Source organism: Micromonospora maris AB-18-032 (genome assembly GCF_000204155.1).
GTDB classification, from domain to species: domain Bacteria; phylum Actinomycetota; class Actinomycetes; order Mycobacteriales; family Micromonosporaceae; genus Micromonospora; species Micromonospora gifhornensis.
The window spans coordinates 1603409-1660931 of the sequence record NC_015434.1 but is presented as its reverse complement, the minus strand read 5'-3'; the positions used below and the strand labels follow the sequence as shown (position 1 = coordinate 1660931).

50 protein-coding genes and 1 riboswitch (2 of these 51 cut by a window edge) are annotated in these 57523 nt (G+C 72.4%); of the genes, 12 read left to right on the top strand and 38 right to left on the bottom strand.

Translation table 11 applies throughout. The features are described 5' to 3' along the window. The 5 genes from VAB18032_RS07645 to VAB18032_RS07625 all read right to left on the bottom strand — a co-directional run. Positions 1 to 546: the 5' portion of a Na+/H+ antiporter subunit E gene (locus tag VAB18032_RS07645; RefSeq protein ID WP_013732220.1), read on the bottom strand. Its footprint begins 51 nt before the window's first position; only the first 546 of its 597 coding nucleotides appear in the window; the start codon lies at positions 544 to 546; its stop codon lies off the left edge, out of view. After that, on the bottom strand, positions 543 to 2045 hold the full coding sequence (locus VAB18032_RS07640) for a Na+/H+ antiporter subunit D (RefSeq protein WP_013732219.1): 1503 nt from the start codon (positions 2043 to 2045) through the stop codon (positions 543 to 545). Before VAB18032_RS07640 ends, VAB18032_RS07645 begins: the two co-directional genes overlap by 4 nt. Positions 2046 to 2079: 34 nt before the next feature. Then, the gene (locus VAB18032_RS07635; RefSeq protein WP_013732218.1) at positions 2080 to 2550 is read right to left on the bottom strand and encodes a Na(+)/H(+) antiporter subunit C; all 471 of its coding nucleotides are present in this window, start codon (positions 2548 to 2550) and stop codon (positions 2080 to 2082) included. Then, entirely contained in the window at positions 2547 to 5387 is a 2841-nt protein-coding gene (locus VAB18032_RS07630) for a Na+/H+ antiporter subunit A (RefSeq protein ID WP_013732217.1), read from the bottom strand. Before VAB18032_RS07630 ends, VAB18032_RS07635 begins: the two co-directional genes overlap by 4 nt. A 258-nt stretch (positions 5388 to 5645) precedes the next feature. After that, positions 5646 to 6005: a hypothetical protein gene (locus VAB18032_RS07625; RefSeq protein WP_013732216.1), complete on the bottom strand. Its 360-nt coding sequence runs from the start codon at positions 6003 to 6005 to the stop codon at positions 5646 to 5648. Positions 6006 to 6180: 175 nt separating this feature from the next. Here VAB18032_RS07625 and VAB18032_RS07620 point away from each other — a divergent pair, with 175 nt between their 5' ends. Further along, entirely contained in the window at positions 6181 to 10764 is a 4584-nt protein-coding gene (locus tag VAB18032_RS07620; protein ID WP_013732215.1) for an ATP-dependent helicase, read from the top strand. A 28-nt stretch (positions 10765 to 10792) separates the two neighbouring features. Here the strand turns inward: VAB18032_RS07620 and VAB18032_RS07615 are convergent, their stop codons facing one another. Beyond that, positions 10793 to 11371: a hypothetical protein gene (locus VAB18032_RS07615; RefSeq protein ID WP_013732214.1), complete on the bottom strand. Its 579-nt coding sequence runs from the start codon at positions 11369 to 11371 to the stop codon at positions 10793 to 10795. A 146-nt stretch (positions 11372 to 11517) separates the two neighbouring features. On the opposite strand from VAB18032_RS07615, the gene VAB18032_RS07610 reads away from it, so the two are divergent. Together VAB18032_RS07610 and VAB18032_RS07605 are read left to right on the top strand one after the other, a co-directional pair. Further along, positions 11518 to 12354: an SAM hydrolase/SAM-dependent halogenase family protein gene (locus VAB18032_RS07610; protein WP_013732213.1), complete on the top strand. Its 837-nt coding sequence runs from the start codon at positions 11518 to 11520 to the stop codon at positions 12352 to 12354. A 64-nt stretch (positions 12355 to 12418) separates the two neighbouring features. Continuing rightward, positions 12419 to 12646, top strand: a complete 228-nt coding sequence (locus VAB18032_RS07605; RefSeq protein ID WP_232510704.1) for a CPCC family cysteine-rich protein — start codon at positions 12419 to 12421, stop codon at positions 12644 to 12646. A gap of 82 nt (positions 12647 to 12728) precedes the next feature. Here the strand turns inward: VAB18032_RS07605 and VAB18032_RS32760 are convergent, their stop codons facing one another. Next, a complete protein-coding gene (locus VAB18032_RS32760) occupies positions 12729 to 13925 on the bottom strand; it encodes a hypothetical protein (RefSeq protein WP_013732211.1) in 1197 nt (398 codons plus the stop codon). A 111-nt stretch (positions 13926 to 14036) separates the two neighbouring features. On the opposite strand from VAB18032_RS32760, the gene VAB18032_RS07595 reads away from it, so the two are divergent. Both VAB18032_RS07595 and VAB18032_RS07590 read left to right on the top strand, forming a co-directional pair. Beyond that, a complete protein-coding gene (locus VAB18032_RS07595) occupies positions 14037 to 14831 on the top strand; it encodes a DNA-formamidopyrimidine glycosylase family protein (RefSeq protein WP_013732210.1) in 795 nt (264 codons plus the stop codon). 196 nt (positions 14832 to 15027) lie between these two features. Further along, positions 15028 to 18669 (top strand): hypothetical protein, encoded by a 3642-nt coding sequence (locus VAB18032_RS07590; protein ID WP_013732209.1) that lies wholly within the window; start codon positions 15028 to 15030, stop codon positions 18667 to 18669. Positions 18670 to 18733: 64 nt separating this feature from the next. Here the strand turns inward: VAB18032_RS07590 and pspM are convergent, their stop codons facing one another. The 7 genes from pspM to VAB18032_RS07555 form a co-directional block, all read right to left on the bottom strand. After that, entirely contained in the window at positions 18734 to 19516 is a 783-nt protein-coding gene (pspM, locus tag VAB18032_RS07585; protein WP_013732208.1) for a phage shock envelope stress response protein PspM, read from the bottom strand. Between the two features lie 22 nt (positions 19517 to 19538). Next, positions 19539 to 20402 (bottom strand): PspA/IM30 family protein, encoded by an 864-nt coding sequence (locus tag VAB18032_RS07580; RefSeq protein ID WP_013732207.1) that lies wholly within the window; start codon positions 20400 to 20402, stop codon positions 19539 to 19541. Positions 20403 to 20598: 196 nt separating this feature from the next. Beyond that, positions 20599 to 21051, bottom strand: coding sequence for a helix-turn-helix domain-containing protein (locus VAB18032_RS07575; RefSeq protein WP_013732206.1), 453 nt, complete (start codon positions 21049 to 21051; stop codon positions 20599 to 20601). Between the two features lie 125 nt (positions 21052 to 21176). Further along, complete coding sequence (locus VAB18032_RS07570) at positions 21177 to 21704, bottom strand: CinA family protein (RefSeq protein WP_013732205.1); 528 nt, start codon at positions 21702 to 21704, stop codon at positions 21177 to 21179. Between the two features lie 103 nt (positions 21705 to 21807). Beyond that, positions 21808 to 22401 (bottom strand): CDP-diacylglycerol--glycerol-3-phosphate 3-phosphatidyltransferase, encoded by a 594-nt coding sequence (gene pgsA, locus VAB18032_RS07565; protein ID WP_043720008.1) that lies wholly within the window; start codon positions 22399 to 22401, stop codon positions 21808 to 21810. A 53-nt stretch (positions 22402 to 22454) separates the two neighbouring features. Next, positions 22455 to 23933 (bottom strand): 30S ribosomal protein S12 methylthiotransferase RimO, encoded by a 1479-nt coding sequence (gene rimO, locus VAB18032_RS07560; protein ID WP_013732203.1) that lies wholly within the window; start codon positions 23931 to 23933, stop codon positions 22455 to 22457. A gap of 113 nt (positions 23934 to 24046) precedes the next feature. Beyond that, on the bottom strand, positions 24047 to 24976 hold the full coding sequence (locus VAB18032_RS07555; protein WP_013732202.1) for an ornithine cyclodeaminase family protein: 930 nt from the start codon (positions 24974 to 24976) through the stop codon (positions 24047 to 24049). 92 nt (positions 24977 to 25068) lie between these two features. Then, positions 25069 to 25134: riboswitch (guanidine-III (ykkC-III) riboswitch) on the top strand. A gap of 57 nt (positions 25135 to 25191) precedes the next feature. Here VAB18032_RS07555 and VAB18032_RS07550 point away from each other — a divergent pair. After that, the gene (locus tag VAB18032_RS07550; RefSeq protein WP_013732201.1) at positions 25192 to 25506 is read left to right on the top strand and encodes a DMT family transporter; all 315 of its coding nucleotides are present in this window, start codon (positions 25192 to 25194) and stop codon (positions 25504 to 25506) included. 82 nt (positions 25507 to 25588) lie between these two features. Beyond that, a complete protein-coding gene (locus VAB18032_RS07545; protein WP_013732200.1) occupies positions 25589 to 25816 on the top strand; it encodes a hypothetical protein in 228 nt (75 codons plus the stop codon). Positions 25817 to 25921: 105 nt separating this feature from the next. On the opposite strand, the gene VAB18032_RS07540 is transcribed toward VAB18032_RS07545, so the two are convergent. Beyond that, positions 25922 to 28366, bottom strand: coding sequence for a DNA translocase FtsK (locus tag VAB18032_RS07540; RefSeq protein WP_043720003.1), 2445 nt, complete (start codon positions 28364 to 28366; stop codon positions 25922 to 25924). A 113-nt stretch (positions 28367 to 28479) separates the two neighbouring features. Here VAB18032_RS07540 and VAB18032_RS07535 point away from each other — a divergent pair, with 113 nt between their 5' ends. Next, a complete protein-coding gene (locus VAB18032_RS07535; RefSeq protein WP_013732198.1) occupies positions 28480 to 28959 on the top strand; it encodes a type III secretion system chaperone family protein in 480 nt (159 codons plus the stop codon). Positions 28960 to 28994: 35 nt separating this feature from the next. Then, positions 28995 to 30671 carry a type III secretion system chaperone family protein gene (locus VAB18032_RS07530; protein ID WP_043723379.1) on the top strand — a complete coding sequence of 559 codons (1677 nt, stop codon included), beginning with the start codon at positions 28995 to 28997 and terminating at the stop codon, positions 30669 to 30671. Positions 30672 to 30750: 79 nt separating this feature from the next. Here VAB18032_RS07530 and VAB18032_RS07525 read toward each other — a convergent pair whose 3' ends face one another. The 6 genes from VAB18032_RS07525 to VAB18032_RS07500 form a co-directional block, all read right to left on the bottom strand. Next, positions 30751 to 31932 (bottom strand): S1 family peptidase, encoded by a 1182-nt coding sequence (locus tag VAB18032_RS07525; protein ID WP_013732196.1) that lies wholly within the window; start codon positions 31930 to 31932, stop codon positions 30751 to 30753. 70 nt (positions 31933 to 32002) lie between these two features. Then, positions 32003 to 33694: a ribonuclease J gene (locus tag VAB18032_RS07520; protein WP_013732195.1), complete on the bottom strand. Its 1692-nt coding sequence runs from the start codon at positions 33692 to 33694 to the stop codon at positions 32003 to 32005. A 52-nt stretch (positions 33695 to 33746) separates the two neighbouring features. Beyond that, entirely contained in the window at positions 33747 to 34673 is a 927-nt protein-coding gene (dapA, locus tag VAB18032_RS07515; RefSeq protein WP_013732194.1) for a 4-hydroxy-tetrahydrodipicolinate synthase, read from the bottom strand. Between the two features lie 82 nt (positions 34674 to 34755). Beyond that, positions 34756 to 35499 carry an FAD-dependent thymidylate synthase gene (gene thyX, locus VAB18032_RS07510; protein WP_043723373.1) on the bottom strand — a complete coding sequence of 248 codons (744 nt, stop codon included), beginning with the start codon at positions 35497 to 35499 and terminating at the stop codon, positions 34756 to 34758. 179 nt (positions 35500 to 35678) lie between these two features. Further along, positions 35679 to 36401 (bottom strand): DUF2752 domain-containing protein, encoded by a 723-nt coding sequence (locus VAB18032_RS07505; protein WP_081476049.1) that lies wholly within the window; start codon positions 36399 to 36401, stop codon positions 35679 to 35681. 5 nt (positions 36402 to 36406) lie between these two features. Further along, positions 36407 to 37636: a winged helix-turn-helix domain-containing protein gene (locus VAB18032_RS07500; protein ID WP_013732191.1), complete on the bottom strand. Its 1230-nt coding sequence runs from the start codon at positions 37634 to 37636 to the stop codon at positions 36407 to 36409. Between the two features lie 79 nt (positions 37637 to 37715). Here VAB18032_RS07500 and VAB18032_RS07495 point away from each other — a divergent pair, with 79 nt between their 5' ends. Further along, complete coding sequence (locus VAB18032_RS07495; protein WP_013732190.1) at positions 37716 to 38267, top strand: GNAT family N-acetyltransferase; 552 nt, start codon at positions 37716 to 37718, stop codon at positions 38265 to 38267. Here VAB18032_RS07495 and VAB18032_RS07490 read toward each other — a convergent pair. Continuing rightward, the gene (locus VAB18032_RS07490; RefSeq protein WP_013732189.1) at positions 38166 to 39452 is read right to left on the bottom strand and encodes a glycosyltransferase family 87 protein; all 1287 of its coding nucleotides are present in this window, start codon (positions 39450 to 39452) and stop codon (positions 38166 to 38168) included. The two genes, VAB18032_RS07495 and VAB18032_RS07490, sit on opposite strands and share 102 nt — an antisense overlap. A 35-nt stretch (positions 39453 to 39487) precedes the next feature. Here VAB18032_RS07490 and VAB18032_RS07485 point away from each other — a divergent pair, with 35 nt between their 5' ends. Further along, a complete protein-coding gene (locus tag VAB18032_RS07485; RefSeq protein ID WP_013732188.1) occupies positions 39488 to 40069 on the top strand; it encodes a GNAT family N-acetyltransferase in 582 nt (193 codons plus the stop codon). A gap of 126 nt (positions 40070 to 40195) precedes the next feature. Here VAB18032_RS07485 and dapB read toward each other — a convergent pair whose 3' ends face one another. The 6 genes from dapB to truB form a co-directional block, all read right to left on the bottom strand. Continuing rightward, positions 40196 to 40945: a 4-hydroxy-tetrahydrodipicolinate reductase gene (dapB, locus tag VAB18032_RS07480; protein WP_013732187.1), complete on the bottom strand. Its 750-nt coding sequence runs from the start codon at positions 40943 to 40945 to the stop codon at positions 40196 to 40198. A gap of 186 nt (positions 40946 to 41131) precedes the next feature. Then, positions 41132 to 42454, bottom strand: coding sequence for a M16 family metallopeptidase (locus VAB18032_RS07475; protein ID WP_086011318.1), 1323 nt, complete (start codon positions 42452 to 42454; stop codon positions 41132 to 41134). 183 nt (positions 42455 to 42637) lie between these two features. After that, entirely contained in the window at positions 42638 to 45007 is a 2370-nt protein-coding gene (locus VAB18032_RS07470) for a polyribonucleotide nucleotidyltransferase (RefSeq protein WP_013732185.1), read from the bottom strand. 223 nt (positions 45008 to 45230) lie between these two features. Further along, positions 45231 to 45500 carry a 30S ribosomal protein S15 gene (gene rpsO, locus VAB18032_RS07465; protein WP_013732184.1) on the bottom strand — a complete coding sequence of 90 codons (270 nt, stop codon included), beginning with the start codon at positions 45498 to 45500 and terminating at the stop codon, positions 45231 to 45233. Between the two features lie 208 nt (positions 45501 to 45708). Beyond that, a complete protein-coding gene (locus VAB18032_RS07460; protein WP_013732183.1) occupies positions 45709 to 46638 on the bottom strand; it encodes a bifunctional riboflavin kinase/FAD synthetase in 930 nt (309 codons plus the stop codon). A 56-nt stretch (positions 46639 to 46694) separates the two neighbouring features. Beyond that, the gene (gene truB, locus VAB18032_RS07455; RefSeq protein WP_013732182.1) at positions 46695 to 47579 is read right to left on the bottom strand and encodes a tRNA pseudouridine(55) synthase TruB; all 885 of its coding nucleotides are present in this window, start codon (positions 47577 to 47579) and stop codon (positions 46695 to 46697) included. Positions 47580 to 47726: 147 nt separating this feature from the next. Between truB and VAB18032_RS07450 the strand changes: the two genes are divergently transcribed. Next, positions 47727 to 48047, top strand: a complete 321-nt coding sequence (locus tag VAB18032_RS07450) for a hypothetical protein (RefSeq protein ID WP_013732181.1) — start codon at positions 47727 to 47729, stop codon at positions 48045 to 48047. Positions 48048 to 48096: 49 nt separating this feature from the next. Here the strand turns inward: VAB18032_RS07450 and VAB18032_RS07445 are convergent, their stop codons facing one another. The 10 genes from VAB18032_RS07445 to rimP all read right to left on the bottom strand — a co-directional run. Continuing rightward, entirely contained in the window at positions 48097 to 49446 is a 1350-nt protein-coding gene (locus tag VAB18032_RS07445; protein WP_013732180.1) for an MATE family efflux transporter, read from the bottom strand. Between the two features lie 534 nt (positions 49447 to 49980). After that, complete coding sequence (locus VAB18032_RS07440) at positions 49981 to 50190, bottom strand: DUF6186 family protein (protein ID WP_013732179.1); 210 nt, start codon at positions 50188 to 50190, stop codon at positions 49981 to 49983. Beyond that, entirely contained in the window at positions 50190 to 50597 is a 408-nt protein-coding gene (locus tag VAB18032_RS07435) for a hypothetical protein (RefSeq protein ID WP_043723360.1), read from the bottom strand. The genes VAB18032_RS07440 and VAB18032_RS07435 overlap by 1 nt, the downstream gene beginning before the upstream one ends. Positions 50598 to 50661: 64 nt before the next feature. Then, positions 50662 to 51657 (bottom strand): DHH family phosphoesterase, encoded by a 996-nt coding sequence (locus VAB18032_RS07430; protein ID WP_126711700.1) that lies wholly within the window; start codon positions 51655 to 51657, stop codon positions 50662 to 50664. A 182-nt stretch (positions 51658 to 51839) separates the two neighbouring features. Continuing rightward, a complete protein-coding gene (gene rbfA, locus VAB18032_RS07425; protein WP_013732176.1) occupies positions 51840 to 52343 on the bottom strand; it encodes a 30S ribosome-binding factor RbfA in 504 nt (167 codons plus the stop codon). Between the two features lie 133 nt (positions 52344 to 52476). Further along, positions 52477 to 52770, bottom strand: a complete 294-nt coding sequence (locus tag VAB18032_RS07420; protein ID WP_013732175.1) for a DUF503 domain-containing protein — start codon at positions 52768 to 52770, stop codon at positions 52477 to 52479. A gap of 91 nt (positions 52771 to 52861) precedes the next feature. Beyond that, complete coding sequence (infB, locus tag VAB18032_RS07415; RefSeq protein ID WP_013732174.1) at positions 52862 to 55849, bottom strand: translation initiation factor IF-2; 2988 nt, start codon at positions 55847 to 55849, stop codon at positions 52862 to 52864. A gap of 115 nt (positions 55850 to 55964) precedes the next feature. Further along, positions 55965 to 56369 (bottom strand): YlxR family protein, encoded by a 405-nt coding sequence (locus VAB18032_RS30550; protein ID WP_126711491.1) that lies wholly within the window; start codon positions 56367 to 56369, stop codon positions 55965 to 55967. Next, a complete protein-coding gene (gene nusA / locus VAB18032_RS07410) occupies positions 56290 to 57333 on the bottom strand; it encodes a transcription termination factor NusA (RefSeq protein ID WP_013732172.1) in 1044 nt (347 codons plus the stop codon). Before nusA ends, VAB18032_RS30550 begins: the two co-directional genes overlap by 80 nt. Next, a protein-coding gene (gene rimP, locus VAB18032_RS07405) for a ribosome maturation factor RimP (RefSeq protein ID WP_043719985.1) crosses the window boundary here: on the bottom strand, positions 57330 to 57523 show its 3' end. 451 nt of this gene lie beyond the right edge of the window; only the last 194 of its 645 coding nucleotides appear in the window; the start codon falls outside the window, past its right edge — the gene reads right to left on this strand; its stop codon occupies positions 57330 to 57332. Before rimP ends, nusA begins: the two co-directional genes overlap by 4 nt.

Sequence of the window (57523 nt, the reverse complement as noted above, 5' to 3'; positions counted from 1 at the left end):
GTTCGAGCCGACCGCGGCGACGATCCGCCGCTCCACGACGCGGACCTGCCGACGGGCGGCGACGAGATCCGCCGGGCCGTGCACGTCGAGCACGTGCACGTAGAGAACCGCGGCCTGCCGATCCGTCTCCACGATCAGGGTGCCGGGGACGAGCGACAGCACCTCGGCGGTGAGCGCCAGGTTGAGATCGGTGGGCACCCGCAGTCGGACCGCCACGATGGCCGAGCGCGGGACGTAGCCGGGCTGCACCGCGATCCGGGCCACGTGCAGGCTGGCCCGGATCAGTTCGCCGACGAACCGCACCGTGAACACCAGCAGCCCGCGCAGCCGCAGTCGACCGTCGAAGGTCACCGGCGGTAGCGGGAAGAACAGCACCACCGCCGCGGCCACCAGCATCCCACCCAGCAGATTCGCCCAGCTGAAGTCGCCCCAGAACAGGTTCCAGGCCACCACCAGCCAGCCCACCGCCAACGCCCGGTCGCGTCGACGTCCCAGCCGGGAACGCACACCCTGCGCGGGCGTCGCGTCCGGCTCCGGCCGGGTCACGGCGGCCCGCCCGGCAGGACGGCATGGATGTACGGGGTTCGTTCCCGCAGGTCGACCGCTGCGCCCGTGGTCACGTCGAACAGGGGGCCGGCCGCCACGGTCAGGGCCACGCCGAGGACCACCAGGGCCGCGGTGGCCCCGACCGTCAACATGGGCAGCGGTGCGCTCGAGTTGACTGTCACGCAGGGCACCCGCCAGAACGCCATGCTCCACGCCCGGCTGGCCACGTAGAGGGTGAGCAGGCTGGTGACCGTGCCGACCGCCACGAGCGTCCAGGGCAACGCTCCGCCGACGGCCGCGCCGGCCTGGAGCAGGCCGAGTTTGCCGAGGAACCCGGAGAACGGTGGGATGCCGGCGAGGTTCATGGCCGAGACGAAGAAGAGCAGTCCGAGCAGGGGCGCGACCCGGGCCAGCCCGCCGAGGCGGCGCAGGTCGGTGCTGCCGGTGCGTTGCTCGACCAGGCCGGCGACCAGGAACAGGGTGGTCTGGATGGTGATGTGGTGGACCACGTAGAAGATCGCGCCGACCAGGCCGGCCACCGTGCTGAGCCCGACTCCGAAGATCATGTAGCCGATGTGGCTGACCAGGGTGAACGAGAACAGCCGCTTCATGTCCGACTGGGCCACCGCGCCCAGGATGCCGACCAGCATGGTCAACCCGGCCACCACCAGCAGCAACGTGCCGGCCTGCCCGCCGGGGAAGAGCAGCGTCTGGGTCCGGATGATCGCATACACGCCGACCTTGGTGAGCAGGCCGGCGAAGACGGCGGTGACCGGGGCCGGGGCGGTCGGGTAACTGTCGGGCAGCCAGGCCGACAGCGGGAAGACCGCCGCCTTGATGCCGAAGGCCAGCAGCAGCATCAGTTGCAGGCTCAGCCGGACCCCGTCGGGCAGGGCGTCCAGTCGGGCGGCGAGGTGGGCCAGGTTGAGGGTGCCGGTCGCCGCGTACACCAGGCCCACCGAGACCAGGAAGATCATCGAGGCCAGCACGTTGACGACCACGTAGGTGGAGCCGGTACGGATGCGCAGCCGGGTGCCGTTGAGGGTGATCAGGACGAAGCTCGCGGCGAGCAGCATCTCGAAGCCGACGTACAGGTTGAACAGGTCACCGGCGAGGAACGCGTTGGTCACGCCGGCGGTCAGCACCAGGTAGGTGGGGTGGAAGATGGCCAGCGGCGCGCTCTCGCCGGTCTCCCCCTGACCCTGGCCGATCGAGTAGAGCAGCACGCAGAGGGTCACCGCCGAGGAGACCACCAGCATCAGCGCGGCCAGTTGGTCGGCGACCAGCACGATGCCGACCGGTGCGGGCCAGGCGCCGATCTGGACGACAAGTGGCCCGTGCTGGTAGGCCCGCATCAGCAGCAGCACCGACACCAGCAGGGTGGCGCTCAGGCAGCCGACGCTCACCATCCGCTGCGGCAGGGGCCGATTCGCCAGCAGCAGCGTCAGTGCCGCGCCCAGCAACGGCAGCAGCACCGGCAGCGGTACGAGCGCGCTCATCGTCCGCTCCGGCCGGGCTTCGACGCGTACCGGATCATCCCGGCCCCTCCCCGCGCCGCCGCCCGGGTGCGGGCGCGTCGAGTTGTTCGGGGTCGAGTTCCGGTGGCTCCTCACCGAAGTCGACGGTCGAGACCTCCTTGCGCGCGGCGCGTTGCTTGATCCGCTGGTCCTCGATGTCGTCGGGCACCTCGTCGTCGCCGTCCAGGTACCAACTGCGGTAGCTGATGGCCAGCAGGAAGGCGGTGAAGCCGAAGGTGATCACGATGGCGGTGAGCACCATGGCCTGCGGCAGCGCATCGCTCATCGCCGCCGGGTCGGTGACCCCGGCCACCGGCGCCCCGCCGGGCCGTCCGCCGAAGATGATCAGCAGGTTGATCCCGTTGCTGATCAGGATGACGCCGAGCAGGACCCGGCTCAGGCTGCGTTCCAGCAGCAGGGTCACGCCGCACCCCACGAGGATCCCGATCGCGAGGAAGGACACCAGGTTCGCACCGGTACCGGTCACCTGCGCCGCCCTCTCCCACGTTCGACGGCGAGCACCCCGGGCCGCCCGCCCGAGGATTCGATGTTCCGGTCGACCTCGGCACCGAGACTGCGCAGCACGTCCAACGCCAACCCGATCACCACCAGGTAGACACCGACGTCGAAGAAGAGCGAGGTGACCAGGTAGAAGTCGCCGACCAGCGGCAACCAGAAGTCGATCTTGGCGCTCTCCAGCGCCTCGCCACCGGCGAACATGCTGGCCAACGCACCGCCGACCGCCACCGCCAACCCGGCCCCGAGCACGGTGCCGGCGTTGACCGGCGCGGCCTCGGCCAGTTCGTACCGACCACCGGCGAGGTACCGCATGGTCAGCGCCAGGCTGGCGACCAGCCCGCCGGAGAAGCCGCCGCCGGGCGCGTTGTGGCCGGAGAACAGCAGGTAGAACGAGAACAACACGGCGGTGTGGAAGATCAACCGGGTGACCACTTCCAGCACCAGGGAACGGTTGCGCTCGTGCAGGGTGGCACCGCCACGCAGCCAGACCGGTCGACCGGCGAGGACCTCGCCCCGGTCGACGTCCAGTCGACGTGGCCGGGGGCCGGTGCGGGACCGTTGGAAGACCAGGCTGGCCACCCCGGTCGCGGCGACCACCAGGACCGACAACTCACCCAGGGTGTCCCAGGCGCGGATGTCGACGAGCGTCACGTTCACCACGTTGCGGCCGTGTCCCTGCTCGACGGCGAGCTGGGGGAAGTCCTCCGAGATGCTGCGCGCGTGCCGGGCGGTTGCGGCGGCGACGGCGAGGCCGGCCACGGTCAGCCCCACGATCGCCCCGATCCCCCGTCGGAGCCAACGGCTGCTCCACAGCGGACGCACCGAGAACCGTTTCGGCAGGCGGCGCAGCACCAGCACGAAGACCGCGATCGTCACGGTCTCCACCAGGAACTGGGTCAGCGCGAGATCGGGAGCGCCGTACAGCACGAAGAACATCGCGGTGCCGTAGCCGGTCATGCCGACCAGCAGCATCGCGGTCATCCGGCGACGGGCGCCCACGGCGAGGAGCGCCGCCACGCTGATCACCACCAGCACCACCGGCTGGGCCGGCGTCAGCCACAGCGCGATCGGGTACTGCCACGGCTGGATGTACAGCAGCACACCACCGGGCACGGCGGCCAGCACCAGCAGGATCAGACCGAGGTACTGCGGCAGCGAACCCCGCTGGGTGACGCTTGTGACGTCCACCGCGACCCGGTCGAAGCGGTGGGTGACCCACTCGTACCCCTGCTGACCGGTGACCGGCGCGCGTACCCGCGCCAGCGCGGGGGCCAGCGGACGGCGCAACCAGAACACCACCGCGCCGCCGGCCAGGACCAGCACCGACAGTCCGAGCGCCAGGTTGAGGCCCGACCAGATCGCCAGGTGCGCGTGCACGGGCCCGAAACTCTCGGCGTACGGCCGCAGCAGGTGGTCGACCGGGCCGGCGGCCAACCCGGCGGCGAGCCCGACGAGGGCCAGTCCGGCCGGCGGCAGCAGCATCGTCGGCGGGATCCGCCCCAGCCTGGTCGGCGCGATCCCCGGGCGGCTGCCGAAGGCGCCCCAGAGGAACCGGAGGCTGTAGGCGACGGTGAGCACGGTGCCGACGACCAGCACCGCCAACACCACCGGTCGGTCGGTGAACGCGGCGAACACCGCCTCCTTGGCCACGAACCCGAGCAACGGCGGCACGCCGGCCATGGAGGCGGCGGCGAGCACGGCGACGCCGGCCAGCACCGGTGCGGCGCGTCCCAGCCCGGAGAGTTTGCGCAGGTCCCGGGTGCCGGCACCGTGGTCGATCACGCCGACCACGAGGAACAGCGTCGCCTTGAACAGCGCGTGCGCGGCCAGCATCGCCACGCCGGCCAGCGCGGCGTCCGCGGTGCCGACGCCGATCGTCACCGCCAGCAGGCCGAGTTGACTGACCGTGCCGTAGGCGAGCAGCAGCTTCAGATCGTGCTGCCGCAGCGCCGCCCAGCCGCCGATCACCATGGTGGCCAGCCCGGCGACCAGCACCACCGGTCGCCACGGCGCGGCCCCGGCCAGCACCGGGGCGAGCAGGCCGAGCAGATAGACGCCGGCCTTCACCATCGCCGCGGCGTGCAGGTACGCGCTCACCGGTGTCGGCGCCGCCATCGCCACCGGCAGCCACGAGGTGAACGGCAGCAGCGCCGACTTGGACAACGCGCCGAGCAGGATCAGCAGCACCGCAACCACCAGGTACGTGCCCTCGGGCAACGGGCGCGCGGCGATCTCCGACCAACGGTAGGTGCCGGCGTGGTGGCCGAGCATGATGAACCCGACAAGCATGGCCAGGCCACCGAGCGTGGTCAGGATCAACGCCTGACCCGCCGCCCAGCGGGCCGAACGCCGCTCGGCGCTGTGCCCGATCAGCAGGTACGACAGGACGGTGGTCAGTTCCCAGCAGACGTAGAGCAGGAGCAGGTCGTCGGCGAGGACGAGCCCGAGCATCGCCCCGGCGAAGCCGACCATGACGGCGGCGTACTGGGCCGTGCCGACGGCGTCCGCCGGCAGGTAGCGCGCGCTGTAGACCAGCACCACCGCGCCGACACCGCCGACCAGCAGCGTCATCAGCCAGGACAGGGTGGTCATCCGCAGCGCCAGGTCCAACCCCAACTGCGAGATCCACGGGTACGTCTCGACCACCGCGCCGCCGTGCGCCACGTCCGGCGTACGCACCAACGCCCACCCGAACGCGGCGGCGGGTGCCAGGGCCAGCGGGTAGCAGGCACGCGGTCCCCACCGACGCACCAGTAGCGGCGCCACGATGGCTGCCGTCAGGTGCAGGGTCAGCAGTACGAGCACGCGCGCTCCCGTCGAGGTGGGGCAGCGGCGCCCTTTTCGCGTGCTGGCGCCTAAGAGGGATCAGACGACAGTTTCACCGCAAGCCAGGCGACTTTGGCGAAAAAGCCCCATATCTGATGCACCTTGCCGCAATGGCATGACGGTTCTCGGCCAGCCGTGCCACCGCCGCTTCGGTGGCACGACGGCGGCTGCGCGTCGGACGCGGTGCGGGTGCTGTGCGTCGGACGCGGTGCGCTGGTGGTGGCCGGTGGCGCGCGGTCAGCTGTGCGAGGGCCGCGCCGGGTCGCGCGCGGGCTCCACCATCAGATCCGGCCGGCCGATGCGCCGCGCCGCCTCGTTCACCAGCCGCTGGGTGGCGGTCAGGGAGCGGACGGAGAGCAGTCGACCCCGACTCTCCCGACGCAGCACGAAGTAGTGCACGGCGACCCGCACCTGTGCCCTGTCGGCGGCGCTGGCCTGTGCGGTGACGACGACCAACTCCCGCAGGCAGCTGGCGAGCCGTTCGGCCAACTCGAGGTCGGGGCCGCGCAGCCCGGCACGCAGAGCGACGACCCGACTGTCGACCTTGCGGATCAGAACGTCGGTGCCGGATCCTGGGCCCCGCTGCTCGACGGCCATCCGACCTCCTCCCCGCTCATCACGCCGCGGGTGAAGTTACTTTATGTTGCCTGTCACAAGCAAGCAGTTAAGTAAGACTTAACGGATTAAGCGCTCAAACAGCGATGAGCCTTTTAATAACCCCCTAATCTCCTCAGTTTGCCCCCGGTGCCGGTCCGCGGATGTCGGTGCCTCGGTGCAGGATGGGCTGGTGGACTCCAGCGCAGCACCGACGGGCGACTCGACGCTCCCCCGTTTCGGTGCGGCGACCCGGGAATGGTTCAGCGCCGCCTTCGAGGCGCCGACGGCCGCCCAGGCGGGTGCCTGGACGGCGGTCGCCGCGGGCCGCAACGCTCTGGTCGTGGCGCCGACCGGGTCCGGCAAGACCCTCGCCGCGTTCCTCTGGTCGCTCGACCGGCTGGCCCGCGAGCCCGCCCCGGCCGATCCCCGACACCGGTGCCGGGTGCTCTACGTCAGCCCGCTCAAGGCGCTCGCGGTCGACGTCGAACGCAATCTCCGCACCCCGCTGGCGGGCATCCGGCAGGCCGCCAGCCGGCTCGGGCTACCCCCGCCGGAGATCACCGTCGGGATGCGTACCGGCGACACCCCGGCCGACGAACGCCGGGCCTTCGCCCGTACCCCACCGGACATCCTCATCACCACCCCGGAGTCGCTGTTCCTGCTGCTGACCTCGGCGGCACGCGACTCGCTGCGCGGCGTCGAGACGGTGATCGTGGACGAGGTGCACGCGGTGGCCGGCACCAAACGCGGCGCGCACCTGGCGCTGTCCCTGGAGCGGCTCGACGAGCTGTTGCCGGCGGCGGCGCAGCGGATCGGGCTCTCCGCGACGGTCCGACCGGTCGACGAGTGTGCCCGGTTCCTCGGCGGTGCCCGCCCGGTCGAGGTCGTCGCCCCGATCAGCGCCAAGACGATCGAGGTCAGCGTCCAGGTGCCGGTGGAGGACATGACCCACCTCGACGAGGCACCGGCCCCCGGGGACGAGCTGGGCGGTCCGCGCACCGCGTCGATCTGGCCCGCTCTGGAGGAGCGCGTCTACGCCCTGATCCAGGCCCACCGTTCGACAATCGTCTTCACCAACTCCCGCCGCAGCGCCGAGCGACTCTGTGCCCGGCTCAACGAACTCGCCGCCGAGCAGCCGGTGGGCGAGTCGCCGACGGCACCGACCGGCGCCCACCGCACCCCGGCGCTGATGATGGCTCAGGCCGGTGCGGTGACCGGCGCCCCGCCGGTGATCGCCCGGGCGCATCACGGCAGCGTCTCCCGAGAGGAACGCCGGCACATCGAGGAGTCCCTCAAGGCGGGTCAGTTGCCCGCCGTGGTCGCCACCTCCAGCCTCGAACTCGGCATCGACATGGGCTCGGTCGACCTGGTGGTGCAGATCGAGGCACCGCCGAGCGTCGCCGCCGGTCTGCAGCGGGTCGGCCGGGCCGGGCACCAGGTCGGCGCGGTGTCGCGCGGCGTGGTGCTGCCCAAGCACCGGGGCGACCTGCTCTCCTGTGCGGTGGTCGCCGAGCGGATGAGCGCGGCCACCATCGAGGAGCTGCACCATCCCCGCAATCCGTTGGACGTGCTCGCCCAGCAGATCGTCGCGATGGTCGCGCTGGACCAGTGGCGGGTCGGGGACCTGGCCGCGGTGGTGCGCCGGGCGGCACCCTTCGCCGAGCTGCCCGACTCGGCCCTGCACGCCGTGCTCGACATGCTCTCCGGGCGCTACCCGTCGACCGCCTTCGCGGAGTTGCGTCCCCGGCTGGTCTGGGATCGCGCCACCGACGTGCTGACCGGTCGGCCGGGCGCGCAGCGACTCGCGGTGACCAGCGGCGGCACCATTCCCGACCGAGGGCTGTTCGGCGTCTTCCTGGCCGGCGCGCAACGCGCCGCCCGGGTCGGCGAGCTGGACGAGGAGATGGTCTACGAGTCCCGGGTCGGCGACGTCTTCCTGCTCGGCTCCTCCTCCTGGCGGATCGAGGAGATCACTCCGGACCGGGTGCTGGTCTCCCCCGCGCCCGGGCAGGCGGCCAAGATGCCGTTCTGGAAGGGCGACCAGCCGGGCCGCCCGGTGGAGCTGGGCCGGGCGATCGGGGCCCGGATCCGGACCCTGCTGCGTCACGGCGACGAGCAGGCCACGGCGGCGCTGCGGGCCACCGGGTTGGACGACTGGGCCGCCGGCAACCTGCTGGCGTACCTGCGCGAACAGCAGGCCGCGACCCGCGCGTTGCCGGACGACCGGACGGTGGTGGTCGAGCGGTTCCGCGACGAGCTGGGCGACTGGCGGCTGGCCGTGCACAGCGTCCTCGGCGCCCGGGTGAACGCACCGTGGGCGCTGGCCGTCGCCCGTCGACTCGGCGAACGCTACGGCCTGGACGCCCAGGTCCTGCCCTCCGACGACGGCATCGTCGTACGCCTGCCGGACACCGCCGACAGCCCACCCGGCGCCGACGTGGTGGCCTTCGATCCCGACGAGATCGCGCAGTTGGTGGAGGAGTCGGTCGGCACCTCGGCGCTGTTCGCCGCCCGGTTCCGGGAGTGCGCGGCGCGAGCGCTGCTGCTGCCCCGCCGGGACCCCCGCCGCCGGCAGCCGCTGTGGCAGCAGCGGCAACGCGCCGCGCAACTGCTCGACGTCGCCCGCGAGTACGCCGACTTCCCGGTCACCCTGGAGGCGGCCCGGGAATGCCTCCAGGACGTCTTCGACGTGCCCGCTCTGGTCCAGGTGATGCGCGACCTCGCCGGCCGCCGGGTACGCCTGGTCGAGGTGGAGACGCCCCGACCGTCGCCGTTCGCCCGCTCCCTGCTCTTCGGGTACGTCGGCGCCTTCCTCTACGAGGGCGACGCCCCACTCGCCGAGCGCCGGGCCGCGGCCCTGGCCCTGGATTCGGCCCTGCTCGGTGAGCTGCTCGGCCGGGTCGACCTGCGCGAGTTGCTCGACCCGGCGGTGCTCACCGAATCCGAGCGGCAACTGCGCTGGTTGACCCCACAGCGCCGACCCCGCGACGCGGAGGACGTGGTCGAGTTGCTGCGCCAGCTCGGCGACCTGAGCGCCGAGGAGTTGGCCGAGCGTGGCGTGCCGGTGGCGTGGCTGACCGATCTGGCGGCCGACCGCCGGGTGCTGCGGGTCCGCATCGCCGGGCAGGACCGCTGGGTGGTGGTGGAGGACGCCGGTCGGCTGCGGGACGCGCTCGGGGTGGCGCTGCCGGTGGGAGTGGCGCAGGCGTACCTCGAACCGGTGGCCGACCCACTCGGCGACCTGGTCGCCCGGTACGCCCGCACCCACGGTCCGTTCCCGGCGGCCAGTTGCGCGGCCCGGTTCGGCCTGGGGGTCTTCGTGGTGGAGCAGGCACTGCGTCGACTGGCCGCCACCGGGCGGGTGGTCTCCGGCGAGTTCACCCCCGACAGCGTCGGCACCCAGTGGTGCGACGCGGAGGTGCTGCGTCTGCTGCGCCGCCGGTCCCTCGCGGCGCTGCGTCGGGAGATCGAGCCGGTGCCGCCCCGCGCGCTCGCCACCTTCCTGCCCCGGTGGCAACAGGTCGGCTCGTCGGCCCGGGGCGTGGAGGCGGTGGCCGCCGTCGTGGAGCAGTTGCAGGGCGTGTCGGTGCCGGCGTCGGCGCTGGAGCGGCTGGTGCTGCCGGTTCGGGTGGCCGACTACTCTCCCGCGTTGCTCGACGAGCTGTGCGCCAGCGGCGAGGTGCTGTGGGCCGGTGCCGGTGCGATCGCCGGCGGGGACGGCTGGGTCACGTTGGCCTACGCCGACGTCGCGCCGCTGCTGCTGCCCCCGCCGGACGACGCACTGGCGCGTACTCCCCTGCACGACGCGGTGCTCGACGCCCTCGGCGACGGTCAGGCATTGTTCTTCCGGGCGCTGTCCGACCGGGTCGGTGCCACCGACGACGCCGAGTTGACCACGGTCGTCTGGGATCTGGTCTGGGCCGGGCACCTCACCAACGACACCCTGGCGCCGCTGCGGACGGTGCTCGGCGGTGGCGGCGCGCACCGGGCCCGACCGGCGGCAACACGCGGCCGCTACCGACGCCCGGGGCGGGTGGCGCTGCCCAGCCGGGGCGGTCCACCGACGGTGGCCGGTCGGTGGTCCCGGTTGCCGGAACGCGACGTCGACCCGACGCGGCGGGCCGCCGCCCTGGCCGACGTGCTGCTGGAACGACACGGCGTGCTCACCCGGGGGGCGGTCGTGGCCGAGCAGGTGTCCGGTGGCTTCGCCGCGGTCTACCCGGTGCTGGCCGCGCTGGAGGAACGCGGTGCCGCCCGACGTGGCTACTTCGTCGACGGGCTCGGCGCGGCACAGTTCGCCGTGCCCGGCGCGGTGGACCGGATCCGCGCCCTGGCCGAGCCGCTGGACGCCACGCCGGCCCGGGGTGGCCCGGCCGTGGTGCTGGCCGCCACCGACCCGGCCAACCCGTACGGTGCGGCGTTGCCCTGGCCGGAACGGGTGGTCGACTCCGGCGACGCGGCGGCACCGGCCACCGGCCACCGGGCCGGCCGCAAGGCCGGTGCCCTGGTGGTGCTGGTCGCCGGTGACCTGGTGCTCTACGTGGAGCGGGGCGGGCGGACCATCCTCTCCTTCACCGACGACGCCGACGCCCTGACCGGTGCCGGAAAGGCCCTGGCCGACGCCGTCGGTTCCGGCGCGTTGGGACCGATCTCGGTGGAACGGGCCGACGGCGAGGCGGTACGCACCTCCGCGCTGCACGACGCGCTCACCGCCGCCGGTTTCCGGGCCACCCCGCGCGGCCTGCGCCTGCGCGCCTGATCCCACCGGCGGCGGGGTCGCCCCGCGCTCAGCGCAGGTCGGCGAGGACCTTCTCGTAGCGCGGTCGCTCGGCCTTCGGCGTCGACGCCTTCAGGTAGTTCAGCACCACCGTGCCCTTGCGGTACGAGACGCCGTCCCACAGTTCGGCCATGTCGGTGGCGCTGCCCTCGTCCGGGAACACGTACACCGCGATGCCGTCGGTGACGACCAGTTCGGAGCAGCCCAGCCCGAGCCCGTCCGGCCCGCACTCGTCCGAGCGGTCCCGCGAGTTGGCGACCTTGAGCCCGGCGGCCCGGAACGCCGCGATGACCTCCCGGGCGCTGGGCGCGTCCGCCTGGCGGGGCGGCAGCTCGATCGGCGGCGGGCTCAGCGGCAGCTTCGGCGAACTGCTCTCGGTGCTCGCCTCGTCCGACGGCGCGCCAGTGGACTCGGGTCCGGCGGCGGCGGTGGCGGTGGCTTCCGGGCTGGGCGGCGGCGGCGCGGTGCTGTCGGCCGACGTTACCGTCGGGGCGGCCGTGGACGGCCGATCCGGGTCATCACCGCAGGCGGTGAGCGCAACGGTGGCCGAGAGCAGGACGACGGCGGGCAGAATCTTCCGGTAAGTCACTCCTGGCAGTCTGCCGAACCCTCCGGTTCCCGGGCAGTGGCCGGTCGGTCAGTGCGCCTGTCGCCTATCCGCTATGGCGGGCGCTGCCCGGCCGGATGGCGGGCGCTGCCTGCGGGGGCCGGTCGCCGCACGTACGATCCGATGCCGTGACCAGTCGTACGCGCACCACCGGGTCGGCCGAGGTCGTCTCGCTGACCACCGACTACGGTCTGGCCGACGGTTTCGTGGCGGCCTGTCACGGGGTGATCGCCCGGCTCGCGCCGACGGTCCGGGTGATCGACGTGACCCATCTGGTGCCACCGGGAGACGTCCGGCGGGGTGCGGCGGTGCTCGCGCAGACCGTGCCGCACCTGCCGGTCGGGGTGCACGTGGCGGTGGTCGACCCGGGTGTGGGCACGGCCCGCCGGGGCATCGCGCTGGCCACGCCCGAGGGCCTGCTGGTCGGGCCGGACAACGGTCTGCTGCTCGACGCCGCCGCCGCGCTCGGCGGGGTGACCGGAGCGGTGGAGTTGACCAACCCACGGTGGCAGGCGGATCGGGTCTCGGCGACCTTCCACGGTCGGGACGTCTTCGCCCCGGTCGCGGCCCGGTTGGCGGCGGGTGGCGCGCCGGCCGACGCAGGCCGGGCCGTCGATCCGTCGACGCTTATCCGGCTGCCCGACCCGGTGGTCGAGGTGCTACCGGACGGCTTCACCGCCGAGGTGCTGACGGTGGACCACTTCGGCAACGTGCAACTGGCCGCTGCGGCCGAGTTGCTGTTGCCGCTGCCGGACCGGGTCCGGATCCGCCGCGTGGGCGAGGAGGGCTGGGAGCGTACGGCGGTGCACGGTCGTACCTTCGGCGACGCCCCGACCGGCGCCCTGGTGGCGCACGCCGACTCGGCCGGCCGGGTCGCCTTGTCGGTCAACGGCGGCCGGGCCGCCGAGCTGCTCGCCGTCACTGCCGGTACGCTGCTGCGGATCGATCGACTCGCCGGCTGTTGACCGGCCCGCTGCCACACGCACGAAACGTCCACTGTGGAAGGCTGTCGGAGTGGAAGAACGCTGGGTGCCTGCCGCCTGTCCCTGCTGCGCCTCCCGCACCGGCGGCGGCACCTGTCCGGTCTGTTTCTGGACCGACGACGGGCAGGCCGACGCCGACGCCGACGTGGTACGCGGCGGGCCGAACGGCGACCTGAGCCTGACCATGGCCCGGCTCAACTTCGCCGTCTACGGTGCCTGCCACCCCCGCTACCAGGATGCGGTACGCCCCCCGCGGCCCGAGGAACTGCCCTGACCACAGGGCGAGCCGTAGCGGCGCCCAGCGGGTGCGAGGCGGGCCGGTGCTGCCTGACACCGGCCCGCCTCGACGCACCGGTTCAGCAGCGCGGCACCGTCCCGCCCCAGACCGTCGAGATGTACGCGTGGCTGACGAACTGCCCGCTGGCCAGCCGGTTCCACCGGTTGGTGGTGCGGTACGGGCCGGTCACGCTCTGCCCGGTCACGTAGCACTGGATCGGCACGTTGGCGTACTGGGCGGCCAGGCCGCGCGTCGCGTAGCTTGTGCCGGGGCCGCTGCGGATGTTCAGCGGTCCGTCACCGACCACACCCCGAGATCCGGTACCGGTCCACAGGTACGCCACGTCGACCCAGGCGTTCGTGGTCAGTTGCAGCCCGTCCCAGAAGGTGCCGTCGGCCAGGTCGATGCCGGCCGGGTTGAGCACCACCCGACCGAACTGGTCCCGTCCCCCGTTGTAGCCGGACTGGTAGGCGGCCTGCGCCTCCGGCCGACCCTGCGGCAGGTCCTTCCAGTTCTCCCGGACCGCGCTGGGGTTCCAGTAGTCGTCGCGGGTGTTCCACGGACCGACGTCCCAGACCGGGGCGTACTCGCATCGGCTGCCGGTGGTGGTGCAGACCCGGACGGTGTAGTCGCCGCTGTTGCGGGGTGACAGACCGCGCCGCGACGGCAGGGCCACGAAGTGGTCACGGGCCACCACGACGTGCCCGTTCGCGGTCGTGTTGCCGACCAGGCCGATCCGGGTCGCGTACACCCGGTAGGTGAGGCCCGGGGTGGCGGCGGTGACGGCGACCCGGTCGGCGGTGAGCCGGACGGCGCGGACCTCGGCGGTCGCGCCGGACCGGCTCGCGCTGAGCACCACCCGGGCCTGCACCTGGCGGACCGGGCTGTCGAAGACGGCGGCCGGGACGGCGTCGCGCCATTCGGTCCAGCCGTGGGCCCGCCAGCCCCGGACCTGGACCGTCGCGGCGGCGCCGGGCCGGGTGGTGACGGTGACCTCGGCGCGGACCCGGGTCGCCGGTGCGGCGAGGGTACGCGCGGAGGTCACCAGCATGCCCTCGGCGACGGCGCTACGCCGTGCCGGGGCGGCGGGTGGGCGGGCGTCGGCCAGTCGCAGACCGGCCCGGGTGTGCCGCACGTTTACGTCGTCTGTGTCGACGACCGACAGATCGGCCTGCCACCGGTCGGTACGGGCGGCGGACGCGGATGCGGGGTGCAGGGCCACCGTGAGCACGGCGGCCATGGCGAGCGAGAGGACGGGGATGCGGAGATAATTCATGGGCAATCCTCCAGATATTTCCCCAATCCTGCCTAGGTACGCAGATCAACGAGAAGTGCGATACAGATAGCGATACACGCGAATTGCGCTCGGTCGGGGGATAATGCCGGGATGCCCGAGGGTGACACCGTGTGGAACACCGCCCGCGTCCTGGCTCGCGCGCTCACCGGGGCCCGGCTGACCGGCAGTGATTTCCGGGTGCCCCAACTGGCCACCACGGACCTCACCGGGTGGCGGGTGACCGACTGCGCCAGCCGAGGCAAGCACCTGCTGATCCGGCTGGACGAGCCGACCGGCGCAGCACACTGGACGCTGCATTCGCATCTGCGCATGGACGGCACCTGGCGGGTGTACGCCCCGGGAGAACGCTGGAGCGCCCGCCCGGCCCACCTGATCCGGGTGGTGCTGTCCACCGCGACCTCGACCGCCGTCGGCTACCACCTGCACGAGGTGGCGCTGGTGCCGACCGCCGAGGAGCATCGGCTCGTCGGGCACCTCGGCCCCGACCTGCTGGGGACGGACTGGGACCCGCAGGAGGCGGTCCGCCGGCTGGCCGACCGACCGGCCGAGAGCATCGCCGAGGCACTGCTGGACCAGCGCAACCTGGCCGGGGTCGGCAACCTCTACAAGTGTGAGCTGCTGTTCCTGCGCGGGATCAACCCGCGCACCCGCGTCGCCGACGTGCCCGACCTCGCCGGCCTGATCACCCTGGCGCACGACCTGCTCGCCGCCAATCGGGGACGGTGGACGCAGAGCACCACCGGGTCGCTGCGTCGCGGCCAGACCAGTTACGTGTACGGGCGACGGGCCCAGCCGTGCCGGCGGTGCGGCACCGCGATCCGCAAGGAGGAACTGGGTGAGCGGGTCACCTACTGGTGTCCCCGCTGCCAGCCCGCCCCGACCTGACCTGGTCGGACCGGCCGTTGTCGGGGTGGCGGGCGACAACACGCCGGATGAGCAGCAAATTGACACGATTGGGTACTTCCTTAACCGGCAGGTCACGTCGCATGCTGCGGTTGAGCGCTCACGGATAGTCAACGCAGCGCGATGTGGCCGACCACGTCGGGGTGGTGGCCGCCGCGCCCCGATCACCGGGAGAGCCATGGCCGTGTTCCGTAGACTCCGGTCGACCTGGCTCGACCGTGCCACCCGCAGTGACCAAAGCTCGTCCCCGACCGTCCCCAGTGCTCGCACCGGCCCGGCGGCGGTCACCGACGTCACGGCCGTACCCGAAGCGGCCGGCACCCCCGCACCGGCGAGCCTGGACCCGGCGGCGGCACCACGCTGCTTCGGCCCGGTGCCGAACCACGCCTACAGCCCCCTGCCGGTCCTCGACTCCACCGGCGCGGTGGTGACCGGCACCGGCATCCGCAAGTTCGTCGACCCACTGCCCGGCCTCGGCGCGTTGGGGCGTACCCCCCTCGGGGCGGAGCTGCCCGTCGCGGTGCCGGACACCATCAGTCACCCCGGCTGCGACTACTACGAGATCGGGCTGACCGAGTACACCCAACGGCTGCACCAGGACCTGCCGGCGACCCGGCTGCGCGGCTACCGACAGCTGAATCTGGGCACCGACAGCGACGGTCACAACACCGTCGCCCCGCCGTCGCGTGCCTGGCACCTCGGCCCGGTCGTCCTGGCCCGCCGGGGCCGACCGGTGCGGATCAAGTTCATCAATCAGCTGCCGGCCGGCCCGGCCGGTGAACTCTTCCTGCCGGTGGATCCGACCGTGCCCGCAGCGGGCGAGGGTCCGCTCGGCGGCCCGGCGCCGTACCCGCAGAACCGGGCGGTACTGCACCTGGCCGGGGCGCACACCGGTTGGATCAGCGCCGGCAACCCGTACCAGTGGATCACGCCCGCCGGTGAGATCACTCCCTACCCGACAGGCGTCGGCCTGACTCCGGTGCCCGACATGCCGCCGCCGGGGCCGGGTGCCACCACGCTCTACTACCCGAACGAGCAGAGTGCCCGGCTGCTGTGGTTCCACGACAACACCGTCGGACTGTCCCGGCTGACCATCTATTCCGGACAGATAGCGCTGTTCCTGCTCACCGACGAGGCGGAGGATCGGCTGGTCGCCGACGGGGTGCTGCCCGACGAGCAGTTGCCCCTCGTCTTCGAGGACAAGACCTTCGTACCGGACGACGCCCAGCTCGCCGCGCAGGACCCGACCTGGGACCGGCACCGCTGGGGAGCCCGGGGCAGCCTCTGGCACCCGCACGTCTACCAACCCCGACAGAACCCGTACCAACCCGACGGCCGCAACCCGACCGGCCGCTGGGACTACGGCCCGTGGTCCCGCACAGTGCCGGCTGCCGGGTCGGACGCGGCGGCGGTGCCCAACCCGCGCCACGACCCCGTCACCGAGCCGGACGAGCCGCCGGAGATGCCCGGCGTGCCGCATCCCAGCGCGGTGCCCGGCACGTACGGCGACACCGTGCTGGTCAACGGCGCCGCCTACCCGTACCTGGAGGTCGAACCCCGGGTGTACCGGTGGCGGATCCTCAACGCCTGCACCGACCGCTGGCTCAACCTCCAGCTGTACCGGGCCGGCTCGGACGAGCCGATGTGGACGCCCGAGGGTCAGCTCGCCGACGCCGACGCCGGTGAGGTGCCGATGGTCGACGCGGTACGGGCACCGGGGCGTCCGGCGGGCTGGCCCACCGACGGTCGACCCGGCGGGGTCCCCGACCCGGACGCCGGCGGACCCGAGCTGATCCGGATCGGCAACGAGTGCGGCCTGTTGCCGGCCCCCGTGGTGATCCCCAACCGGCCGGTCGGGTTCCGCTACGACCGACGGGATCCGGCCGTGCTCAACGTCGACGGGCACGCGCTGCTGCTCGCCCCCGGTGAGCGGGCCGACGTGCTTGTGGACTTCGCCACCGTCGCCCCGGGCAGCACGCTGATCCTCTACAACGACTGCCCCGCGCCGTTTCCCGCCTTCGACCCCCGCTACGACCACCACACCGGCGCGCCCGACCGTACCGCCGAGGGTGGCGCGCCGCCGTCCGTCGCCGGCTACGGCCCGAACACCCGGACCCTGCTGCAGATCCGGGTGGCGGGCACCCCGGCCACGCCGTACGACCTCAACCGGTTGCGCGAGCGGCTACCCACCGCGTACGCGGCCAGCCAACACCCCCCGATCGTGCCCGACCCGGCGTACGACCCCTGCTACGGCACCGTCACTGCCGGCGCGACCCGCATCCCCGTGCACGCCACCAGGGTCGATTTCACCCCCGCCGGTGCCGCCGCACCGGCTGCCCTGCCGCTGACGGTCAAGGCGGTCCGGCAGGTCTTCGAGCCCGAGCACGGCCGCCTCACCGGGCGGCTCGGGGTGGCGCATCCGCACGCCGGGCCACGCACCGAGACCGTCCTGCCGCTCGGGCCGACCGACCCCGCCACCGAGGTGCTGCACGTCAGCGACCCGGCCGTGCCGGTCGGCGCGCCGGGCGACGGCACCCAACTGTGGCGGGTACGCGGCACCGGCCGCCAGAGCCACCCGGTGCGTTTCGACGGGCTGGACGTGCAGGTGGTCGGCCGGGTCGGGCGCGACGGCGCGATCCGCCCCCCGTATCCAGGAGAGCTGGGCTGGAAACAGATCGTCCGGGTCGACCCCGGCGAGGACGTGATCCTGGCGCTGCGCCCGGAGGCACCGCCCCTGCCGTTCAAGATCGGTGACAGCGTACGGCTGCTCGATCCGACCCGGCCGGTCGGTGAGCCGGTCGGGTCCACCCCGGTCAGTCCGCTGGACGGGCGACCGGCCTCGGTGGTCAACCAGTTGGTCAACCTGGGCTGGGAGTACCGCTGGTGCAGTGGCGCGGGCGGGCACCGCGACCAGGGCATGAGCCGCCCTCTCGTGGTACGCGTGTCACCCCGGGCACCCAGCGGGCTGACCGCCACCGCCGCGCCCGGCTCGGCGACCGCCCTACCGGCGATCAACCTGACCTGGACCGGCAACGGCAGCCGCCCACCGGCCACCAGCCATCTGCTGCAACGCGCCACCGACGCGACGTTCACCAGCGGGCTGACCGAGCTGACCGTGGCGGCCACCGCGACCCGGTACACCGACGCCACAGTCACCCCCGGCGTGACCTACCACTACCGGATCCGGGCCGAGAACGCGGTCGGCTGCTCGGCCTGGTCGAACAGCATCCCGGCCTCGGTGCAGCTCACCGCGCCGACGAAGCTGTCCGCGGCGATCCCACCGGCCGCGCCGCTGCGCGTCGCGCTGCGCTGGGCCAACCGGTCCTTCGCCACCGGCATCGACGTGCAGCGGGCCACCAACCCGACCTTCACCAGCGGGCCGGGCACCACCGCCATCGGCGTCGGCGACCATCACCTCGACCCGGCGGTCGCCCCCGACACCACCTACTACTACCGGGTACGCACCACCTACCTGGGTGCCGCCTCACCCTGGTCGACGGTGGCCACGGTGACCACCCCACCGGCGCCGGGGGTACCGACCTCGGTGAGCGTGGCCACCAGCACACCCGGCCCGGACACGGCGACGGTGATGTTGAGCTGGGCGGCGAGCACCCCCGCCAGCCAGGGCGCGGGCTTCACCGTGGAACGGGCCCTCGACGTCGCCTTCACCCGCGACCTGGCCACCTTCACCGTCACCGGCCGAGGCTTCACCAACACCGGCCTGGCCCGAGGAGTCACCTACCACTACCGAATCCGCTCGTTCAACGTCGTCGGCACCTCTCCCTTCACCCCGCCCCTCCCCATCACCACCCCCGAATAACCCTCCTGTGTTGATCAAGAGGTTTTGGTCTGGACCCGTCGCTCTGGAGACCAAAACCTCCTGATCAACGGGGCATTCCGGGGGTGGGGTGGGGGCGGAGTTCGGAGAGGGCGGAGGCGAAGCCGTGCAGGAGGTCGGTGGCCTCCGTGAGGCGGGTGGCGGCGGGGTGTTCGAGTTGGGGGCGGTACTCCTCGGCGAGGTAGCCGGCGGCGGCCACCACCAGACGCTCGTACGCCGCCACACCTGCCTCCAACTGACCGGTCAGCGCCTCGTGCGCTTCGGCCAGCGGTGGCCGGGCGTCGGCCGGGGCGAGCCGGACGGCGCGTTCCACGCTGGCGACCTGGTGCGCCAACTCACGCAGGGAGTGCTCGGCGACGCTCGCCTCCGCGACCGCCGGCTCGGCGAGACCGGTGAGTCGGTCCGTCATCCCGGCCATGGTGGTGGCGGCCCGGTCCAGCCGTTCCCACGGACCGGCGGCGCTGGTGCCGCGCAGTGCGGTGCGGGTACGGACCCGGCGCACCTCGGCCACCACCCCGGCACCGGCGGGCAGCCGTTCCACGGCGGCCACCAGGCGGGCCCGGTTGCGGGCGGCGGCCTGGGCCGGATCGAGGGCGGGCGGAGCCGGCTGGGCGGCCAACGCCCGCAGGTCCACCCAACGCCAGGCGGCCAACGCGGTGGTGGCGCCCGCAGCGGCGGCCCAGACCGCGTCGGCCAGCCCGATCCCGGCGTACGGAGTCAGAATGACCGTCGCGCCGCCGAACCCACCGGCCAGGACGCTCCACCGACGCGCGGAGCGGCGCAGCTTGCCCAACCGCCGGAAGTACCGGGTGCGTTCGTCTGCTGCCACCGTGGCCTCCTCGATCCCCCGCTCAACCAGCGGCGCTGGTGTCCCCGGTGCCCCGGTCCCGATTCATGGTCGCCCTGATCTCGTCCAGTCGGGCGACGGCCGGGTCGGCGGTCGCCGGCTGCGGAGCGCCGACCGCGCCCTGCCCGGTGCCGGCACCGAGCTGCTCACCGGCCATGCTCGCCCGGATCTGGTCCAGCCGGGCGGTGCCGGCGGTGTCCAGGGTGGCCTTCTGGATCTCCAACATCCGCCCCTCGGCCGAGTTGCTGGCCAGCTCGGCACGGCCCATGGCGTTGGCGTAGCGCCGCTCGATGCGGTCGCGGACCTCGTCCAGGCTGGGCGTCGTGCCGGGCGCGGTGAGCGCCGACATCGACTCCAACGACGCGGCCACGCTCTCCTGCATCTTGGCCTGCTCAAGCTGGCTGAGCAGCTTGGCGCGCTCGGCCAGCTTCTGCTGGAGGATCATGGAATTGTTCTCCACCGCCCGGCGGGCCTGCCCGGCGGCGGCGAGCGCCTGATCGTGCAGCGTCTTCAGGTCCTCCGCGGCCTGCTCGGCGGAGACCAGCTGGGTGGCCAGCGTCTGCGCGGACTGCTCGTAGCGCCCGGCCTCGACCTCGTCACCCTTGGCCCGGGCCTGGTCGGCGAGGACCAGCGCCTGCCGGGCGTTGCTCTGCAACCGCTCGACGTCGGACATCTGCCGGGACAGCTTCATCTCCAGCTGACGCTGGTTGCCGATCACCGCGGCGGCCTGCTGGACCAACGCCTGGTGCTGCCGGTGCGCCTCGTCGATGGCCTGTTGGAGCTGCACCTTGGGATCGGCGTGCTCGTCGATACGGGCGCCGAAGAGCGCCATCAGGTACTTCCAACCCTTGACGAACGGGTTCGCCATCTCCGCGGTATCCCCTCAGTAACGTCGCTGCGCCAGCCCCCATGTCGGGTGGCCCAGCTCGGCCACCGGCGATGGTGGGTCCATCGTCCCAGCCGAGCACCAGCACGACATCCGTACCGGCGACGAGGGGACGTATGCGATCAACCCTACGCGGCGGTCGCCACCGCGACCATCCGCCACTGAGCCCTTCGCGCGTTCAGGCGGCGCAGACCACGTCCCGGTCGGTGCGGTCGGCGGGCCGGACCCGGGTGCTGCGCAGGGTCGCCTTGAGCGGGGACTCCTGACGCACCGATACCGCGACACCGTCCGCGCTGACCTGGCGTACGGAGCGGTTCGTCGCCGCGCCCACCGTCGCGGTGACCGGGGTCGACTCGGCCGGCTCGTCCTGCATGGGCACGAGCACACCAGGCAACTGCTCGGCGAGCGCCACGGTGTCGCTCACCTCTCGCAGCAACTCGGAGAGGCGGGCGCCCAGCGCATCGCAGATCGCCGCGAGCAGTTCGCTTGAGGGTTCCTTCTGGCCGCGTTCGATCTCGGACAGGTAACCCAGGCTGACGTTGGCCGCGGACGAGACCTCGCGCAGCGTGCGGTGCTGCCCCTGCCGGCGCGCCCGTAGAGCGTCACCGATCACCCGGCGTAGCAGGACCATCGCACCTCCCCTGGGGGACAGAGTACGCCTGACCGTGCGGCCGGGCGGCGGCACCGGCTCCGATCGACGGAGCCTTCCCGCAACCGTACCCGCTATGGGCCGCCACGACATCCCACCCCGCCCGGCTACTCCGCTGCGTAACCGCCGCGGCCACCGCCGCCGGCCGCCGCCGTGACGCCTTCGGAAAGCTGCGCATGCTCGGTGAGCAGCCGCAACGCCTCGGTCACCGAGGCGCCCCGGATCTGGTCCCGCCCGCCGTCGAGGTGCAACTCGCGTACCTCGGTGCCATCGGGGCCGGCGACCGCGACGAAGACCAGCCCGACCGGCTTGCCGTCCTGCGGTTCCGGGCCGGCCACACCGGTGGTGGCCAGGCCCCAGTCGGCCCCGCAGCGCTGCCGCCCACCCTCGGCGAGCGCCGCCGCCACGTCGGCGTCGACCGGGCCACGCTCCGCCAGCAGTTGCGCCGGTACGCCCGCCAGCCACTCCTTCAGCTCGGTCGCGTACACCACCAGCCCGCCCCGGTAGACGGCGCTCGCCCCGGCGATCTCCACGATCGTGGCGGCCAGCAGTCCCCCGGTCAGCGACTCGACGGTGGCCAGGGTCTCCCGCCGCTCGGTGAGGCGGTGCACCACGCCGGCCGCCGCGCGGCCCATCGATCCTTCGGCTTCTCTCACACCCACGACTGGCATCCTTCCCGACCGGACCGGTTCCTACTCGCCACCAGGCGGGATTTCAGCTGGCAGAGGCGGCACCGGCTCAGTCGCGAGCGCGTCGCAGCCGCAGGGCCTGGGCGATGTAGTCGAATCCGGTGACGACCGTCACCACGACCGCCGCACCCATGATCCAGGGACCGATCACGGCCAGCCCGTCCGGCATCGGCCACAGGTACCAGACGATGGCCAGGATCTGCAGGGCGGTCTTGACCTTGCCGCCACGGCTGGCGGCGATCACCCCCCGCCGGATCACCCAGAACCGCAGGGCCGTGATGCCGAGCTCGCGAGCGAGGATGAGCCCGGTCACCCACCAGGGCAGCCGGTCGTACCAGGACAGCAGCAGCAGGGCGGCACCGGTGAGCGCCTTGTCGGCGATCGGATCGGCCACCTTGCCGACCGCGGTGATCAGCCCGAACCGGCGGGCGATCCAGCCGTCGACCAGATCCGTCGCCGAGGCGACGGCGAAGATCAGGCAGGCGGTGATCTGCCACCCGGCGTGGGTCATGCCCGAAACGATCACCGAGGCGGCGAAGACCGGTACGAGCAGCAGCCGCAGGGCGGTCAGCCCGTTGGCGGCGTTCACCACCGGCACCCGGGCCGCCACCGGAGCCGGTGTCGACTCGGTCGCGCCGGTCATCGGCCCACGCTCGGGCACCCCATGCTGTCGTTCCCTCTCGTCTCGGCCCGCCGTCACCGTGTCGCGCCGGGCGCCGCCGAGATCATCTCATCCGGCACCGCCAGCAGGTCCACTCCCTCCGTGCCGGTCACGGTGGCCCGGACCAGGTCACCCGGGCGAAGCGCGGCCAGGTCGACGCCACCGTCGTCGGGCGCGACGAGGGTGGTCGAACCATCGACTTCCGGTGCCTGGTGCGCGGCTCGTCCCTCGACGACGTCGCCCTCGATCGAGTCGACAAGCACCTCGACTGTCGTGCCGAGCCGGTCCTCGGCACGCTGCGAGCACAGCTCGTCGGCGAGCGCGCTGAGCTTGTCGTACCGACGCTTGATGGTGGCGGCGGAGACCTTGCCGGGCAGCCCGGCGGCCTCGGTGCCGTCCTCGTCGCTGTAGTCGAACATGCCGATCGCGTCCAGCCGGGCCTCGGTCAGGAAGCGGACCAGTTCGTCGACGTCGGCCCGGGTCTCGCCGGGGAACCCGACGATGAAGTTGCTCCGGGCCCCGGCCTGAGGGTCCAATTCCCGCGCCGAGGCCAGCAGCTCCAGGAACCGGTCGGTGGAGCCGAAGCGTCGCATCCGGCGCAGCACGGGCTCGCTGGAGTGCTGGAACGACAGGTCGAAGTAGGGCGCGACCCCCGGCGTGGTGGCGATCGCCTCGATCAGGCCGGGGCGGGTCTCGGCCGGCTGGAGGTAGCTGGCCCGGACCCGGACGATGCCGTCGATCGCGGCGAGCTGCGGCAGCAGCTTCTCCAGGGCACGCGGATCACCCAGATCCTTGCCGTACGAGGTGGAGTTCTCGCTGACCAGCACCAGTTCACGGACACCGCTCTTGGCCAGCCACTCCGCCTCGGCGAGCAGCTCGTCCGGGGTACGGGAGACGAAGGCGCCACGGAAGGCCGGGATGGCGCAGAACGCGCAGCGACGGTCGCAGCCGCTGGCCAGCTTGAGCGAGGCCACCGGCCCGCTGTCGAGCCGGCGACGCAGCACCGGGCGCAGATGCGCGGGGGTGTGCTCGTCGACGTCGGCCCCTCGGCCGTGCCCGGGCAGCGACACTGCGCTGTCCCGCCGGGCGACCGGGGTCAACGGCAGCAGCTCACGCCGGTCGCGGGGGGTGTGCGCGGTGAACTCGCGGCCCTCGACCACCGCGTCCAGCCGGGCCGCGATCTGCGGGTAGTCGTCGAAGCTGAGCACCGCCTGGGCCTCGGGCAGGCTGTCGGCCAACTCCCGGCCGTACCGCTCGGCCATGCAGCCCGCGGCGACCACCTTCGCGCCGGTGTCGGCGGCGGCCAGCAGCGTCTGGATGGAGTCCTGCTTGGCCTTCTCCACGAAGCCGCAGGTGTTGACCACCACCACGTCGGCGCCCTCGCCGTCGGTGGTCACCTGCCAGCCGTCGGCGTGCAGGCGGGCGGCCAACTCCTCCGAGTCGACCTCGTTACGGGCACAGCCCAGGGTCAGCAGGGCGACACGGCGACCGTCAGAAGAGGTGGCAGACACCATCCGAGGGTACCGGGCCGCCGCGCCCGGCCCGGCGGGGCGGGCGCGCCGTCCAACGGGTTGGGCACGCTGTCCACCAGGTGGGGCGGGGCGTCCAACGGGTTGGACGGGGCGGATCAGGTCGGGACGGCCGGGGCGAGGGCCCGGACCACCTGGTCGAGCAGGAACACTTCGGTGCCGGCCAGGCCGACCGAGCAGAAGACCGAGACCTGGTCCGCGTCGGTGCGGCCGGGCGCGGCGCCGGCCAGCACCGCTCCCAGGTCGCGCAACCGCGAGGCGTACGGCGCTTCGGCGGCCAGCATCGGTGGCACGTACGCCCCGGCCTGCGCCGGTGAGTCGGTGACCAGCACAGCGGCGGCGTCGAGGAGATCGGTGCCGAATTCGGCCCGGTCGCGCTGTTTGAAGCCGACCGCGTTGACGTGGGTGCCCGGGGCGAGGTCGGCGGCGTCCAGCACCGGTGTCGGGCTGGTGGTGGCGAGCACCACCACGTCGCGGTCACGCACCGCCGCGCGGGCGGTGTCCACGGCACGGGCCGGGACACCCAGCTCGGCGCGGACCCGGTCGGCGAACGCGGTCCGCCGGGCCGCCGAACGGCTGAACACGGTGACCTCACGCAGCGGGCGTACGGCGGCGGCCGCCCAGACCTGGGTCCACGCCTGACCGCCGGCGCCGATCACCCCGAGGGTGCCGGCGTCCGGGCGGGCCAGCGCGTCCACCGCGACCCCACCCAACCCGCCGGTACGTCGGGACCCCAACTCCTCCCCCACGGCCACCGCCCGCACCGCGCCGGTCTGCCCGTCGTGCAGCACCACCACCTGCTCGGCTCCCGGGTGACCGAAGGTGTCGTACGACCGGTAGCCGTACCACCGTCCGGTCAGGTGCCCGGCGGTGAGCACCATCCGGCCCCCGCCCAGCGGCGCGGCGGCCCGGGGCGGGGCCACCAGCCGCCCGTCGTACGCGGCCAGCAGAGCCCGGCGCATGGCGTCCACGGTGGCCGGTGCGTCAAGCGCGGCAGCGACCTGCGGATCGGAGATGAGCAGGGTCATGCCCCCATCGTGCAACGTCAAGCAAGGTTGAGGTCCACCCGAGGTGATCGGCCTCACCCGAGCCGCGGCTTCCCCCGGTGCTACGGTCGGTCCCGGTGGCCCGCGAGGGTCCCCCGGACGAGTCGTGGGCGTACCCGGTCAGGCCAAGACGCCCCGTGCAAGGACCCGACTCGTCCCGCGCCAGGTGGCCCGGGCGACCGCGAAAGGTGACCCCGATGGCCTGGATCGTGCTGGTGCTCTCCGGACTGCTGGAAACGGCGTGGGCGATCGCCCTGGACCGCAGCGCCGGCTTCACCCGTCCCCTCCCCTCCGCGATCTTCGCGGTCACGCTGGTGCTGAGCATGGGCGGACTGGCGTACGCGCTGCGGGAGATCCCCGTCGGCACCGGGTACGCGGTCTGGGTCGGCATCGGCGCGACCGGTACCGCCCTGGTGGGGATGCTCGCGCTGGGCGAGTCGACAAGCCTGCCCCGGATCCTCTGCCTGCTGCTGGTGGTCGCCGGGGTGGTCGGCCTGAAGATCTACCACTGAGCCTCGGCACCGGGGGCGTGACGAACCGCACCAGTGGGTAGAGACCGGACGGCAGACGCAGACTCACCATCCGGAGGCAGACATGGCCACCAGCACCGTTCGTTCGACCAGCGCCGCCCGCATCTGCACCATCGTGGGCTTCGTGTGCGCGGTTCTCGCGTTGCTGCTCAATCCGATCCTCTTCGGAGTCATCGGTCTGGTCCTAGGTGTCGTCGGCGCGGTGCTCGGCGACAAGCCACTCGGCTGGTACGCCGCCGGCGCCAACGTGGTCGCCATGCTGCTCAGCATGTTGATCCTCAGCGCGCTCTGACCCACCAGCACGACGGGCCCGCCGCACCACGCGGCGGGCCCGTGGCATGTCTGCGGCAGGGTCTGCCGCCTACGGTCCTCGCCGCCGGTCGGTCGCTGCCGGCGGTCAGTCCTCGTCGCCGCGCAGGCCCGCCAGGACCTCTTCCAACTCGTCCGGTTTGACAAGCACGTCGCGGGCCTTGGAGCCTTCCGAGGGGCCGACCACGCCCCGGGTCTCCATCAGGTCCATCAGCCGGCCCGCCTTGGCGAAGCCGACCCGCAGCTTGCGCTGAAGCATCGAGGTCGAGCCGAACTGCGAGGTGACCACCAACTCGACCGCCTGCACCAGCAGGTCCAGGTCGTCGCCGATGTCCTCGTCGATCTTCTTCTTGCTGTCCTGCGCGGGAGCCAGCACGTCCGGTCGGAACTCCGGTTCGCGCTGGTCCTTGCAGAACTTCACCACGTCGTTGATCTCGCGCTCGGTGACCCAGGCGCCCTGGATACGGATCGGCTTCGAGGCGCCCATCGGCAGGAACAGCCCGTCGCCGCGGCCCAGCAGCTTCTCCGCGCCCGGCTGGTCGAGGATGACCCGGGAGTCGGCCAGCGACGAGGTGGCGAACGCCAGGCGGGACGGCACGTTGGCCTTGATCAGGCCGGTCACCACGTCCACGCTCGGCCGCTGGGTGGCCAGCACCAGGTGGATGCCGGCGGCCCGGGCGAGCTGCGTGATCCGGACGACGGAGTCCTCCACGTCACGGGGGGCAACCATCATCAGGTCGGCCAACTCGTCGACGATCACCAGCAGGTACGGGTACGGCCGGATCTCCCGCTCGCTGCCCGGCGGCGCCTTGATCTCACCGTTGCGCACCTTGCGGTTGAAGTCGTCGATGTGCCGGACGCCGTTGGCCGCCAGGTCGTCGTAGCGCATGTCCATCTCGCGGACCACCCACTCCAGCGAGTCGGCGGCCTTCTTCGCGTTTGTCACGATCGGCGTGACCAGGTGCGGGATGCCCTCGTAGCCGGTCATCTCGACCCGCTTCGGGTCGATCAGCAGCAGCCGCACCTCGTCCGGCGTGGCCCGGGTCAGGATGGACACCAGCAGCGAGTTGAGGCAGCTCGACTTGCCCGCGCCGGTGGCGCCCGCGATCAGGATGTGCGGCATCTTCGCCAGGTTGGCCACCACGTAGCCGCCCTCGATGTCCTTGCCGAGAGCGACCACCATCGGATGGTGGTCGCTGGTCGCGGCGCGGGAACGCAACACGTCGCCGAGGGCCACGTTCTCCGGGTCGGTGTTCGGGATCTCCACGCCGACGGCGCTCTTGCCCGGAATCGGACTGAGGATGCGGACGTCCGGCGACTTCACCGCGTACGCGATGTTGCGGGAGAGCTGGGTGATCCGCTCGACCTTGACGCCGTGGCCCAGCTCGACCTCGTAGCGGGTGACCGTCGGCCCTCGGGTGAAGCCGGTCACCGCGGCGTCCACATCGAACTGTTCGAAGACGCCGGTGAGTGCGGCGATCACCTCGTCGTTGGCCTTGCTGCGGGTCTTCGGCGCGGCCCCGCTGCCGAGCATGTTCGCCGGTGGCAGGGTGTAGTCGCCGGCCAGGCCGGTCAGCGCGAGCTGTTCGGCCCGGGTCGGTGCCGGCGAGTGCTCCGGCGGCTCGGCCGGCTTGCGGCTCGCGGGCACCCGCGACGGCGGCTTGCGCGGCAGGACGATGGTCTCCTGGAGATCCACATCGCCCGGGTCGTCGAAGTCGTCCGGGTCGAGCGGCGGCGGGGTCCGCTTCGCAGGACGACGCCGGGCCGGCGTGACGGCCGGCTCGTCGGTGTCCTGTTCGGTCTGGCCGATCACGCTGCCGGCGAGCAGGCCGAGCCGCTCAGGGATCTTGTTGATCGGCGTCGCGGTGACCACGAGCAGGCCGAACACCAGCAGCAGGATCAGCAGGGGCACCGCGACCCAGGCGGTGACCGCCCGTTCCAGCACGCTGCCCACACCCGCGCCGACCAGGCCACCGGCGAAGTCCCGCTCACCCGGGTCACCCGGCTGCTGACCGATGTGCAGCATCGCGGCGGTGGCGATCAGCATGGAACCCCAGCCGATCCAGCCCCGGCCGCGGTGCTCGGGGTCACCGGGCTGGCGCATCAGCCGCCACGCACCGATGCCGAGCAGCACCGGCACCACCACGGAGATGGCGCCGAGGAAGAGCCGGACCGTGTCGGCCAGGCGGGCACCGACCGGCCCGGCGGCGGAGAACCAGAGGGCTGCCGCGCTGAGCAGGGCGAGGCCGATCATCAGCAGCCCCGCGCCGTCCCGGCGGTGCTCCGGGTCCAGGTCACGGGCCGAGGCGGCCTGCCGGCCGACGGCGCGTACCGCCCAGCCGACGCCGTGGGCCAGGCCCATCCACAGTGCCCCGACCGCGCGACCGACGTAGGCGGCCGGACCGGGGCCCCGCGAGGTGGTGCGACGCCGCGCCGGGGCGGCCTTCTTCGCCGGTTGACGGGCACGACTGTTCGCGCCAGCACGCGGCGACGCGCCGCGTCGCCGGCTCGCTTGAGAGGTACGGCCCGCCATAGCATCACCGTAACGGCGGGTCCCGCGATACGCCGGTCTTCCTGGTCGGCTCCGCGTGTCGCAACGCGGTCCCCGCCACCTGCCGTGATATTTGCCTGGCGAAGGGATGCCCGATGGCGTCGCCGGAGTACGACGACGGTCTGGACGGCCCGCTGGCCGGGCATCCGGACACGCTACGACCGTTGACCCACGACCTGGTCGCCGCGGTGCTCGCCAACCGGGGCCACGCGGTCACCACCGACGCTGGCGGCAACCTGGTCGGACGATGGGCCGAGGCGCACATCTGGTTCCTGCGCGCCGGCGACCTCGGAGAACTGCTCCAGGTCCGTACGGTCGCCACGCACACCTTCCCGGTGGAGCTCGTACCGAGGCTGCACGAGTTCTGCAACGGCTGGAACCGGGACCGGTTCTGGCCGAAGGCGTTCGTGCACGTCGACGACGCCGGGCAGGCCCGGATCTGCGGCGAGGTCATCACCGACCTGGAACGGGGAGTGACACCGCACCAGCTGGACCGCCTGCTCGACCGGGGCATCGTCACCGGCTGCGGGCTGGCCACCGAGGTGGGACAGATCCTGGGGACGGCACCCCGGTGAGCGGGTGGGCCACCGGCCGCCGCAGCCGGCCACGGATGTCGACGCCGGCCGACGGACGGGCCGACCGGGGTCCCGCCGACCTGCTGGCCGACGCGCGTGACAGGCCCGACGGCGAGGCGCGCATCGCCGAACTGGAACGCGTCGCCGCCCTCGCCGAGGCCACCGGCGATGCCGGGTCCGCGATGGACGCCTGGGCCGAACTGGTCGAGGCCCACCTGCGTGGCGGCCAACGGTGGCGGCTCTTCGAGCCCGTCCGGCGCTGCCTCGACACGGCCCGCCGGCCGCAGCGCCCCGGCGGCGGCAGGCGCCCCGTCGGCCCGGACGACGAGACGCTGCGCCGCTACCAGCGGTACGCCGTCGAGGCCCTGCTCGGCACCTCCCGCATCGGCCTCGACCAGGCCCGGACCGTACTGGACGGGCTGGACGACCCGGCGCGCCACGACGGCGAGGCCCTCGTCGCCCAACTGCGCTGCCGCATCGCCGACCACGTCGGGGACGAGCCCACCGCCCGACACTGGCTGCGACGCTGGCAGACCGCCGGCCCGGACCCGGCCGCCGGCTGCCCCGACTGCCTGCCCGTACGCCAGGCCGAACTGCTCGCCGGCTGGGGTGACTGGGCCGAGGCGCTCGCCGCCGTCGAACCCCTGCTCGACGGTACGGTCGGCTGCACCGCCCAGCCCGAGGCCGCGTTGGCCGGTGCGCTGCTGCCGTGGTTGCGGGCGGGCGCGGCGCAGCGGGCGGCGCAGGCGCACGTGCGGGCGTACCGTCGCCACCGCGTCGCCCCGGACGGGTTCGACCACCTCGCCACCCATCTGCGGTTCTGCGCGCTCGGCGGCCACCTCGACCGTGGGCTGGAGATCCTCGTCGAGCAGGTGCCCCGGCTCGACCAGCCGCACGACGACCTGGCCGTGATGGAGTTCGCCGCAGCTGGCGCGCTGGTCTGCGCCCTGGCCGCCGAGCAGCGCGGCGACCGGACGGTACGCCGGCCGGCGTACCACGGGCGGCCCGCCGCGACGGTCACGGTGGCGGCCCTCGGTGCGGAACTGCTCGCGGTCGCCACCGAGTTGGCCGGCAGCTTCGACGCCCGCAACGGCACCGGACACCAGTCCGGCCGAATGGCCGCCTGGCTGGCCGAACGACCGTCGGCCCCGCCGGTGCCCCTGCCCGCCGACGAACCGATCGACGATGAGCCGATCGACGGCGAACCGGTGGACGGCGGGGATCTGGCGGGCGACGACGAGCCGGCGGGCGAGCGTTGGTCGGACGGCGGAACGGCGGGCGAGCGCCGGAGCATGGCCGAGGAGGAGTTGGGGGCGCTCTCCGTGGCGATGATCACTACGGTGTTGGACCGGCGGGGCGACCGGTACGCCCTCGACAGTGCCGGCACGGTGCTCGGGCGCTGGGGCGACGCGGTGATCCAGTTCCGGCGGGCCGGGGAACGCGGCGACGTGCTGCACGCGCGGGTGGTCGCCGACCGTCGACTGCCGACGGCCCGCCGGGCCGAGGCGTACGCCTTCTGCAACGGCTGGAACCGGGACCGGCTGCTACCCAAGGCGTACGTGCACGATCCCGGTGACGGTGAGCTGGTGTTGGCCGGTGAGGTGGTCACGGACCTGGCGTACGGGGTGGCCCCGGCCCAGGTGACAGTCCTGGTCGACGCGGCGGTACGGACCGGCGTCGCGTACGCCGAGGCGGTCGCCGCCCTGCCCTGACCCCCGCCGGCGCTCGGGCCCGGCCGCGAGCAACCGCGAGCGGGCCCGACCGGCTGGCGTGCCGGCCGGGCCCGGCAGATCAGCGCTGGCCGCTCAGGGCGCGGAAGTTCTGCGTGGTGAGCAGGGTCAGGTTGTTGCGTTGCAGGATTTCGTTGATCGGCTGGTAGAACGTGGTGCCGCCACGGACGCAGTCACCCGAGCCACCGGAGGTGACGCCCTGGGCCTGGTTGCCCGAGATCCACGAGCCGCCGGAGTCGCCGGGTTCGGCGCACACGTTGGTCCGGACCAGCCCGCTGACCAGCCCCTCCGGGTAGCGCACGGTGGCGTTGCGGGCCTGCACGGTGCCGCAGCGGACCCCGGTGGTGGAGCCGGACCGGCAGATCGACGAACCGGCGGGCACCTCCCGCGAGCCGGCGACCCGGGCGATGCCGCCCCGGAAGTCGGTCACCTCCGGCAGCACCCGGGTGTTGCTGTTGACCTGCACGAAGGCCCAGTCGTCGCCGGGGAACGAGGATGCCCGGAAGACGCCCTGCAACTCCCCGTCCGGGCCGGAGGTGCGGGCACCGACCCGGCCGCAGTGCCCGGCGGTGACGTAGCCGCCGACCACCGCGAAGCCGACCGAGCAGCGTCCCGCGCCGACGAAGAACGGCTCACCGCCACGTACGTCGGCGAAGAGTCGCGGCTGCTCCTCGGTGGCCATCCGGACCGCCTGGCGCGGCACCCCGGCGCGGGCCACGAACCGCCACCCGGCTGCCTCGGCACCCGGCTGGGCGAGCACCACGAGACTGTTCGAGGCCACGTCGACGTACCAGCCGGAGACCTGCTGGGCGCGGGCGGCGCTGCGGTCCATTCTGGTCTTGAGCGCATCGAGCTGCCCGACCCCACGCTCGACCACCTTCGGCACCGCCCCGGCGGCACGGACCCGCGCCGCCTCGGCCGGGTCGGCGACCGCCACGTTCAACTGACTGCCGTCGGCGCTGAGCCAACTGCCGCCGTAGTCCGCCCCCAGCTCCGTCCGGAGCTGATCGACCACGCCGCTGGCCCAGCGTTCGGTCTTCAGCCGGGCCGCGACCTGGGTCTCGTCGAGGCCCAGATCCCGGCGCAGCGCCTCGACCACCTGCGGGTCGGCACCCTCCACCGCCGGACCGGCCGGCACCCGCGGCGCACCGCTGTCACCGGCGAACGACGGCAGGGTCACCGCCGCCGCCGCGCCCACCGCGGCCACCACGACACCGATGGCTGTCAATCTTCTGCGGTCCATCCGCCACGCTCCTCCCGGCGGGCGCGGGCACGCCTGCCGGGTCGGAGTACGGGCAGAACCGCCGGACGGTTCAGACTTCGACGACGGTGGGCACGATCATCGGCCGGCGCCGGTAGGCGTCGTTGACCCAGCGGCCCACGGTCCGACGGACGATCTGCTGAAGCTGGTGTGGATCGGTGATCCCGTCCGCAGCGGCCCGGTTCAGCGCCTCGGTCACCAGCGGGATCACCGCGTTGAACGCCGCAGCGTCCTCCGAGAAACCCTTGGCGGAGACGGTGGGACCGGCGACCACCTTGCCGGTGACCGAGTCGACCACGACGGTGGTGGCGATGAACCCGCCGTCACCGAGGATGCGCCGCTCGGTGAGCAGCGACTCGCTGACGTCACCGACGGCGAGGCCGTCGACGTAGACGTACCGACTCTTGACCCGCCCGACCAGGCTGGCGCGGCCCTCGACCAGGTCGACCACGTCGCCGTCCTCGCAGAGCACCACCCGGTCCGGCGCGACGCCGGACTCGATGCCCAGTCGCGCGTGCGCCCGCAGGTGCCGCCACTCGCCGTGCACCGGCATCAGGTTGCTCGGGCGTACGACGTTGAGCAGGTAGAGCAGCTCGCCGGCCGGGGCGTGGCCGGAGACGTGCACCTTGGCCACGTCCTTGTGCACCACCACGGCACCGGCGCGGGCCAGGCGGTTGATCACCCGGTAGACCGAGGTCTCGTTGCCGGGCACCAGCGAGGAGGCCAGCACCACGGTGTCGCCGGGGGCGATGGTGATGTGCCGGTGATCACCGCTGGCCATCCGACCCAGGGCGCTCATCGGCTCCCCCTGCGAGCCGGTGGACATCAGCACGATCTGCTCCGGCGGCATCGAGGTCGCCTCGTCCAGGCCGACGACCAGGCCGGCTGGGATGTTCAGCAGGCCGAGGTCGCGGGCGATGCCCATGTTGCGCACCATCGACCGGCCGATCAGGGCTACCTTGCGGCCGTGCTCCAGCGCCGAGTCGAAGACCTGCTGCACCCGATGCACGTGGGAGGCGAACGAGGCGACGATGATCCGGCCGCGGGCCTTCGCGAAGATCGAGTCGAGGACCGGGCCGATCTCCCGTTCCGGCGTGACGAAGCCGGGGATCTCCGCGTTGGTGGAGTCCGACAGCAGCAGGTCGACACCCTCGGCGCCGAGCCGCGCGAACCCGGCCAGGTCGGTGATCCGCCCGTCCAGCGGAAGCTGGTCCATCTTGAAGTCGCCGGTGTGCAGCACCAGCCCGGCCGGCGTACGGATGGCCACCGCCAGCGCGTCCGGGATCGAGTGATTGACGGCGAAGAACTCACACTCGAACGGGCCGAGCCGCTCCCGGCCGCCCTCGCGCACCGTCAACGTGTACGGCTGGATCCGCCGCTCGGCCAGCTTCGCCTCGACCAGCGCCAGGGTGAACTGCGAGCCGACCAACGGAATGTCGGCCTTGTGGGCGAGCAGGTACGGCACGGCGCCGATGTGGTCCTCGTGACCGTGGGTCAGCACGATCGCCTGGATGTCGTCGAGCCGGTCGAGGATGGGCCCGAAGTCGGGCAGGATCAGGTCGACGCCGGGCTGCTCCACATCGGGGAAGAGCACCCCACAGTCGACGACCAGCAACTTCCCGTCGTACTCGAAGACGGTCATGTTCCGACCGATGGCGCCGAGCCCACCGAGCGGGATGATCCGCAATCCGCCCTCCGGCAGCGGCGGGGGAAGTTGAGCCTCCTCGTTGTGCGCCTCGGTCACGCGCTCACCTCATTCTGTGACGCCGTCACCCGGCGTCCGTCCGGTCGTTTGATCATTCGGGAAGTGGTAGGCCCGCTGCCGCGCAGTCGGCGCGCAGCTGAGCCACCTGGTCCTCGGTGGCGTCCACCAACGGCGAGCGGACCGGGCCGGCCGGTAGGCCCTGCACGGTCAGGCCGGCCTTGACCAGGATGGTGCCCTGGGTACGGAAGATCCCGGTGAACAGCGGCAGCAGTCGACGGTGCAGCGTCAACGCGGTCGACATGTCCCCTGCGTCGTACGCCTCGATCATCCGCTTGGTGTCCGCGCCGCTGAAGTGCGTCGAGGTGCCGACCACGCCGACGGCACCGACAGCCAACGCGGGCAGCGTGAGCGAGTCCTCGCCACTGTAGTACGCCAGGTCCGTACGGCTGGTCACCCAACTGGTGGCGGTCAGGTCGCCCTTGGCGTCCTTCACCGCGACGATGCGGCCGTGCTCGGCGAGCCGGACCAGAGTCTCGGTCTCGATCGGCACACCGGAGCGGTGCGGGATGTCGTACAGCATCACCGGCAGCCCGGTGGCGTCGGCCACCGCGGTGAAGTGTCGCAGCAGCCCCGCCTGGGGCGGCTTGTTGTAGTACGGGGTGACCACCAGCAGCCCGTGCGCACCGGCCTTCTCCGCCGAGGCGGCCAGCTCGATGGTGTGCCGGGTGTCGTTGGTGCCCACCCCGGCCAGCACCCGCGCCCGGTCCCCCACGGCCTCCACCACGGTGCGGATCAGCTGTTCCTTCTCAGCCTCCGTGGTGGTCGGCGACTCGCCGGTGGTGCCGTTGATCACCAGCGCGTCGTTGCCCTGCTCAGCGACGAGATGGTTCGCCAGCCGCGCGGCGCCGTCCAGGTCGAGCGTGCCCTCGGCGGTGAACGGGGTCACCATGGCGGTGATCACCCGGCCGAAGGGGCGGGACACCGCCCGTGCCGGGGCGTCAACGTGGTCGTGCGTCATGGTGACAACCTATCGGACAGCGACTGGAGGACTGCCGGGGAAGGGTGGCATGCGCCCCGGGCGGGCAGCGCCCGGAACCCGCTCAGGACTGCTCGGCGAGCGGGCTCGCCGCGACCTCGGTGCCGTCGGGCAGGGTCGAGATGACGAAGTCGGCGAAGACGTTCGGCGCGACCCGCTGCAACTGCCGCAGGCACTCCACCGCCAGCTCGCGGATCTCCACGTCGGCGTGCTCGGTGGCCCGCATCGCGATGAAGTGCCGCCAGGCGCGGTAGTTGCCGGACACCACGATGCGGGTCTCGGTGGCGTTCGGCAGCACGGCCCGGGCCGCCTGACGGGCCTGCTTGCGCCGCAGCGTCGGGTTGGGCTCGTCGACGAAGTGCCGCTCCAGCCCCTCCAGCAGCTCGTTGTAGGCCCGTACGCTCGCCTCGGCGGCCTCGACGAACCGCTTGTGCAGCTCCGGGTCCTCGGCGATCACCCGCGGCTCGACCATCGCCGCGTCCCGCTCCGGCACGTACCGCTGGGACAGCTGCGAGTACGAGAAGTGCCGGTGCCGGATCAGCTCGTGGGTGAACGAACGCGACACCCCGGTGAAGTAGAAGCTGACCGACCCGTGCTCCAGCACGGAGAGGTGCCCGACCTCCAGGATGTGCGCGAGGTAACCGGCGTTGGTGGCGGTGGCCGGGTTCGGCTTCTTCCAGCTCTGGTAACAAGCCCGCCCGGCGAACTCGGCGAGCGCCTGCCCGCCGTCGGCGTCCGTCGACCACGGCACGTCCTGCGGCGGCTCAAAATGAGTCCACGCGATCAACCTGACCTGGGGCTGCACCATCTCCGGCATTCCGCGACTCTAACCCCACCCCTCCCCCGCCCCCACACCCTCCCCACCCCACCCACCACTCCGCGATCTTGCACTTGTGGTCGCCGAGATGCACCCTTCACCCCTTATGCCGCGACCAGAACTGCAAGATCGCGGGCGCGGGGGGGTGGGGAGGGTGGGGTGGGGGTGGGTTAGACGTAGAGGGTGGTGAAGGGGTACCAGGGGAGGTTGCGGGCTACGGAGAAGGCGAGCCAGGCGGCGAGGAAGACGCCGACCGCCTTCGGGCCGACGCGCAGCTCCGGCAGTCGCCAACCGAACGCCTGCTTGCCGGCCCAGGCGATGAAGAAGTACGCCAGGAAGGGCAGCGCGAAGACGAAGAGGAAATGGTGCCGGGCGGCGGCGGGCAGGTCGGCGTGCAGCACGTACCACAGCGCGCGGGTGCCACCACAGCCCGGACAGTCCAGCCCGGTGGTCAGCTTGAGCAGGCAGCTCGGCAGGGCGTCCGGCGCCGACCGGGTGGGGTCGCTGATCAGGGTGTAGCCGATGCCCGCGCCGACACAGCCGAGCGCGGCCAACGGCACCACCCAGCGGGGCGTACGAGCGTGCACCCGCGCGACGAACCGGGACAGCCGATCCGACTCGACCACCGGATAGCCGCCCGGATATCCCTGCGGCCACTCACCCGGCCCCACACCATGCGGCGCACCAGCCCCCGGCCCGACACCGCCCGGCCAGGCTCCGTCCGCCCCGGCAGGGGTCGGCCCCGCTTCGCCCCGCCCGACAGCACCGGGTGCGGCGGGGGCCTGCCCGACACCGCTCGGCGCGGCGCTGCCCGATGGGGCACCGGGTGCGGTGGGGGTTGGTTCGCCGGTCGGCTGGTGCGGCTGGGCGGGCGGCTGGTCAACGCTCGTCACGAGCCTCACCGTACACCTGACACGCCCAGCAGGGCGGCGGCCAGCGGGGCGGCGAGGTCACCGGCGGCCGGCGGTGCCACCGCGTCCAGGCCCAGCCAGCCGGCCAGGCGGTACAGCTCGGCGGCCAGCGCCACGGCGGTCTCCCCCGGGTCGGCGCCCGGCTCGATCCAGGCGGCCGGCACCAGCAGCACGCCGGCCTTGCGGTCGGCCTTCAGGTCGACCCGGGCGGTGAAGCGTTCACCCTGCCGGAACGGCAGCACGTAGTAGCCGTGCACCCGCTTCGCCGCCGGCACGTAGATCTCGATGCGGTAGCTGAAGTCGAACAGCCGCTCGGCACGGGCACGTTCCCAGATCAGCGGGTCGAAGGGGCTGACCAGCGTGTTGCCGCGTACCCACCGAGGTAGCCGGGCGTCGGTGTGCAGCCAGGCCGGATGCCGCCAGCCCTGCACCGTGACCGGTCTCAGCTCCCCCGCCTCGACCAGCTCGGCGATGGCTTGCCGAGCCCCGGCCACCGGCAGCCGGAAGTAGTCGCGCAGCTCCGGCTCGGCGGCCACCCCGAGCGACCGGGCGGCGATGCCGACCAGGGTCCGGTACGCCTCGGCCACGGTCGGCGTCGGCGCGGCCAGCACCTCGGCGGGCAGCACCCGTTCGGGCAGGTCGTAGCGGCGGGCGAAGGACGTGGTGCGCGTGGCGGCGCAGACCTCACCGGCCCAGAAGAGGAACTCCAGGGCCTGCTTGACCGCCGACCAGTTCCACCCCCAGTTGCCTGTCGTCCGGGGCGCGTCGTGCTCGATCTCGGCGGCGGTCAGCGGCCCCCGGGCAGCCACCTCGTCGCGGACCCAGGCCACCAGCTGCGGCTGTTCCTGCGCGATGCCCCGCATGCCGCCCCAGGCGTCGTCGTGCGCCCGGGCCATCCGCCAGCGCAGCGTCGGATGCAGCCCGACGGGCACCAGCGACGCCTCGTGGCCCCAGTACTCGAACAGCTCACGAGGCGCCCGGTAGGCGGCCGAGTCGAGCAACGACGTCGGGTAGGGCCCGATCCGGCTGTAGAGCGGCAGGTAGTGCGCCCGTTGCAGCACGTTCACCGAATCCATCTGGATCAGGCCGACCCGGTCGAGCACCCGACGCAGGTGCCGGCGGGTCGGTGCCCCGGTGGGCAGGGGGTCAGCGAAGCCCTGGGCGGTCAGCGCGATGCGTCGGGCCTGGGCGAGCGAGAGCGATTCCGGTGCGGCCATCGCAGGCAGGCTACGTCAGCCGTACGACACTCGTGCGCCACGCTGGACCTGCCGTCGTCGGCCGCGTAGAACGGCAGTCATGCCGACCATCCGCCGCGAGCAGGCCACCGACGCCGAGGCGATCGCCCGGGTGCACATCAGCGGATGGCGGGCCGGGTACGCCGGGATCATGCCGGACGAGGTGCTGGCTCGACTCAACCCGGTGGCCTGGGCACAACGCCGCCGTGATCTCGGCACCGCCGAACCGGAGCACCCGTTCACCACCCTGCTCGCCGAGATCGACGGCGTGCTCGCCGGGTTCACCACCTTCGGGCCGTACCGCAACAACCAGGACCGGGGCGACCTCGACCCGGCGTACGGCGAGGTGGTGGCGATGTACGTGGCACCCCAGCACTGGGGTGACGGCACGGCGAAGGCGCTCTTCGCGGCGGCCCGGGCGGGCCTGCGTGATCGGGGCTGGACGCAGTACCGGGTCTGGGTGCTGGCGGACAACCATCGGGCCCGCCGCTTCTACGAGCGGGCCGGGCTGTCACCGGACGGTGAGCGGTCGACCTATCAGGTGCCACTGTCCGGCGGGCGTACGCCGCTCGGTCTGGTCGAGCTGCGCTACACCGGACGGCTCGACGACTGAGGCCGGTGGCCCGTCGGCCCGCACGGCTCGGCGTACCGGCAGGAAAGCCAGCAGCGCCAGGCTGATCCACACGTAGGTGTTGCTGAACACGAACCCGTCCAGCCCGGTGAAGTCCCTCTCCCACGCCCAGACGATCCGGCTGATCAGGAAGCCGTACCCGACGATCGCGCCGGCCAGCAGGAGGCGGCGTCGGCGGCTGCGCGACGGCGCGGCCACACCGCCCTCGACCAGCAGCAGCAGCGCCGGCAGCAGCCAGACCAGGTGGTGCACCCAGGTGACCGGGCTGACCAGGCACATCACCGCGCCGGTCAGGGCCAGGCCGGCGGTCTCGTTCCCGGCGGACACGGCGGCACGGGACCGCCACACCCACAGCGCCACCGTCGCCGCCACCAGCGCCAGCCAGGCCAGCGTGCTGGGGCTGGTCGGGTCGAGCCGGGCCACCACGCCACGCAGCGACTGGTTGGAGACGAACGCCAGCTCACCGACCCGGCCGGTGTTCCACAGCGCGGTGGTCCAGAACTCCCGGGAGGCGTCCGGGAACAGCGCCGCGGCGAGCACCGTCGCACCGGTCGCGGCGGCGACGGCGGTGACCGCGGCCCGGATGCGGCCGGTCACCAGCAGGTAGACGATGAAGATGCCCGGCGTGAGCTTGATCGCGGTGGCCAGGCCGATGCCGATGCCGGCCCACCGGCTGCCACCCGGCAGCAGCCGCAGCAGGTCCACCGCGACCAGGAACAACAGCAGCGTGTTGACCTGGCCGAAGTTGATTGTCTCGCGCATCGGCTCGAACGCGGCGGCGAGGCAGAGCGCCACCGCGAAGGCGAACCAGCGCGTCCAGCCGGCCCGGCGCGACACCGGGTCGAGCAGCCACCAGATCAACACCGCGCTGGTCGCCACGCCGGCGGCCACGCTCACCACGATCGCCGCATGCCAGGGCAGGTACGCCATCGGCAGCATCAGCAACGCGGCGAACGGCGGATAGGTGAAGCCGTACTGGGTGCCGGGGCGCAGGTAGTCGTAGAGTTCCCCGCCGTCGCGGGCCCACCAGACCAACGCCCCCCGGTAGACCTGAAGGTCGAAGAAGCCGTGTCGGGCCGCCGCCACGGACAGGAAGGCGGCCACCGCGACGGCGAGCACGACCACGACGACGATCTGTCCGACCGTCCGCCTGGCACCCTGCGCCACCGTCGCCTCCCTCACCCTGCGTAGGCTGTCGTCCCATGGCTCTCGGGTTTGTCCGCCCGGCGCGTCCCGAGGACGCCGGCGAGATCGCACGCATCCAGCTCGCCACGTGGCGGGTCGCCTACCGGCGACTGCTGCCCCGGCACGTGCTGGCCAACCTCGACGAGGCGATGCTCGCCCAACGCTGGGAGGCTGCGGTGCGCCAACCGCCCAGCGAGAACCATCGGGTACTGGTCGCCGTCGAGCAGGCCGAGCAATCGTATCTGGTGGGCTTCGCCGCCTCCGGTCCGGTCGACGCCGAGGCGCTGGCCCCGAACGAGCCGGCCGAGGCCCTCGGCCCGGACGTGGTCGCGGTGACCGACCTGCTGGTCGAGCCCCGGTGGGGCCGCCGTGGACACGGCAGCCGGCTGCTGGCCGCCAGCGTCGACCTGTGGCGCGAATCCGGCTTCAGCACGGCCCTGGCCTGGGTGTTCGAGGGCGACCAGGCGTCCCGCAAGTTCCTCACCGCCGCCGGCTGGGAACCCGACGGCGCGGGCCGCGCGCTGGACGTGGACGACATGCTTGTCCCCCAGCTCCGCCTGCACGTCGCCGTCCCGACCGAGCCGACCGAGGCCAGCTGACCGGCGCCCCACCGCCTCCGCAACAAGCGCACCGTCTATTCCTTGGTAGCACAACGATTGGCGGACCGCTGGCTCTTCGCCGCCTACCAGAACACTCCGTTGGGCGGTCACTGACGATCGTGCGGCTCAGTCGAGCAGCGGGTCCAGGCCGACGGTCAGGCCGGGGCGGTTGCCGACCGCGCGGACCGCGACCAGCACGCCGGGCATGAACGAGACCCGGTCGTACGAGTCGTGCCGGATGGTCAACGTCTCACCGGTGGTGCCGAAGAGCACCTCCTGGTGGGCGACCAGCCCGGTGGCACGAACGGCGTGCACGCGTACCCCGTCGATGTCGGCGCCCCGGGCACCGGCGACCTCGTCGGCGGTGGCGTCCGGCACCGGGCCCAGGCCGGCCTCGGCGCGGGCCGCGGCGATCAGGCGGGCGGTGTGGGTGGCGGTGCCGCTGGGCGCATCGAGCTTGCGCGGGTGATGCTGCTCGATGATCTCCACGGACTCGAAGTGCCGGGCGGCGCGGGCCGCGAACTGCATCATCAGTACGGCGCCGATGCCGAAGTTCGGGGCGATCACCACACCCACGCCCGGCTTGCCGGCCAACCAGTCGCGCACCTGGTCGAGACGCTGCTCGGTGAAGCCCGTGGTGCCGACCACCGCGTGGATGCCCTGCTCGATGCACCAGCGCAGGTTGTCCATGACCACCCCGGGGGTGGTGAAGTCGACCACCACCTGCGCACCGGCGTCCGCGACAGCAGCCAGCTCGTCGCCCTGGTCCACGGCCGCCACCAGCGTCGTGTCGGCAGCGGCGTCGACGGCCTTGCACACCTCGGCACCCATCCGGCCCCGCGCACCCAGCACGCCGACCCGGATCGGCCCACCCATTTCCCGCTCGTCAGTCACGCGGCACAACCTATCCCAAGCGGCTCCGCAGCCACCGCCAGAGGCAGGAGATCCGGCGTGATCGACTCCGTTACGGCGCAACGGCGGTATCCGGCCGACCGGGTTACCGCCATTACGCTGTCATGGAGTCGATCACCGCGCACGAAGCCGACAAGGGCGGTCGGGCGGTCAGAGGGTGCGGTTGGCGAAGGGGCCGACGACTGCCAGGGACATCGGTCGGGCGAGCAGGTCGGCAGCGAGGGTGTTGACGTCGTCCAGGGTGACCGAGTCGACCCGGTCGAGCAGTTCGTTGACCGGCATCAGGTTGCCGTAGAGCAGCTCACCCTTGGCCAGTCGGCTCATCCGCGAGCCGGTGTCCTCCAGGCCGAGCACGAACGACCCCTTGCTCATCCCCTTGCCCCGGGCCAGCTCGGCCTCGGTGATGCCCTGTTCGGCGGTACGCGCCAGTTCGGTCCGGGTCAGCTCCAGCACCTCGTCGACCCGGCCGGGCGCACACCCGGCGTAGACACCGAACAGTCCACTGTCGGCGTACTGGCTGGCGTAGGAGTAGACCGAGTAGGCCAACCCTCGCTGCTCCCGGATCTCCTGGAACAGCCGGCTGGACATGCCGCCGCCGAGCACGTTGTTCAGTACGCCGAGCGCGAAGCGCCGCTCGTCGAGCCGGTCGATGGCCGGGCAGCCGAGGACGACGTGCGCCTGCTCGGTCTCCTTCACCTGCACCACAGTGCTGGCGGCCCGGGTGCGTACCGCCGGGGCGGCCGGTCGGTGCGGCGCGGGCGACGCCGGTTCGGTGTCCAGCGGGGTGCCGCGCAGCGCCTGCCGGACCAGCCGGACCACGGCGGCGTGGTCGAGGTTGCCGGCGGCGGCGATGACGATCTGCGGCGCGACGTACCGACGCCGGTAGAAGGTCTGGATCTGGCGGCGGGTCATCGGAGTGACCGTGTCCGAGGTGCCGGAGATCAGCCGGCCCAGCGGATGGTCGCCGTAGACGGCCCGGGCGAACAGGTCGTGCACCTCGTCGCCCGGCTCGTCGTCGTGCATGGCGATCTCTTCGAGGATCACGCCCCGCTCGGTCTCCACGTCGGCCGGTTCCAGTACCGAGTCGGCGACCAGGTCACACATCACGTCGATGGCCAGCGGCAGGTCCTCGTCGAGCACCCGGGCGTAGTAGCAGGTGTACTCCTTCGTGGTGAAGGCGTTGGTCTCGCCGCCCACCGCCTCGATCGACGAGGAGATCTCCAGCGCGCCCCGCTTGTGGGTGCCCTTGAACAGCAGGTGTTCCAGGAAGTGCGCGGCTCCGGCCGTGGGCCCGGTCTCGTCCCGCGATCCGACCGCGACCCAGATGCCGAACGAGACGCTACGCATCGCCGGGATCGCCTCGGTCAGTACCCGCAGCCCGCTGGGCAGCACGGTGCGGCGCACCGTACCCCCCAGGGGGTCCTCGCTCAGCGTCCGGGTGACGGCCCGGGTCGAGCCGCCGGCCGACCGGATGGTGCCGACGGCGTGCCGGTCGGTGCCGGGTGGCGTCGCCCCCGGGCGCGCCACGGACGGGAACGAACGCCGGGTACGACTCACGGCAACCTGCTTCCAGTACGACGGGGGTGGACGGTGACGAACCGGCCGGGCGACTTCGTCGCCCGGCCGGTCAGCGGATCATTCAGTACGGGTGGGAGATCAGCTGTGCCGGGTGCGCCGGCGCGGCCGGGAATCGCCGCCACCTTCGCCGCCCTCGCCCCGCTCCGGGCCGCGGCCGCCACGGTCGCCGCCGCGCTCCCGGTCACCCCGGTCACGCGGACCACGGTCACCCCGGTCACCACGGCTGGCCGGCCGCTCACCCTCCGCCTCGGCGGGAGCCGGTGCCTCGGCGCCCTCGGGACGGACCTTGTCCAGGTAGATCTTGCCGCGCTGGTCGATGTCGGCGATCTCGACCTCGACCCGGTCGCCGACGTTGAGGAAGTCCTCGACCTTCTCGACCCGCTTGCCGTCGCCCACCTTGGAGATGTGCAGCAGGCCGTCACGACCCGGCAGCAGCGAGATGAACGCGCCGAACGGTGCGGTCTTGACCACCGTGCCGAGGAACCGGTCACCGGCCTTCGGCATGGTCGGGTTGGCGATCGCGTTGATCCGCTCGACCGCCGCCTGCGCCGACGGGCCGTTGGTGGCGCCGACGTAGATCGTGCCGTCGTCCTCGATGGAGATCTCGGCGCCGGTCTCGTCCTGGATGGCGTTGATGGTCTGACCCTTCGGGCCGATCACCATGCCGATCTTGTCGACCGGGATCTTCACCGTGGTGACCCGCGGCGCGTAGTCGGACATCTCGGCCGGAGCCTCGATGGCCCGCTGCATCACGTCGAGGATGGTCTGCCGGGCCTCGTGGGCCTGCTGGAGCGCGGCGGCCAGCACGTCGGACGGGATGCCGTCGAGCTTGGTGTCGAGCTGCAACGCGGTGACGAAGTCCCGGGTGCCGGCGACCTTGAAGTCCATGTCACCGAAGGCGTCCTCGGCACCGAGGATGTCGGTGAGCGTGACGTACTGGGTCTTGCCGTCGACCTCGTCGGAGATGAGGCCCATGGCGATGCCGGCCACCGGGGCCTTCAGCGGCACACCGGCGCTGAGCAGACCCAGCGTCGAGGCGCAGACCGAGCCCATCGAGGTGGAGCCGTTGGAGCCGAGCGCCTCGGAGACCTGGCGGATGGCGTACGGGAACTCCTCGCGCGAGGGCAGCACCGGGATCAGCGCCCGCTCCGCGAGCGCGCCGTGGCCGATCTCGCGACGCTTCGGCGAGCCGACCCGGCCGGTCTCACCGGTCGAGTACGGCGGGAAGTTGTAGTTGTGCATGTAGCGCTTGGACTTCTCCGGGGAGAGGGTGTCCAGCGCCTGCTCCATGCGCAGCATGTTGAGCGTGGTGACGCCGAGGATCTGCGTCTCGCCGCGCTCGAACAGCGCCGAGCCGTGCACCCGGGGCAGCACGCCGACCTCGGCGTTCAGCGGCCGGATGTCGCGCGGGCCACGCCCGTCGATGCGGACCTGCTCACGCAGTACCCGGTTGCGCACCTCGGACTTGGTCAGCGAGCGGAAGGCAGCCGACAGCTCCTTCTCCCGACCCTCGAAGCGCGGGCCGAGCTCCTCCACCAGGCGGGACTTGATCGCGTCCAGGGCTTCCTCGCGGTCCGCCTTGCCGGCGATCTGGAGGGCCTCGGCGACGTCGGCGCGAGCGAACTGGGCGACCGCGTCGTACGCGTCGTCGGAGTAGTCCAGGAACACCGGGAACTCGGCGACCGGCTTGGCGGCCACCTCGGCCAGCTCGCTCTGCGCCCGGCACAGCTCACGGATGGCCGGCTTGGCGGCCTCCAGTCCGCTGGCCACGACCTCCTCGGTGGGGGCCGGGGCACCGTCGGCGACCAGCTTGACGGTGTGCTCGGTGGCCTCGGCCTCGACCATCATGATCGCGACGTCGCCGTCGGCCAGGGCCCGACCGGCCACCACCATGTCGAAGGTGGCCCGGCTCAGCTCCTCGTGGGTCGGGAAGGCGACCCACTGGCCGTCGACGTGCGCCATCCGGGTCGCCCCGATCGGGCCGGAGAACGGCAGGCCGGACAGCTTGGTCGACATCGAGGCGGCGTTGATCGCCACCACGTCGTACGGGTGCTGCGGGTCGAGCGCGAGGATCGTCTCGACCACCTGGACCTCGTTGCGCAGGCCCTTGACGAACGACGGGCGCAGCGGCCGGTCGATCAGGCGGCAGGTGAGGATGGCGTCCTCGCTGGGACGACCCTCGCGACGGAAGAACGAGCCGGGGATGCGACCCGCGGCGTACATCCGCTCCTCGACGTCGACGGTCAGCGGGAAGAAGTCGAACTGCTCCTTCGGCTGCTTGCCGGCGGTGGTGGCGGAGAGGACGACCGTCTCGCCCAGCTGGGCGATGACGGAGCCGGCGGCCTGTCGGGCCAGCCGACCGGTGGAGAACGTGATCTCGCGGGTGCCGAAGGACCCGTTGTCGATCACGGCGGTGCGGGATTCGGTGCCGAGTTTGGTCTCGGTCATGGTGCGGCAATGCTCCTTCGCATCGGGGGGCCACGAGCGGGAGCTGTACCGACGGCCGGTCTTCGATCGAAGCGCCCGGGACCACCGACGAGATGCCGGAGGCCCGGAGGCCACTACCGGAGACCGGTACGCCGACGGCTCCCCTGTCTGGGTGCTCGCGGCCCGTGTCTCGAGTTGGGACGCCGACGGGGGAGCGGCCCGGTGGCCACTCCCCCGTCTCACGTCACCGGCGCAGGCCGAGCCGCTCGATGAGCGACCGGTAGCGGTTGATGTCCTTCTTCTGCACGTAGTTGAGCAGCCGACGGCGGCGGCCGACCAGCAGCAGCAGCCCACGGCGGCTGTGGTGGTCGTGCTTGTGCACCTTCAGGTGCTCGGTGAGATCGGCGATCCGCTTGGTGAGGACCGCGACCTGAACCTCCGGCGACCCGGTGTCACCCTCGGCGGTCGCGTACTCCTCGCGAATCTTGGCCTTTGCCTGCTGGTCGAGCGCCATGTTCTCCCTGTTTCAGTGGGTTGTCGATGCAGTCCGTGCGGGCCAGGCTGAATTGCTACAGGCTGGGCACCTTTTCCGGACCGTCCTCGCATCCGCGGCGTCGAGCAGACATGCGAGGACTCACGTCGGTCAGCCGACGTCTCCGCCAGCCTACCAGCACCTCGTCCCGATCGCCCGGATGAGGCCACTCAGTGCAGCGCCCGGCGGGTCAGTCCAGCGCTCGGCGGGTTCGCTCGACGTCCTGGGCGATCTGGGCCACCAGCGGTTCGATCCCGTCGAAGCGGATCTGCCCCCGCAGATGCGCCACGAAATCCAGGGCCAGCCGCTCGCCGTACAGGTCGCCGGTGAAGTCCAGCGCGTACGCCTCGACCCGACGTTCCCGCCCGGAGAAGGTCGGGTTGGTGCCGATCGAGACGGCCGCGCCCAGCGGCTCCCGTCGGCCGCGACGGATCAGCCGGGCGGCGTAGATGCCGTCGGCGGGAATCGCGGCGTACCGGTGGCAGAGCAGGTTCGCGGTCGGGAAGCCCAGCTCACGGCCGCGCTGGTCGCCCCGGACCACCACGCCCTCCAGCCGGTGCGGCCGGCCCAACGCGCTGGCCGCCGCCGTGACGTCGCCGGCATCCACGCAGGAGCGGATGTACGTCGAGGAGAAGACCGTGCCGGCCTCGGCCACCAGCGGGGCGCTCTCCACGGCGAAGCCGAAGGTACGACCGAGTTGCTCCAGCAGCGCCACGTCCCCGGCCGCCCGGTGCCCGAACCGGAAGTTGTCCCCCACCACCACCAGCGCGGCGTGCAGGTGTTCGACCAGCACGTCATGGACGAACGCCTCGGCCGGCAGCCGGGAGAACTCGGGCGTGAACGGCACCACACAGAGCACGTCGACGCCGAGGGCCTCGATCAACTCCGCCTTGCGGGCCGGCTCGGTGAGCACCGCCGGATGGGAGCCGGGCCGGACCACCTCCGCCGGGTGCGGGTCGAAGGTGACCACGACCGACTGCACGCCCAACTCCCGGGCGCGGGCCACGGCGTACCCGATGGTGGCCTGGTGGCCCTTGTGCACGCCGTCGAAGACGCCGATGGTGACGACCGCGCGTCCCCAGCCCCCCGGCGCCGCGTCGTACCCCCGCCACCGCTGCATGCTGATCCTTTCCTGTCGCCGGTATGCCGGTGTCCCACCCCGGGCACCGGCCGCTGTCACGCCGGGGCGAGCACGATCTCCGCGCGGGCCCGACCGGCCCGCTCGCTGACGATAGCGATCAACTGGCCGGCCGGATCGAAGACCGCGTACGGCCCGGCGTGGCCGACCGCGTCGAGTGGTCCGCCGTGGGAGAGCACCTTCGCCTCGTCCGGGCTGGCGTCCCGGCGGGTGAAGAACCGGGCGGCCGCCGCCGCCAGCGGCAGATCGACCACCTCGGGCGCCCGCTGCTCCAGCTCGTCGAGGGTGGCGGCCTCGGCCAGGGTGAAACCGCCCACAGCGGTACGCCGCAGGGCGGTGAGGTGCCCGCCGACCTGTAGCGCCAGGCCCGCGTCCCGGGCGATCGCCCGGATGTACGTGCCGGTCGAGCAGGCCACCTCGACGTCGACGTCCACCAGGTCGGGCTGATCGCGTCGGATCGCCAGGACGTCCAGCCGGGACACGGTGACCCGCCGGGCGGGCAGGTCGACGCTCTCGCCGTCCCGGACCCGCTTGTACGCCCGCTGCCCATTGATCTTGATGGCGCTGACCGCGCTCGGCACCTGGTCGATCTCGCCGGTCAGCGCGGCCAGGGCGGCGCGGATCGCCTCGTCGGTCACGCCACCGGCGGGTGCGGTGGAGATCACGTCGCCTTCCGCATCGTCGGTGACGGTGGACTGCCCCAACCGGATGGTGGCGGCGTACGTCTTGTCGGCACCGATCACGTACGTCAGCAGGCGGGTCGCCCGCCCCACCCCGATCACCAGCACGCCGGTGGCCATCGGATCGAGGGTGCCTCCGTGGCCCACCCGCCGGGTACGCGCGAGGCGGCGCAGCCGCGCCACCACATCGTGCGACGTCATGCCGCCCGGCTTGTCCACCACGATCAGACCGTCTGTGCTCACGACGTGCAAGCCTGCCAGATCGACCCGGCGCGCTCGGCAGCGGACGACCGGCCCTCCGAACCCGATTTACGGCATGGAACCCGACTGTAACGATGAGCTGACAGCGGCGTCGGCCGACCCGGTGCCGCCGACCACGGGGAGACCGAGATGACCAGGGACGGCACACCCACCGAGCAGCCCGCCACGGATGAGACGATCCGCCTGCGTACGCCTCGACAGGCGAGCACGCTGCCCGCCTGGATGCTCGATCCGCCGCCGCCGAGGCGCACCCTGGGCGTTCGGGTCGGCCAGGCGTTCGCCGCGCTGCCCGGCGCGGGCCGGCTGCGCCGCCGTTGGTGGGCCTGGCAGGACCGGGACCGCCTCTACCAGCGCTATCCCATAGCATTCAAGCTGGTCGCCATGGTCGTCTCCTGGGTCGTGGTGATGGCTCTGGTGCTGCTGGTCTACGCCCTCTACGGCCAGATCTGACCCCTGCGGGTGATCCGAGGCGGCCCGATCCGACCGACCCGGAAGGGGATCAGCTGGCGGTTCGTGCGCGACCTTCGGTGCGGACGGCCCCGGTGACCGCCCAGGCGCCACTGCGCAGGCGCAGCAGCAGGCCGATCAGCCGGATCACGACGAACAGCAACAGACCCGCCCAGATGCCGCCGAGGCCAAGCGCGAAGGCGTGGGAGAGCCAGATCGCGGGGAGAAATCCGCCGAGGGCGCCGACCACTGTCAGATTTCGCAGATAACGGATGTCACCGGCACCGATCAGGACACCGTCGAGGGCGAACACCACCCCGGCCAGCGGCAGCATGACGACGAACCAGGGCCAGGCCACCAACGCCTGCTCGTGCACCGCCGGGTCGGAGCTGAACCAGGTCGGCACCACGCCCGCACCGGCTGCCGCCAGCACGGCGAACGCCGCCCCGCAGACCGCACCGAACCGACCGATCCGCTTGGCCAGCATGCTCGCCGCCACCGCGTCGCCGGCCCCGAGCGCGGCACCGACCAGCGCCTGCGCGGCGATCGCCAGCGCGTCGAGCACCAGCGCCGCGAAGAACCAGAGTTGTACCGCGATCTGGTGGGCACCGACCGCGGCGGCGCCGAACCGGGCGGCGACCGCCGTCGCGGACAGGAAGCTGGCCTGGAAGGCCAGGCCCCGGATCAACAGGTCGCGGCTGAGTACGAGTTGCTGGCCGATGACCCGCGGACGGGGTCGCAGAGCCACCCGCTCGGACACCAGTGCCGCGGCGAAGAGCACGCCGGAGAGGGTCTGGGCGATCACGTTCGCCACGGCGGAACCGTTGAGGCCCATGCCCACGGGATAGACCAGCACCGGGCAGAGCACCGCGGAGAGCAGGTTGGGCCCGACCACGAACCAGAGCGGCCGGCGGGTGTCCTGCACGCCGCGCAGCCAGCCGTTGCCCGCCGCGGCGAGCAGCAGCCCGGGCGCGCCGAACGCGGCGATCCGCAGCCATTCGCCGGCGGCCCGGCCCACGTCACCACCGCCGGCCAGGGCGCCGGTCAGCGCCGGGCCACCCACCTGCATGCCGACGGCGACCAGCACACCCAGGGCCAGGGCCAGCCAGGACGCCTGGACACCCTCGGCCACCGCGGCGGCCCGGTCGCCGGCACCGAAGCGGCGAGCCGCCCGCCCGGTCGTGCCGTACGCGACGACGGTGCCCACCCAGGCGGTGAGGGTCATCACGGTGCCGCCGACGGCGACCGCCGCCAACGGGACCTGGCCGAGGTGTCCGACGACAGCGGTGTCCACCAGGACGTAGAGCGGCTCGGCGGCAAGGACCACAAGGGCCGGCAGGGCGAGCGCGGCGATCCGGCGCAGCGAGGCGACCTGGTCGACGGCGGGGGTGGAGTGGCTCATCGCCGCCGATACTGGCACGCGATGTGTAAGGAGACAAGACCGGGGCGCTGCTTACCTTCGGCGGGTCGCGTCACACCGTCGGGCGAGCAGCGGAGGATCGGACGGAGCAGAAGAACCGCCGGACGGTGACGCCGTACGCACGGAGGCGGCTCGGCGTCACCGCCGGTCGCGTACCGTCACTGACGGGTGTCCATGGAGGTCTGCAGGGCGCGACGGGCCTGCTCGCGGGCCTCGTCGGTGGTCTCGGGCTTGGGCTTGGCGGCCATGGTGGAACCCCTTCCAGGGCGCGCGTCGCCGAACACGGCGGCGCGTCACGGGCGGTGTCGCTGACGGCGCCCGGCCACGGACTCCGGGGTCGCCGGAGCGGTGGATGGACGACCTTACGGCCCGGGTCGGTCGACCCTGGAGGAAAGCGGCGCAGGGTATGGCTCCGCCATCCTGACCTGCGCCATAGTGGCGTCGGCCGATACCCAAGCTATCGTTCAGGTCCACATGTTGTCCGGTGTTCCCGACATCTGGACAGGTCCACCCCCGTCACCGAGCCAGGAAATGCCACCCCACCCACCACCAGAAACCGAACAGCCCGATCCGACCGACCGGGACCGGGCCCACCTCGTAGCGCATCACGTAGGCGCAGACCTCACCGAGGGTCGGAATCCGTGAACCCTCCCGGCGGGCCAGCCACTCCACCAGCCCGAACAGCGCCAACCCGAGCAGAAATCCACCGATCGCGACTGCCCGCATCATCGCCGCACCAGCCCCCAGAACGCCGACAGCCACACCAGCCAGCCGGCCGATCGCACCAGCCGGTCCTCCAACAACGGGTCCGCCAGCAACGAGAAGGTGGGGAAATCCTCGCCTGCGGCCGAGAAAAACGTCGCACCTTCGAAGACGCCGAACACCAGCACCGGCAGCGTCCACCAGACCGCACCCGAACTCAGCCGCTGCGGCGCCGGTCGGCGCGGCACCCGGTTCGACAGACCGAGCCAGATCAGCGCGCCGCCGGCACCGAAGACATAGAGGTTGGCCTCCGTCGAGAAGGACGGAAAACGACCGCCGACCAGGGAGAGAGCGACGAGCACCGGCACGCTGACGACCGGGCGTTCCCAGGTACGAGGGGCGTCGAGGGTGAGATCGTGGGGCTGCTCCATCATCCGATTCTCCCGATCCTGTCCAGGTACGGAAATGTCGACACCCCCGGAAGCGACCCTGATATCACCCCTGCTGGTCGACGCCTTCCCGCACCGCAGGCACGTCCAGTTCGGTCCGGATCCGCTCGATGACCTCGTCGACGGTCCCCCGGGCGGTGAAACCGGCGGCGAGGCGATGCCCCCCACCGCCCAGCGCGACAGCCACCCGACTGACGTCGACCGCGCCCTTGCTGCGCAGCGACACCGCCCACTCGGCCGGCCCGGTCTGCTTGACCACACAGCTCACGTCGGCCTCCGCGGTGCACCGCACCGGGTCGATGAGGGCCTCCAGCACGTACGGTCGCTGCTCGTACCGCGCCAGGTCGTCAAGCGTCGCGTAGGTCCACACCAGGCCGGTCCCACCGGCGGCGGCGGGTTCCAGCCGGGCCCGACCGAGCACCTCTCCGAAGAGTCGCACCGCACCGAACGGACGGTTGTCGAAGATCCGCCGGGAGATCTCGCCGGGCCGGATGCCGGTGGCCAACAGCCGGGCCGCCATCTCGTGCACCGACGCGGTGGTCGCGTCGAACCGGAACGAGCCGGTGTCCGTGCTCAGCGCGACGTACAGGCACTCGGCGATGCCCGCATCGAGCGGTACGCCGAGCCGAGCCAGCAACTCCTCCGCGACCACCGACGTCGCCGCAGCACCCGGGTCGACCAGGTTGACGTCACCGAAGCCGGGGTTCGACGCGTGGTGGTCGAGCACCAGGGCGGTGCCGGTCCCGGTCAACCGGCCGGCCAGGTCGCCGAGGCGCGACGTGCTCGCCGCGTCGAAGCAGATGACCAGATCGGGCTCCGGCTCCGCCTCCGTCGCCGGCACCAGCAACTCCATGCCGGGCAGCCCGCGCAGCGGCTCGGGAACCTCCGGCGGGCCGGGAAAGGTCGCCTGCAGCCGCCCCACGCCGAGCCGGCGCAGGCCGAGCCCGAAGCCCAGCATGCTGCCCAGCGCGTCACCGTCCGGGTTGACGTGGCAGATCAGCAGCACCCGGGCGTCCGGTGGCAACCGACGCACCGCCGCCACTGCCGCCGCCCAGTCGGCCTCCGTGGGACCCGCCGATCCGGCAGGCGTGCCCGCCGACCGGTCCGGGACCGAACCGGAGGAACCCGGCTGCTCCGGAACCGCACCGCCGATGCCGACCCGCGCCGCTCCCGGCGGCGTGTCGGCCGGCCCCACCTCAGTCGTGGCACCGCCGGAGGGGGCGGTCACCGCCGGTCCCCGCCCCGGGCCCCGTCGGAGTCGGCACCCTCGGCCTCGTCGCCGTCCTCGGCCTCGTCGACGTCCTCGTCGTCGGCCTCCAGGCGGTACGGCTGGGCGTCACCGGCGTACGCGGCCCGGGCCGCGAGGCGCTGCACCTCGGCGTCGGCGTTACGGGCCGCCGCGAGCAGATCGTCGATGTGCTTGACCTGATCCTGCACGTCGTCGAGAACGAAGGTCAGGGTCGGCGAGTGCCGCAGGCCCAGCGCCTTGCCGACCGTGCTGCGCAGCATGCCCTTGGCGCTGTCCAGCGCGGCGGCGGTGCCCGCCTGGGCCGCCGCGTCACCGAGCACGGTGTAGAAGACCGTGGCGTCGCGAAGGTCGGCGGTGATCCGGGCGTCGGTGATCGTGATCATGCCCAGCCGCGGGTCCTTGATCTGGCTCCGCACCACCGACGCGACCAGTTCACGCACCCGTTCCGCGTGCCGGCGTACCTTGGCCGGATCCGTCATCTCGCCACCTCCACGGCGTGCCGCTACCGACCGGACCGGATGGCGCCGTACGCCACCGGGCCCGGACCGGCCCTGACAACTCGAACCCTACCTGCGCCGCACCCGCCCCCGCGCGGGGCGGCCGATGCCCCGGTCAGTCCTCCTCGCCGTGCAGCCGGCGGCGTACCGACAGCAGTTCGATCTCCGGCCGACCGGCCACCATTCGCTCACAGGAGTCGAGCACCTCGCGGGCGTGCGCCGCCTCGGCAGCCACGACCGCCACACCTATCTCCGCTCGCCCGTGCAGGTCGAGCGCGCCCACCTCAGCGGCCGAGACCTCGAAACGGCGCAACGCCGCCACGATCGGCCGTACGTACGATCTCTTGGCCTTCAGCGACCGGGAGTCGCCCGGCAGCAGCAGGTCGAATACTGCGGTTGCGGTGTACATCGTCTGCGGACACTACCCGCACCCCACCCCACATGATCAAGGGGTTTACGCCTTTCGGCGTAAACCCCTTGATCAGTGCGTCACCGCAGGATCAGGCGCGAACCTTCTCCCGCATCTCGAAGGTCTCGATCACGTCGCCGACCTGGACGTTGTTGTAACCACCCAGGGTCAGACCACACTCGAAGCCCTCGCGGACCTCCGTCGCGTCGTCCTTGAAGCGCTTGAGCGAGCTGATCGTGAGGTTGTCCGCCACGACCGTGCCGTCGCGCAGCAGGCGCGCCTTCGCGTTGCGCCGGATGACACCCGACCGGACGATGCAACCGGAGATGTTGCCGATCTTGGACGAGCGGAACACGTCGCGGATCTCCGCGGTGCCGAGCTCGACCTCCTCGTACTCCGGCTTGAGCAGGCCCTTGAGCGCCGCCTCGATCTCCTCGATGGCCTGGTAGATGACGGTGTAGTACCGGATCTCCACGCCTTCGCGGTCGGCCATCTCGCGGACCTTGTTCGAGGCCCGCACGTTGAAGCCGATGATCGTGACCGGCTCGGACGAGGCGCTGGCGAGCATGACGTTGCTCTCCGTGATCGCGCCGACGCCCCGGTCGAGGACCTTGAGCTGGACCTCCTCGGGAATGTCGAGGTTGAACAGCGCGTCCTCCAGGGCCTCCACCGAACCGGAGACGTCACCCTTGAGGATGAGGTTGAGCGACGTCTTCTCGCCCTCCTTGAGCTGCTCCATGAGCGTCTCAAGGGTGGCCCGGCCACGGGAGTTGGCGAAGGCCGCCGCCCGCCGCCGTGCCTGGCGCTGCTCGGCGATCTGCCGCACCGTACGGTCGTCCGCCGCGGCCAGGAAGGTGTCGCCCGCGCCCGGCACCGCGGTCAGACCGAGAACCATGACCGGACGCGCCGGACCAGCCTCGGTGACCTGGTTGCCGTTCTCGTCGAGCATCGCCCGGACCCGGCCGTGCGCCCCACCGGCGACGATCGAGTCGCCCGCCCGCAGGGTGCCCTTCTGCACCAGCACCGTCGCCACCGCACCGCGGCCCTTGTCCAGGTGCGCCTCGATGGCCACACCCTGCGCCGGCCCGTCGATCGGAGCGGTCAGCTCCAGCGACGCGTCGGCGGTCAGCAGCACCGCTTCGAGGAGGTCCTCGATGCCGATGCCGGGCTTCGCGGCCACGTTGACGAACATGGTGTCGCCGCCGTACTCCTCGGCGACCAGGCCGTACTCGGTCAGCTGCTGGCGGACCTTGTCCGGGTTGGCCTCCGGCTTGTCGACCTTGTTGACCGCGACCACGATCGGCACGTCCGCCGCCTTGGCGTGGTTGAGCGCCTCGATGGTCTGCGGCATCACGCCGTCGTCGGCCGCCACCACCAGGATCACGATGTCGGTGACCTGGGCACCACGGGCACGCATGGCGGTGAACGCCTCGTGACCCGGGGTGTCGATGAAGGTGACCGCCCGGTCCTCGCCCTCGTGCGGGACGTGGACCTGGTAGGCGCCGATGTGCTGGGTGATGCCACCGGCCTCGCCGGCCACCACGTTCGCCTTACGGATCGCGTCGAGCAGCTTGGTCTTACCGTGGTCGACGTGACCCATGACGGTCACCACCGGCGCACGGCTGACCAGGCGGTCCTCCGCGACCTCGGCGTCGAGGTCGATGTTGAACTGCGCGAGCAGCTCGCGGTCCTCGTCCTCCGGGCTGACGATCTGCACGTTGAAGCCAAGGTGCTCACCCAGCAGCAGCAGGGTGTCGTCGGAGCACGACTGGGTCGCGGTGACCATCTCGCCCAGGTTGAACATCTCCTGGACCAGCGAACCCGGGTTGGCGTTGATCTTGTCGGCGAAGTCCGACAGCGAGGCGCCCCGGGAGAGCCGGACCGTCTGCCCCTGACCCCGGGGAGCACCCGAGCTCATGGTCGGAGCCGACAGGTTGTCGAACTCCTGTCTGCGCTGCTTCTTGGACTTGCGACCACGGGTCGGCTTGCCACCCGGACGCCCGAAGGCACCGGCGGCACCGCCGCCACGGCCACGACCGCCACCACCCGGACGGCCACCGCCGCCGGCCGGCGCACCTGGCCGGAAACCGCCGCCGGCACCGGCGCCACCGCCGGGGCCGCCACGGTAGCCACCGCCACCGGCACCACCACCGGGGCCGCCACGGTAGCCACCGCCACCGCCGCCACCACCGGGGCCGCCACGGTAGCCACCGCCACCGCCGCCACCACCGGGACGACCGGCACCGCCGCCGCCACCGGGACGACCGGCGCCAGGACCACCCGGACGACCGGGACGCTGGCTCGGCATCGACGCCGGGCTGGGCCGCGGCGGCATGGACGCCGGGCTCGGACGGGGCGGCATGGACGCCGGGCTCGGACGGGGCCCACCGGCACCGGCGGCCGGCGGACGCTGCTGCTGGCTGCCCTGGATGCCGAACGGGTTGTTACCGGCACCCCGCGCCGGCGGACGGCCCTGCCGGCCACCAGGGCCGGGGGTCGGACCACCAGGGCGGCCCGCGGCCGGGGAACCCGGACGGGGCGGCATGTTGCCGGGGCCGGGACGGGGACCCGGACGGGCGGTCCCTTCCGCCGGGGCCTCCCGGCGGACGTTGTCACGCTGCTGCTGGCGGGCGGCCTGCGCGGCCTTGACCGCAGCCTCCTGCTCAGCCTTCAGCGCAGCCGCACGCGCCTCGGCGGCGGCCACCTCGATGTCGTGAGCGCTCGCCGGCTTGGCGACCGGGGCCGCCGGCGGCGGCGGACCGGGCACCGGGGCCTTCGGCTTGGGCCCGGGAGCCGCCGGACGCCGAGGCGGCGTCGGCTTGGCGGTGATCCGGGGCTCGCCGGGGGTCGGCGACGGGGTCGGTGCCGCCGGAGCCGGCGCGGCCGACGGCGCAGCCGCCGGAGCACCAGCTCCACCGGAGGCGACGAAGGCGCTACGCAGCCGCCGGGCGACCGGCGCCTCGACGGTGCTCGATGCGGACTTCACGAACTCGCCCATTTCCTTCAACTTGGCGAGAACGGTCTTGCTTTCGACCCCGAGCTCCTTTGCAAGCTCGTGTACGCGGGCCTTACCTGCCACTGCACTCCTCACTCCGAGGTCGTGCGGGCAGCACCCGCAGCGACCTCACTCGTGCACTTGAAGCCTGGTCATTTCTGGGACTTCATCGTGTGCTCATGCTGGTCGTCCTACCTTGCTAGCGAACCTCGCCCGACCGGATGGCCGGACGTGGTGGTTGACGCGTCAGGTACTCCGCGAGGGCTCCGTCATCGGGAACCCCGGCGAGGCGCAGCGCCCGCCCGAAGGCGCGGCGCCGCACTGCCTGCGCGAAGCAGGCCGGATCCGGGTGCATGTTCGCTCCCCGACCCGGCAGTCTGCGGGCCGGATCGGGTCGGAGACCGTAGCCAGCCTCGTCGTCGATCGCGACGATCCGCAGTAACTCACTGGCCGGCGCACGCTGTCGGCAGCCCACACAGGTGCGCTCCGGCGGCGTGCGTCGTACCACTGGTGGAAGTCTACCCCTAGCTGCCCGAGACCGCGCCGCCCGGTTCCCGGACCTGATCGACTCCAGGGCGACCGGCAGCGCCAGCCTGCTCGGCATCGGACCGAATGTCGATCCGCCATCCGGTCAACCGGGCAGCAAGCCGGGCGTTCTGCCCTTCCCGCCCGATCGCCAGCGACAACTGGAAATCCGGGACGGTCACCCGCGCCGCCCGGTTCGCCAGGTCGACCACCTCGACCCGCAGGGCCTTGGCCGGAGAAAGCGCATTACCGACGAAGGTGGCCGGATCGTCCGACCAGTCGATAATGTCGATTTTTTCGCCGTGCAGCTCGCTCATCACAGCCCGGACCCGCTGACCCATCGGACCGATGCAGGCACCCTTGGCGTTGACACCGGGCGTGGTGGAGCGCACAGCGATCTTCGTACGATGACCCGCCTCGCGGGCGATCGCGCTGATCTCGACGGTGCCGTCGGCGATCTCCGGCACCTCCAGCGCGAAGAGTTTCTTGACCAGGTTCGGATGCGTACGCGACAGGGTGATCTGCGGGCCGCGCATGCCCTTGGCCACGTGCACCACCACGCACCGGATCCGCTCACCGTGGGTGTACCGCTCCCCGGGGACCTGCTCCGACTGCGGCAGGACACCTTCCAGCTTGCCCAGGTCGACGGTGACGATGCCCTTCTCGGCCCGCGCCTCGTGCGCCTGCACCACCCCGGTCACCAGGTCGCCGTCGCGGCCCACGTACTCGCCGAAGTGCACCTCGTCGGTGGCCTCCCGCAACCGCTGGAGGATCACCTGCTTGGCCGTCATGGCGGCGATCCGACCGAAGTCGTGCGGAGTGTCGTCCCACTCCCGGACGACACCGCCCTCCGGGTCCATCTCCTGGGCGTAGACCAGGGCCGCGCCGCTCTTGCGGTCGATCTCCACCCGGGCGTGCGACTGGGCACCCTCGGTGTGCCGGTACGCGGTCAGCAACGCGGTCTCGATCGCCGCGAGGATCGTGTCGAACGGGATCTCCCGCTCGCGCTCGAGTGCGCGCAGCGCCGCGAGGTCGATGTTCACCTCTCCTCGTCCTCCACATCATCTTCGTCGTCGACGTCTTCTGATTCGGGTAGTTCGTCGAGGCGGCTGAACTCGACCTGCACCCGGCCCGGGCCGAGATCGGCGTACGGCCACTGGACGCGCTCACCGTCGACCTCCAGCGCCACGGACTCGTCGTCCGCGGCGACCACGCGACCGGTCACCTGCCGGT

What these genes read in the sequence shown, in the direction of transcription:
- VAB18032_RS07640 (WP_013732219.1), bottom strand. Translation starts at nt 2,045, where the DNA reads ATGAGCGCGCTCGTACCGCTGCCGGTGCTGCTGCCGTTGCTGGGCGCG.
- VAB18032_RS07625 (WP_013732216.1), bottom strand. Translation starts at nt 6,005, where the DNA reads ATGGCCGTCGAGCAGCGGGGCCCAGGATCCGGCACCGACGTTCTGATC.
- VAB18032_RS32760 (WP_013732211.1), bottom strand. Translation starts at nt 13,925, where the DNA reads ATGAATTATCTCCGCATCCCCGTCCTCTCGCTCGCCATGGCCGCCGTG.
- VAB18032_RS07595 (WP_013732210.1), top strand. Translation starts at nt 14,037, where the DNA reads ATGCCCGAGGGTGACACCGTGTGGAACACCGCCCGCGTCCTGGCTCGC.
- VAB18032_RS07590 (WP_013732209.1), top strand. Translation starts at nt 15,028, where the DNA reads ATGGCCGTGTTCCGTAGACTCCGGTCGACCTGGCTCGACCGTGCCACC.
- VAB18032_RS07580 (WP_013732207.1), bottom strand. Translation starts at nt 20,402, where the DNA reads ATGGCGAACCCGTTCGTCAAGGGTTGGAAGTACCTGATGGCGCTCTTC.
- VAB18032_RS07575 (WP_013732206.1), bottom strand. Translation starts at nt 21,051, where the DNA reads ATGGTCCTGCTACGCCGGGTGATCGGTGACGCTCTACGGGCGCGCCGG.
- VAB18032_RS07570 (WP_013732205.1), bottom strand. Translation starts at nt 21,704, where the DNA reads ATGGGCCGCGCGGCGGCCGGCGTGGTGCACCGCCTCACCGAGCGGCGG.
- pgsA (WP_043720008.1), bottom strand. Translation starts at nt 22,401, where the DNA reads ATGACCGGCGCGACCGAGTCGACACCGGCTCCGGTGGCGGCCCGGGTG.
- rimO (WP_013732203.1), bottom strand. Translation starts at nt 23,933, where the DNA reads ATGGTGTCTGCCACCTCTTCTGACGGTCGCCGTGTCGCCCTGCTGACC.
- VAB18032_RS07555 (WP_013732202.1), bottom strand. Translation starts at nt 24,976, where the DNA reads ATGACCCTGCTCATCTCCGATCCGCAGGTCGCTGCCGCGCTTGACGCA.
- VAB18032_RS07550 (WP_013732201.1), top strand. Translation starts at nt 25,192, where the DNA reads ATGGCCTGGATCGTGCTGGTGCTCTCCGGACTGCTGGAAACGGCGTGG.
- VAB18032_RS07545 (WP_013732200.1), top strand. Translation starts at nt 25,589, where the DNA reads ATGGCCACCAGCACCGTTCGTTCGACCAGCGCCGCCCGCATCTGCACC.
- VAB18032_RS07540 (WP_043720003.1), bottom strand. Translation starts at nt 28,366, where the DNA reads ATGGCGGGCCGTACCTCTCAAGCGAGCCGGCGACGCGGCGCGTCGCCG.
- VAB18032_RS07535 (WP_013732198.1), top strand. Translation starts at nt 28,480, where the DNA reads ATGGCGTCGCCGGAGTACGACGACGGTCTGGACGGCCCGCTGGCCGGG.
- VAB18032_RS07530 (WP_043723379.1), top strand. Translation starts at nt 28,995, where the DNA reads ATGTCGACGCCGGCCGACGGACGGGCCGACCGGGGTCCCGCCGACCTG.
- VAB18032_RS07525 (WP_013732196.1), bottom strand. Translation starts at nt 31,932, where the DNA reads ATGGACCGCAGAAGATTGACAGCCATCGGTGTCGTGGTGGCCGCGGTG.
- dapA (WP_013732194.1), bottom strand. Translation starts at nt 34,673, where the DNA reads ATGACGCACGACCACGTTGACGCCCCGGCACGGGCGGTGTCCCGCCCC.
- thyX (WP_043723373.1), bottom strand. Translation starts at nt 35,499, where the DNA reads ATGGTGCAGCCCCAGGTCAGGTTGATCGCGTGGACTCATTTTGAGCCG.
- VAB18032_RS07500 (WP_013732191.1), bottom strand. Translation starts at nt 37,636, where the DNA reads ATGGCCGCACCGGAATCGCTCTCGCTCGCCCAGGCCCGACGCATCGCG.
- VAB18032_RS07495 (WP_013732190.1), top strand. Translation starts at nt 37,716, where the DNA reads ATGCCGACCATCCGCCGCGAGCAGGCCACCGACGCCGAGGCGATCGCC.
- VAB18032_RS07485 (WP_013732188.1), top strand. Translation starts at nt 39,488, where the DNA reads ATGGCTCTCGGGTTTGTCCGCCCGGCGCGTCCCGAGGACGCCGGCGAG.
- dapB (WP_013732187.1), bottom strand. Translation starts at nt 40,945, where the DNA reads ATGGGTGGGCCGATCCGGGTCGGCGTGCTGGGTGCGCGGGGCCGGATG.
- VAB18032_RS07470 (WP_013732185.1), bottom strand. Translation starts at nt 45,007, where the DNA reads ATGACCGAGACCAAACTCGGCACCGAATCCCGCACCGCCGTGATCGAC.
- rpsO (WP_013732184.1), bottom strand. Translation starts at nt 45,500, where the DNA reads ATGGCGCTCGACCAGCAGGCAAAGGCCAAGATTCGCGAGGAGTACGCG.
- VAB18032_RS07460 (WP_013732183.1), bottom strand. Translation starts at nt 46,638, where the DNA reads ATGCAGCGGTGGCGGGGGTACGACGCGGCGCCGGGGGGCTGGGGACGC.
- VAB18032_RS07450 (WP_013732181.1), top strand. Translation starts at nt 47,727, where the DNA reads ATGACCAGGGACGGCACACCCACCGAGCAGCCCGCCACGGATGAGACG.
- VAB18032_RS07445 (WP_013732180.1), bottom strand. Translation starts at nt 49,446, where the DNA reads ATGAGCCACTCCACCCCCGCCGTCGACCAGGTCGCCTCGCTGCGCCGG.
- VAB18032_RS07440 (WP_013732179.1), bottom strand. Translation starts at nt 50,190, where the DNA reads ATGCGGGCAGTCGCGATCGGTGGATTTCTGCTCGGGTTGGCGCTGTTC.
- VAB18032_RS07435 (WP_043723360.1), bottom strand. Translation starts at nt 50,597, where the DNA reads ATGGAGCAGCCCCACGATCTCACCCTCGACGCCCCTCGTACCTGGGAA.
- rbfA (WP_013732176.1), bottom strand. Translation starts at nt 52,343, where the DNA reads ATGACGGATCCGGCCAAGGTACGCCGGCACGCGGAACGGGTGCGTGAA.
- VAB18032_RS07420 (WP_013732175.1), bottom strand. Translation starts at nt 52,770, where the DNA reads ATGTACACCGCAACCGCAGTATTCGACCTGCTGCTGCCGGGCGACTCC.
- VAB18032_RS30550 (WP_126711491.1), bottom strand. Translation starts at nt 56,369, where the DNA reads ATGCCGAGCAGGCTGGCGCTGCCGGTCGCCCTGGAGTCGATCAGGTCC.